General features: G+C 68.5%; 54 protein-coding genes and 1 tRNA gene (1 of these 55 cut by a window edge). 36 read left to right on the forward strand and 19 right to left on the reverse strand.

Annotated features, from left to right (window positions below; translation table 11 throughout):
• Positions 1–723, reverse strand: a 723-nt coding sequence (locus tag ABE454_RS12845; RefSeq protein ID WP_346532233.1) for an outer membrane protein, incomplete at its 3' end; no start/stop codon positions are given.
• A gap of 351 nt (positions 724–1,074) precedes the next feature.
• Here ABE454_RS12845 and ABE454_RS12850 point away from each other — a divergent pair.
• On the forward strand, positions 1,075–1,380 hold the full coding sequence (locus tag ABE454_RS12850) for a hypothetical protein (RefSeq protein WP_346532235.1): 306 nt from the start codon (positions 1,075–1,077) through the stop codon (positions 1,378–1,380).
• 50 nt (positions 1,381–1,430) lie between these two features.
• On the opposite strand, the gene ABE454_RS12855 is transcribed toward ABE454_RS12850, so the two are convergent.
• A complete protein-coding gene (locus ABE454_RS12855) occupies positions 1,431–2,057 on the reverse strand; it encodes a TlpA family protein disulfide reductase (RefSeq protein ID WP_346532236.1) in 627 nt (208 codons plus the stop codon).
• Here ABE454_RS12855 and argH point away from each other — a divergent pair.
• The 4 genes from argH to ABE454_RS12875 all read left to right on the forward strand — a co-directional run bounded on the left by argH (position 2,056) and on the right by ABE454_RS12875 (position 6,085).
• A complete protein-coding gene (gene argH, locus ABE454_RS12860) occupies positions 2,056–3,486 on the forward strand; it encodes an argininosuccinate lyase (protein ID WP_346532238.1) in 1,431 nt (476 codons plus the stop codon). The two genes, ABE454_RS12855 and argH, sit on opposite strands and share 2 nt — an antisense overlap.
• Positions 3,483–3,719 carry an LPS translocon maturation chaperone LptM gene (gene lptM / locus ABE454_RS12865; protein WP_346532240.1) on the forward strand — a complete coding sequence of 79 codons (237 nt, stop codon included), beginning with the start codon at positions 3,483–3,485 and terminating at the stop codon, positions 3,717–3,719. Before argH ends, lptM begins: the two co-directional genes overlap by 4 nt.
• A 38-nt stretch (positions 3,720–3,757) precedes the next feature.
• Positions 3,758–5,059, forward strand: coding sequence for a diaminopimelate decarboxylase (gene lysA, locus ABE454_RS12870; RefSeq protein WP_346532242.1), 1,302 nt, complete (start codon positions 3,758–3,760; stop codon positions 5,057–5,059).
• 120 nt (positions 5,060–5,179) lie between these two features.
• Positions 5,180–6,085 carry a bifunctional helix-turn-helix transcriptional regulator/GNAT family N-acetyltransferase gene (locus ABE454_RS12875; RefSeq protein ID WP_346532243.1) on the forward strand — a complete coding sequence of 302 codons (906 nt, stop codon included), beginning with the start codon at positions 5,180–5,182 and terminating at the stop codon, positions 6,083–6,085.
• 4 nt (positions 6,086–6,089) lie between these two features.
• Here the strand turns inward: ABE454_RS12875 and ABE454_RS12880 are convergent, their stop codons facing one another.
• A complete protein-coding gene (locus ABE454_RS12880) occupies positions 6,090–6,629 on the reverse strand; it encodes a phosphoribosyltransferase (protein WP_346532245.1) in 540 nt (179 codons plus the stop codon).
• Between the two features lie 79 nt (positions 6,630–6,708).
• Complete coding sequence (locus tag ABE454_RS12885) at positions 6,709–7,494, reverse strand: MJ0042-type zinc finger domain-containing protein (protein WP_346532247.1); 786 nt, start codon at positions 7,492–7,494, stop codon at positions 6,709–6,711.
• Positions 7,495–7,563: 69 nt separating this feature from the next.
• On the opposite strand from ABE454_RS12885, the gene ABE454_RS12890 reads away from it, so the two are divergent.
• From ABE454_RS12890 to ABE454_RS12910, 5 genes are read left to right on the forward strand one after another with little or no spacing between them, the layout of a single operon-like run.
• Positions 7,564–8,307, forward strand: coding sequence for a cell division ATP-binding protein FtsE (locus ABE454_RS12890; protein ID WP_346532249.1), 744 nt, complete (start codon positions 7,564–7,566; stop codon positions 8,305–8,307).
• Entirely contained in the window at positions 8,304–9,185 is an 882-nt protein-coding gene (locus tag ABE454_RS12895; protein WP_346532251.1) for a cell division protein FtsX, read from the forward strand. Before ABE454_RS12890 ends, ABE454_RS12895 begins: the two co-directional genes overlap by 4 nt.
• 9 nt (positions 9,186–9,194) lie before the next feature.
• The gene (locus ABE454_RS12900; RefSeq protein ID WP_346532253.1) at positions 9,195–9,860 is read left to right on the forward strand and encodes a YdcF family protein; all 666 of its coding nucleotides are present in this window, start codon (positions 9,195–9,197) and stop codon (positions 9,858–9,860) included.
• Positions 9,857–10,570: a lysophospholipid acyltransferase family protein gene (locus ABE454_RS12905; RefSeq protein ID WP_346532255.1), complete on the forward strand. Its 714-nt coding sequence runs from the start codon at positions 9,857–9,859 to the stop codon at positions 10,568–10,570. Before ABE454_RS12900 ends, ABE454_RS12905 begins: the two co-directional genes overlap by 4 nt.
• Positions 10,571–10,621: 51 nt before the next feature.
• Positions 10,622–11,413 (forward strand): MipA/OmpV family protein, encoded by a 792-nt coding sequence (locus tag ABE454_RS12910; RefSeq protein ID WP_346532256.1) that lies wholly within the window; start codon positions 10,622–10,624, stop codon positions 11,411–11,413.
• 28 nt (positions 11,414–11,441) lie between these two features.
• Here ABE454_RS12910 and hisC read toward each other — a convergent pair whose 3' ends face one another.
• From hisC to ABE454_RS12945, 7 genes are all read right to left on the reverse strand, one after another.
• Complete coding sequence (gene hisC, locus ABE454_RS12915) at positions 11,442–12,557, reverse strand: histidinol-phosphate transaminase (protein WP_346532258.1); 1,116 nt, start codon at positions 12,555–12,557, stop codon at positions 11,442–11,444.
• Positions 12,558–12,601: 44 nt separating this feature from the next.
• Positions 12,602–13,294: a hypothetical protein gene (locus ABE454_RS12920; RefSeq protein ID WP_346532260.1), complete on the reverse strand. Its 693-nt coding sequence runs from the start codon at positions 13,292–13,294 to the stop codon at positions 12,602–12,604.
• Positions 13,294–14,352, reverse strand: coding sequence for a DUF2125 domain-containing protein (locus ABE454_RS12925; protein WP_346532262.1), 1,059 nt, complete (start codon positions 14,350–14,352; stop codon positions 13,294–13,296). The genes ABE454_RS12920 and ABE454_RS12925 overlap by 1 nt, the downstream gene beginning before the upstream one ends.
• A 302-nt stretch (positions 14,353–14,654) precedes the next feature.
• Complete coding sequence (gene ybaK / locus ABE454_RS12930) at positions 14,655–15,128, reverse strand: Cys-tRNA(Pro) deacylase (RefSeq protein ID WP_346532264.1); 474 nt, start codon at positions 15,126–15,128, stop codon at positions 14,655–14,657.
• Positions 15,129–15,130: 2 nt separating this feature from the next.
• Positions 15,131–17,980: an ATP-dependent DNA helicase gene (locus tag ABE454_RS12935; protein ID WP_346532265.1), complete on the reverse strand. Its 2,850-nt coding sequence runs from the start codon at positions 17,978–17,980 to the stop codon at positions 15,131–15,133.
• A gap of 168 nt (positions 17,981–18,148) precedes the next feature.
• Positions 18,149–18,322, reverse strand: a complete 174-nt coding sequence (locus ABE454_RS12940) for a DUF1328 domain-containing protein (RefSeq protein ID WP_346532267.1) — start codon at positions 18,320–18,322, stop codon at positions 18,149–18,151.
• Between the two features lie 94 nt (positions 18,323–18,416).
• Positions 18,417–18,905, reverse strand: coding sequence for an Lrp/AsnC family transcriptional regulator (locus ABE454_RS12945; RefSeq protein WP_346532269.1), 489 nt, complete (start codon positions 18,903–18,905; stop codon positions 18,417–18,419).
• A gap of 148 nt (positions 18,906–19,053) precedes the next feature.
• Between ABE454_RS12945 and ABE454_RS12950 the strand changes: the two genes are divergently transcribed.
• The 5 genes from ABE454_RS12950 (at position 19,054) to ABE454_RS12970 (ending at position 25,866) form a co-directional block, all read left to right on the forward strand.
• Complete coding sequence (locus ABE454_RS12950) at positions 19,054–20,283, forward strand: 3-methyl-2-oxobutanoate dehydrogenase (2-methylpropanoyl-transferring) subunit alpha (RefSeq protein WP_346532270.1); 1,230 nt, start codon at positions 19,054–19,056, stop codon at positions 20,281–20,283.
• A 3-nt stretch (positions 20,284–20,286) separates the two neighbouring features.
• Complete coding sequence (locus ABE454_RS12955) at positions 20,287–21,390, forward strand: alpha-ketoacid dehydrogenase subunit beta (protein ID WP_430826325.1); 1,104 nt, start codon at positions 20,287–20,289, stop codon at positions 21,388–21,390.
• Between the two features lies 1 nt (position 21,391).
• Complete coding sequence (locus tag ABE454_RS12960; RefSeq protein ID WP_346532271.1) at positions 21,392–23,044, forward strand: 2-oxo acid dehydrogenase subunit E2; 1,653 nt, start codon at positions 21,392–21,394, stop codon at positions 23,042–23,044.
• Entirely contained in the window at positions 23,044–24,441 is a 1,398-nt protein-coding gene (gene lpdA / locus ABE454_RS12965; RefSeq protein WP_346532273.1) for a dihydrolipoyl dehydrogenase, read from the forward strand. The genes ABE454_RS12960 and lpdA overlap by 1 nt, the downstream gene beginning before the upstream one ends.
• Positions 24,442–25,509: 1,068 nt before the next feature.
• Entirely contained in the window at positions 25,510–25,866 is a 357-nt protein-coding gene (locus ABE454_RS12970) for a hypothetical protein (protein WP_346532274.1), read from the forward strand.
• Positions 25,867–25,869: 3 nt separating this feature from the next.
• On the opposite strand, the gene ABE454_RS12975 is transcribed toward ABE454_RS12970, so the two are convergent.
• Positions 25,870–26,205, reverse strand: coding sequence for a GIY-YIG nuclease family protein (locus ABE454_RS12975; protein WP_346532276.1), 336 nt, complete (start codon positions 26,203–26,205; stop codon positions 25,870–25,872).
• 325 nt (positions 26,206–26,530) lie between these two features.
• Here ABE454_RS12975 and ABE454_RS12980 point away from each other — a divergent pair, with 325 nt between their 5' ends.
• Positions 26,531–27,244: a hypothetical protein gene (locus ABE454_RS12980; RefSeq protein WP_346532277.1), complete on the forward strand. Its 714-nt coding sequence runs from the start codon at positions 26,531–26,533 to the stop codon at positions 27,242–27,244.
• Positions 27,245–27,249: 5 nt separating this feature from the next.
• Here ABE454_RS12980 and clpB read toward each other — a convergent pair whose 3' ends face one another.
• Positions 27,250–29,838, reverse strand: a complete 2,589-nt coding sequence (clpB, locus tag ABE454_RS12985; protein ID WP_346532278.1) for an ATP-dependent chaperone ClpB — start codon at positions 29,836–29,838, stop codon at positions 27,250–27,252.
• Positions 29,839–29,992: 154 nt separating this feature from the next.
• Between clpB and ABE454_RS12990 the strand changes: the two genes are divergently transcribed.
• Both ABE454_RS12990 and ABE454_RS12995 read left to right on the forward strand, forming a co-directional pair.
• Positions 29,993–31,903: a BCCT family transporter gene (locus ABE454_RS12990; protein ID WP_346532279.1), complete on the forward strand. Its 1,911-nt coding sequence runs from the start codon at positions 29,993–29,995 to the stop codon at positions 31,901–31,903.
• 205 nt (positions 31,904–32,108) lie between these two features.
• The gene (locus tag ABE454_RS12995) at positions 32,109–33,761 is read left to right on the forward strand and encodes a serine hydrolase (RefSeq protein WP_346532280.1); all 1,653 of its coding nucleotides are present in this window, start codon (positions 32,109–32,111) and stop codon (positions 33,759–33,761) included.
• A gap of 50 nt (positions 33,762–33,811) precedes the next feature.
• Here the strand turns inward: ABE454_RS12995 and ABE454_RS13000 are convergent.
• Positions 33,812–33,888: transfer RNA gene (locus tag ABE454_RS13000), tRNA-Arg, on the reverse strand.
• Positions 33,889–34,173: 285 nt separating this feature from the next.
• Between ABE454_RS13000 and ABE454_RS13005 the strand changes: the two genes are divergently transcribed.
• From ABE454_RS13005 to ABE454_RS13025, 5 genes are all read left to right on the forward strand, one after another.
• The gene (locus ABE454_RS13005) at positions 34,174–36,711 is read left to right on the forward strand and encodes a helicase-related protein (protein ID WP_346532282.1); all 2,538 of its coding nucleotides are present in this window, start codon (positions 34,174–34,176) and stop codon (positions 36,709–36,711) included.
• Positions 36,708–37,013 carry an RNA-binding S4 domain-containing protein gene (locus tag ABE454_RS13010; protein WP_346532284.1) on the forward strand — a complete coding sequence of 102 codons (306 nt, stop codon included), beginning with the start codon at positions 36,708–36,710 and terminating at the stop codon, positions 37,011–37,013. Before ABE454_RS13005 ends, ABE454_RS13010 begins: the two co-directional genes overlap by 4 nt.
• 127 nt (positions 37,014–37,140) lie before the next feature.
• Positions 37,141–37,482 carry a ferredoxin FdxA gene (gene fdxA / locus ABE454_RS13015; protein WP_003166185.1) on the forward strand — a complete coding sequence of 114 codons (342 nt, stop codon included), beginning with the start codon at positions 37,141–37,143 and terminating at the stop codon, positions 37,480–37,482.
• 306 nt (positions 37,483–37,788) lie between these two features.
• Positions 37,789–38,328, forward strand: coding sequence for a CarD family transcriptional regulator (locus ABE454_RS13020; protein ID WP_291778987.1), 540 nt, complete (start codon positions 37,789–37,791; stop codon positions 38,326–38,328).
• A 312-nt stretch (positions 38,329–38,640) separates the two neighbouring features.
• Complete coding sequence (locus tag ABE454_RS13025) at positions 38,641–39,882, forward strand: benzoate/H(+) symporter BenE family transporter (RefSeq protein ID WP_346532286.1); 1,242 nt, start codon at positions 38,641–38,643, stop codon at positions 39,880–39,882.
• Between the two features lie 53 nt (positions 39,883–39,935).
• Here the strand turns inward: ABE454_RS13025 and ABE454_RS13030 are convergent, their stop codons facing one another.
• Complete coding sequence (locus tag ABE454_RS13030; protein ID WP_346532287.1) at positions 39,936–40,421, reverse strand: DUF3617 domain-containing protein; 486 nt, start codon at positions 40,419–40,421, stop codon at positions 39,936–39,938.
• 248 nt (positions 40,422–40,669) lie between these two features.
• On the opposite strand from ABE454_RS13030, the gene rpmB reads away from it, so the two are divergent.
• Positions 40,670–40,966: a 50S ribosomal protein L28 gene (gene rpmB, locus ABE454_RS13035; protein WP_291778975.1), complete on the forward strand. Its 297-nt coding sequence runs from the start codon at positions 40,670–40,672 to the stop codon at positions 40,964–40,966.
• Positions 40,967–41,266: 300 nt separating this feature from the next.
• Positions 41,267–42,973, forward strand: a complete 1,707-nt coding sequence (locus ABE454_RS13040; RefSeq protein ID WP_346532289.1) for a M1 family metallopeptidase — start codon at positions 41,267–41,269, stop codon at positions 42,971–42,973.
• 3 nt (positions 42,974–42,976) lie between these two features.
• Here ABE454_RS13040 and hemA read toward each other — a convergent pair whose 3' ends face one another.
• Positions 42,977–44,224: a 5-aminolevulinate synthase gene (gene hemA, locus ABE454_RS13045; protein ID WP_346532291.1), complete on the reverse strand. Its 1,248-nt coding sequence runs from the start codon at positions 44,222–44,224 to the stop codon at positions 42,977–42,979.
• Between the two features lie 115 nt (positions 44,225–44,339).
• On the opposite strand from hemA, the gene ABE454_RS13050 reads away from it, so the two are divergent.
• From ABE454_RS13050 to ABE454_RS13065, 4 genes are all read left to right on the forward strand, one after another.
• Positions 44,340–45,830 (forward strand): PLP-dependent aminotransferase family protein, encoded by a 1,491-nt coding sequence (locus tag ABE454_RS13050; protein ID WP_346532293.1) that lies wholly within the window; start codon positions 44,340–44,342, stop codon positions 45,828–45,830.
• Between the two features lie 116 nt (positions 45,831–45,946).
• Entirely contained in the window at positions 45,947–47,083 is a 1,137-nt protein-coding gene (gene alr / locus ABE454_RS13055; RefSeq protein WP_346532295.1) for an alanine racemase, read from the forward strand.
• Complete coding sequence (locus ABE454_RS13060; RefSeq protein ID WP_346532297.1) at positions 47,080–47,841, forward strand: YggS family pyridoxal phosphate-dependent enzyme; 762 nt, start codon at positions 47,080–47,082, stop codon at positions 47,839–47,841. The genes alr and ABE454_RS13060 overlap by 4 nt, the downstream gene beginning before the upstream one ends.
• Before the next feature lie 44 nt (positions 47,842–47,885).
• The gene (locus ABE454_RS13065; protein WP_346532299.1) at positions 47,886–49,043 is read left to right on the forward strand and encodes a DegT/DnrJ/EryC1/StrS family aminotransferase; all 1,158 of its coding nucleotides are present in this window, start codon (positions 47,886–47,888) and stop codon (positions 49,041–49,043) included.
• A 6-nt stretch (positions 49,044–49,049) separates the two neighbouring features.
• On the opposite strand, the gene pdxY is transcribed toward ABE454_RS13065, so the two are convergent.
• The 3 genes from pdxY to ABE454_RS13080 all read right to left on the reverse strand — a co-directional run bounded on the left by pdxY (position 49,050) and on the right by ABE454_RS13080 (position 51,491).
• Positions 49,050–49,850 carry a pyridoxal kinase gene (gene pdxY / locus ABE454_RS13070; protein WP_346532301.1) on the reverse strand — a complete coding sequence of 267 codons (801 nt, stop codon included), beginning with the start codon at positions 49,848–49,850 and terminating at the stop codon, positions 49,050–49,052.
• Between the two features lie 17 nt (positions 49,851–49,867).
• Positions 49,868–51,136, reverse strand: coding sequence for a serine hydroxymethyltransferase (gene glyA, locus ABE454_RS13075; RefSeq protein WP_346532302.1), 1,269 nt, complete (start codon positions 51,134–51,136; stop codon positions 49,868–49,870).
• 118 nt (positions 51,137–51,254) lie between these two features.
• Positions 51,255–51,491, reverse strand: a complete 237-nt coding sequence (locus tag ABE454_RS13080) for a thioredoxin (RefSeq protein WP_346532304.1) — start codon at positions 51,489–51,491, stop codon at positions 51,255–51,257.
• Between the two features lie 117 nt (positions 51,492–51,608).
• Here ABE454_RS13080 and ABE454_RS13085 point away from each other — a divergent pair, with 117 nt between their 5' ends.
• The 7 genes from ABE454_RS13085 to truA form a co-directional block, all read left to right on the forward strand.
• The gene (locus tag ABE454_RS13085; protein WP_346532305.1) at positions 51,609–53,075 is read left to right on the forward strand and encodes a PLP-dependent aminotransferase family protein; all 1,467 of its coding nucleotides are present in this window, start codon (positions 51,609–51,611) and stop codon (positions 53,073–53,075) included.
• A gap of 97 nt (positions 53,076–53,172) precedes the next feature.
• Positions 53,173–53,352 (forward strand): hypothetical protein, encoded by a 180-nt coding sequence (locus ABE454_RS13090; RefSeq protein ID WP_346532307.1) that lies wholly within the window; start codon positions 53,173–53,175, stop codon positions 53,350–53,352.
• A 144-nt stretch (positions 53,353–53,496) separates the two neighbouring features.
• Complete coding sequence (locus ABE454_RS13095) at positions 53,497–53,838, forward strand: acyl-CoA thioesterase (RefSeq protein WP_346532545.1); 342 nt, start codon at positions 53,497–53,499, stop codon at positions 53,836–53,838.
• Positions 53,839–53,911: 73 nt separating this feature from the next.
• Entirely contained in the window at positions 53,912–54,484 is a 573-nt protein-coding gene (gene def / locus ABE454_RS13100; protein ID WP_346532309.1) for a peptide deformylase, read from the forward strand.
• Complete coding sequence (locus ABE454_RS13105) at positions 54,484–54,699, forward strand: hypothetical protein (RefSeq protein ID WP_024353805.1); 216 nt, start codon at positions 54,484–54,486, stop codon at positions 54,697–54,699. Before def ends, ABE454_RS13105 begins: the two co-directional genes overlap by 1 nt.
• Before the next feature lie 27 nt (positions 54,700–54,726).
• A complete protein-coding gene (fmt, locus tag ABE454_RS13110) occupies positions 54,727–55,701 on the forward strand; it encodes a methionyl-tRNA formyltransferase (RefSeq protein WP_346532310.1) in 975 nt (324 codons plus the stop codon).
• On the forward strand, positions 55,701–55,966 hold the start of the coding sequence (gene truA, locus ABE454_RS13115) for a tRNA pseudouridine(38-40) synthase TruA (protein WP_346532312.1). The gene runs 484 nt beyond the window's last position; the window shows 266 of its 750 coding nt (coding positions 1–266); the start codon lies at positions 55,701–55,703; its stop codon lies off the right edge, out of view. The genes fmt and truA overlap by 1 nt, the downstream gene beginning before the upstream one ends.

Here is a 55,966-nt window from a genome sequence, read left to right on the forward strand (position 1 = left end):
CACCGGCTCGGCGCCGAACGCATAGCGCAGGCCCAGCGTCACGGTGTGCGACTGGTCGTAGTCGCCCGACAGGTTGCCGAAGACCGGACCGGCCGACTGCGTCGTGTCGAACGCCATGTCGCCCGTCAGGTAACGGTAGGTCAGGTCGATGTTGGCGCGGTCGCCAACGGCCCAGGCCAGACCGGCGATCGCCTGAGCGGCGAACTTGGTCGAGGTGTCGTCAGCCGTGAAGGTGACGCCCGGGTTCTGACGCAGACGGCCCGTGGTGTCGGTCTTGACGCGGTTCACACCGACGCCCAGGCCCACGAACGGACGGATGGTCCATTCCGGCGAACCGAAGTCATAGATGACGTTGCCCATCAGGGTCGTCGCCGTGATGTCGCCTTCCGGCGAGTGGCACGGGCCGGTGGCCGGGGTCAGGTTGCACAGGCCGTTCGGACCCGAGACAGCGCGAACCTTGCCGATGTCGCCCGAGCGGTAACCGCCTTCGAGCTCAACACGCCAGTTCGGGTTGAAGCGATAGCCCAGGCGAGCAAAAGCCGCCCAGCCGTCGTTCACTTCCCAGTTCCAGTGGTGACCGGTCGCCGAAGCTTCCGTGTTGATGTCGTCGATCATGTGGTAGCCGGCGTCGATCGCGCCGTACCAGCCATCGGGCTCCGCCGAAGCAGCGCCGGCTGCGAACAGCCCCGCTGCGGCGACACTGGCCAGAAGTTTCAGCTTCATGGTGTCCTCACACTCTTAGTTGATCCGAAAGCCCATGCGATACCGCGAGGCGTTCGAAAACCGAACGGTATTGCATTGCAGCGGTTCCACATTTGGCTCTCGAATGTGTCCACTGTGGCGCCGTTTCAACACATATTCCGACTTTGCCTCTGAAACCAGAGGTCAGTCGCTGTTGCAGCTGCAAAAACCGGCCGCTGCAGCGCCAAAGAAAACAGGCCGGGATGCAAGACTCAACCCAAGATTGCTTACATATTGTAAACAACGTCTCTTTTGCAGTGCAGCGTCGACGCAACCGGCCAGCGTCAGATGTCGTTATAGTCGCGTCAAAACGACCTACAGGGGCTTTCACCCATGCGCATGCGTATACTGACCATCGCCGCCGCCTCGATTCTGGCGCTCGGCGCCGCCGCCTGCACCCAGGCTGAACAACAGAAGGCCGAAGCCAATGCACAGGCCGCCGGCGACAAGGCCGCAGACGTGGCCGCCCAGACGGGCGAAGTCGTCGAGTCCGGCGCCATGAAGGCGGCTCAGGCCGTCGAAGAAGGCGCGGGCAAGGTCGCCGGAAAACTGGAAGACAAACAGGCTCAGGCCGCCGCCGAGGGTCGCCCCGGCGCCGTCGATCCGGCGACCGATCAGCGCGTTCCGGCCAAGAACTGAGGCCTGCAGCGCCCTCCCTGACCGGCTCAGGAAAGGGAGGGCGTGACAGCTCAGGCTTCGGCCAGCAGGTGATCGACCAGGGCCTTGGCCTCGGCGCTGGCCCAGTCGGCCTCGCCGGTCAGGACCGCGCGGACGCGGCCCTTGCGATCCAGCAGGATGGTCTGGGGCATGGCGCCCTTGCCCGGAAACTCGAAGGCCAGCTGGAATTTCGGGTCGATGTAGAAGTCCAGCGGCGCGTTCTCGGCGATGAAGGCCCGGGCCTCATCCGCCGTCTTTTCGACGTCCATGCTGACAGTGACGACGGCGAAGTCGTCACGCTCTTTATAGTGGTCGGCCAGAGCCGCCAGCGTCGGCATCTCGATCTTGCAGGGCGCGCACCAGGTGGCCCACAGGTTCACCACCGTCACCTTGCCTGCGAAGTCGGCCAGGCGGACATCGCCCCCATCGGCGTTCTTGAACACATAGTCGGGCACGGCCTGCGACGCAGGCGTCTGCAGCGCCGACAGCGATCCCCTGGCGAAGGCCTCCATCTGAGGATCAAGCGCCTCGACGGTCGGCGGTGCGGACTCTTTGCCACCGCCCTTGTGATTGACGTATAGCAACGCCGCGCCCACGCCGATCACACCGATCACGGCGAACGTCGCCACGCCCGCCCAAGTCCGTCCAGAGCCGCTCATGTCTGATACGCCTTCCAAACCAAAGTCTGCCACGCCCTCTCAAGGAGGTTCCGAGGGGCAGTCTCTATGGGGTGGGCGCTTCAGCGCCAAGCCCGCCGACATCATGCAGGCGATCAACGTCTCCATCGGCGTCGACAAACGCCTGTGGGCGCAGGACCTGGCCGGATCGCGGGCCCATTGTCGCATGCTGGAGAAGCAGGGGATCATCGCCGCCGCCGACGCCGAGGCGATTCTGGGCGGGCTGGACGTGATCGAGGGCGAGATCCGGGACGGCTCCTTCCCCTTCCGCGACGCCTATGAAGACATTCACATGAACGTCGAGGCCCGCCTGTCGGAGCTGATCGGCGAGCCGTCAGGGCGTCTGCACACGGCGCGCAGCCGCAATGATCAGGTGGCGACGGACTTCCGCCTGTGGGTGCGCGACGCCTGCGACCGCACCGTGGCGCAGCTGAAGGATCTGCAGGCCGCCCTGCTGGACCGGGCGGAACAGCATGCGGGCGACCTGATGCCGGGCTTCACCCACCTGCAGACGGCCCAGCCGGTGACGTTCGGCCACCATCTGATGGCCTATGTCGAGATGTTCGGCCGCGACGCCGGGCGCTTCGTCGACGCCCGCGCCCGCATGAACGAGAACCCGCTGGGCGCCGCCGCGCTGGCCGGTTCGCCCTTCCCCATCGACCGCCATATGACGGCGCAGGCGCTGGGCTTCGACCGGCCGATGGCGAACAGCCTCGACGCCGTATCGGATCGCGACTTCGCGCTGGAAAGCCTGGCCGCCGCCTCGATCGCGGCGGGCCACCTGTCGCGACTGGCCGAAGAAATCGTGGTGTGGATGACGCCGATGTTCGGTTTCGCCACCCTGCCCGACGACCTGACCACCGGCTCGTCCATCATGCCGCAGAAGCGCAACCCGGACGCCGCCGAACTGGTGCGGGCCAAGACCGGCCGCATCAACGGCGCCCTGATCGCCCTGACCACGGTGATGAAGGGCCTGCCGCTGGCCTATTCCAAGGACATGCAGGAGGACAAGCCGCCGGTGTTCGAGGCTTTCGACGCGCTGGATCTGGCGCTGACGGCCATGACTGCAATGGTCGCCGTGATCCGCCCCAACACCGAGAAGATGGCCGCCGCCGCGGGCGCGGGCTTCTCGACCGCCACCGATCTGGCCGACTGGCTGGTGCGCGAACTGAACCTGCCCTTCCGTCAGGCGCACCACGTCACCGGCGCCGCCGTGAAGCGGGCCGAGGCGCTGGGTCTGGGACTGGGCGAACTGCCGCTGACGGAATTGCAGGCGCTGGATGGCCGGATCACCGAAGGGGTGTATGAAGTGCTGACGCCAGAAGCCTCCTGCGCCAGCCGCCAGAGCTTCGGCGGCACGGCGCCGGAACAGGTCCGCGCGCGCATCGCCGACTGGAGAAGCCGCCTGTGAAGAAGACCCTGATCCTGGCGGGCGCCGCCGCCCTGCTGCTGTCCGCCTGCGGCCGCATGGCCGACCTTGAGCCGCCGCAGGGCGCCACGCCGAAAAAGCAGACCGAGCGCGCCGTCCGCGACCGTTCGGCCGCGCACCTGCCCGAACCGGCGATGCAGAACCTGCCGCCGCGCCAGATGCCCATCGACAACGGCTCGTCCGACCCGTTCGGCAAGCCGCCGCCGATGCGTTGAGCCACGCCTCCCATACCTCCTGACTGGACTCCCCGCCGGTGCATTATTTCGATCTGAAGGATGGCGTTCTGCACGCCGAGGGCGTCTCGCTGGAGACCCTGGCGCAAGAAGCCGGCACGCCGACCTACGTCTATTCCGCCGCGACCCTGCGCCGCCACTACGGCCTGCTGCGCGAAGCGTGCGACGCCCATAAAGGCGCACTGGGCGACGCTCTGATCGCCTTCGCGGTCAAGGCCAACTCCAACCTGTCGGTGCTGGCGACGCTGGCAAAACTGGGCTGTGGCGCGGACACCGTGTCCGAAGGCGAAATCCGCCGCGCCCGGGCCGTCGGCATTCCGGGCGAACGCATCATCTTCTCGGGCGTGGGCAAGACCGACGCCGAACTGGCCTTCGCCATCGAACAGGGCGTGCGCCAGATCAACGTCGAATCCTCGGCCGAACTGGACCGGTTGATCGCCGTTTCATCGTCCCTCAAGCAGGGCGCGACCGCGTCGCGCCCGATAGGGACGCCAAATATAGCCATTCGCGTAAACCCAAAGATCGGCGCGGGCGGCCATGCCAAGATCACCACCGGCGGCGCGGGCGACAAGTTCGGCGTGCCGGTCGAGGAGGCGATGGCCCTCTACGCCCGCGCCTCCGCCTCGCCCCACGTCACCCCCGTGGGGCTGGCCTGCCACATCGGCAGCCAGATCACCGACCTGAGCCCGCTGGAGGCCGCCTTCCGCGTGCTGCGCCAGATGACGGAAGACCTGCGCGCCCAGGGGCACAGCGTCAACCGCCTCGACCTCGGCGGCGGACTGGGCGTGCCCTACTACGGCGAGGCGGCGACGCCGTCCCCGGCCGACTACGTGGCCATGGCCGCGCGGGTGCTGGATGGTCTGAACGTCGAGGCCGCCTTCGAGCCCGGCCGCCTGATGGCCGCCAATGCGGGCGTGCTGCTGAGCCGCGTCATTCAGGTCAATGAGCGGACGGACGGCCGCCGCTTCCTGGTACTGGACGCGGCGATGAACGACCTGATGCGCCCGGCCCTCTATGACGCCTTCCATGATCTGAAGCCGGTGCGTCCGGTGATGGGCGGCGCTCTGCCCCACGACGTGGTCGGCCCCGTCTGCGAAACCGGCGACACCTTCGCCCGCGACCGCGACCTGCCGCCGCTGAAGGCGGGCGATCTGGTCGTCTTCATGAGCGCCGGCGCCTATGGCGCGGTGATGAGCAGCGAATACAACACCCGCCCTCTGGCCGCCGAGGTGCTGGTCGACGGCGACCGCCACGCCGTCATCCGCCCGCGCCCGACCTATGACGAGATGTTCGCCCGCGAACCGGTGGCCGACTGGCTCTGAGGTCCTGACGTCACGCTTGGGCTCGGTGCTTGCCGCCGGTCCGCCGACGCCTTCCCAACATGAAGTCTTGCATGGCTCCCGAAATTGCCTGACTTAGGTCAGGCAATAATGGACCAGATGATGCCCGACTCCATCGCCCGTATCCGCCGTTTCCAGCGCGCCGTCACAACAGAGGTGGGCGCGCTGGATGAGTCCTTCCTCGGGCGAGGCCGCCCCATGGGCGTCGCGCGCGTGTTGAACGCGATCGGCGGCGGCAAGACGGAGGTCAGCGAGGTGCGCCGCTATCTCGGGCTGGATTCCGGGTTGATGAGCCGCCTGCTGCGCACGCTTGAGGCCGAACGTCTGATTGAGATCGACGCCGATGAAGCCGACAACCGGCGACGCCGGGTTCGGCTGACCGCAGAAGGCGCGCGGGAATACGCCGCCTATGAGGCGCTGGCCGACGCCCAGGCGCGGGCCATGCTGGACCGGCACGCCTCGCCCCGGCGTCTGTTGGAGGCGATGGATCTGATCGCCTCTACGCTGGGCAGGGACCGCATCACCCTGCATGAGGTTCCGCCGCAGGACGCCGATGCTCAGGCCTGTATGACAGCCTATTACGCCGAACTGTCCGAGCGGCTGGAGCGGGGCTTCGATGTCGCCCTGTCCAAGGATCCGGACGCCCGCGACATGATCCGGCCGCGCGGCGCCTTTGTGGTCGCCATGTCCGACGGGATGGCGGTCGGTTGCGCTGGCCTGAAGGGCACAGACCTCGGCTATGCGGAGATCAAGCGGCTGTGGGTTTCGCCCAGGGCGCGCGGACTGGGGCTGGCGCTGCGGCTGATGGACGAACTGGAGCGGATCGCGGTCGAACTGAATATCCGCCTGCTGCGGCTGGACACTAACAGCGCCTTGAAGGAGGCCGTCGCCCTGTACGCCAACACGGGCTGGCAGGAGATTGCGCGCTTCAACGACGACCCCTACCCGGACCGCTTTTTCGAAAAAGCGCTGGCCGCCGGGGCGGAACCGGCCTCGCGAACGGCCTGAAGCTTCAGTCCAGGGCGCAGATATCCGGCAGGCCGCGCATGCCCCCGGCATTGTCCAGACCATAGCCGACGAGGTAGCGGTCCGGAGCCTCCCAGCCGACGAAGTCAGGCTCGGGCGCGCGGGGCTTGGGCCACGGCTTGCGGGCGAAGACGCAGGTCAGCACCTCGGCGGCGCCCGCCTCTCGGGTGATGCGCACGGCTTCGGCCAGCGACAGGCCGGTGTCGAACACATCGTCCAGAATCAGCACCTTCCTGCCGGTCAGGGGGCGCTGATAGGGGGCGCGGACCTCGATCCTGCCGCGGCTGGTCTGGCCGTCGCCGTAGGAGGCCAGCCACAGGGCGTCGAAGCGGACGTTGCGCCCCTCGCGCGACAGGGCGCGGGTCAGGTCGGCGGCGAACCACAGCCCGCCGGTCAGCAGGACGGCGGCCACCGTCTCATCATCGACATGGGGGGCGATGCGGCGCGCCAGATCGGCGACGACGGCCTCGATCCCGGCCTGGGACAGGAGAACCGTAGGGGCGGGCGTCGGTCGGGTGTCAGCCATGCCCCGGCGATACCCCTTCAGCGGGGGCGGAGTCGAGAGGCGAAGCCGCCCGTCGAAGACGAAGCAAGGGCGAAAGGGCTCAGCGGCGCAGGCCGCCGTCTTCGCGCACGGCGCTGTCGGCCGGTTTGCCCGCGACCGGCGCTGCAGGCGCACGAACGGCGGGTTTGGACGCCGCCTCCAGCAGATAGTCCACGTCCAGCCCAGCCACGCGCCCCTGCGGATCGGGAATCACGACGGCGAAGCCCTGAACCTGTCCCGGCAGGATGGGCGGCCCTTCCAGACGCAGGATGCTGCGCGTCACCTCAGCCCCCCTGGCGTCCTTCAGGACGACGATCAGTGGCGGCGGGACGACTTCGATGTCGCGGATGTTGCGCAGCGCGCCCGACACCAGCGTGCGGCCCGGATCATACGGCGCCGTGCGTCCTCTCAAGGCCTCAACCTGCAGCCCGACCGTGTTCACCTTCAGCCCCAGCGCCTTATAGACGCCCGCCGTCGCAGGGACGGCGCGGGCGATCTCTTCGCGGAACAGGACGGCGCCCGTCAGCAGCCCCAGCACCACGGCCGCCGCCGCCGCCCATGCCGCCCCGGCGGCGGCGGCCTGACGCATGCGGCGCTGGCGCTCGGCCTTGGCGCGGAAGGCGCGGGGCAGTTCCGGCGCAGGCGTTTCGGCGAAGGTGTCATAGCGGGGTTCGGCCCCGGCGGCGTCCACCGGCGCGGCGTCAGGCTCAAGCTCCAGCGGCGTGTCTTCAAGGGTCGCGCGCCAGTCGTGGCCGCATGCCTTGCAGCGCACGCGACGGCCGTTCGGACCGATCGCTTCGTCGGGAACGAAATAGCTTGTGGCGCAGGCGGGACAGGTCAGTATCATGTCAGCTGACTGCGAGGCTTATCGCCCCCTCCTGTCGCGGCGCAACGCCCCGGTCCAATACGAAACCCTATGCCTGATCCGATCCGCCGCGCCGCCGACCCTGCTTCCGCGCCTGACGCCGTCCGCCTCAGGGGCGTGGGCTTCGGCTATGCGGGCAGGCCCGCCGTGCTGCGGGACGTTAACCTTACTCTGCCAAACGGCTCTTTCCACTTCCTTACCGGACCCTCGGGCGCGGGCAAGTCCTCGCTGTTGCGGCTGCTGACGCTGGCGGCGCGGCCGCAGGCGGGGCGAATCAGCCTGTTCGGCCAGGATGTGACCCGACTGCCCCGGCGCGAGGTTCCGGCCCTTCGCCGCCGCATGGGGGTGATCTTTCAGGATTTCCGCCTGCTGGACCATCTGTCGGCCTTCGACAATGCGGCCCTGCCGCTGAGGCTGGCGGGCGAGCGGCCAGGCGATTACGCCGCCGATGTGCAGGAGATGCTGCGCTGGGTCGGTCTGGGCGCGCGGCTGGACGCCCTGCCGCCCACCCTGTCCGGCGGCGAGAAACAACGGCTGGCCATCGCCCGCGCCGTGGTGGCCCGCCCGCGCCTGATTCTGGCGGATGAACCCACCGGCAGCGTCGACCGGCCGATGGGCGAGAAGCTGATGCGGCTGTTCCAGTCGCTGAACAAACTGGGCGCCACCGTGCTGATCGCCAGCCACGACGAGGCTCTGGCCGAGCGCAGCGGCGCCGCCATGCTGCGGCTGGAAGGCGGGCGGCTGGCGCAGGTCGCGCCCGGCCTCGCGCCCGTCGAGCCGGAGGATCAGGCATGATCGGCCGCTTCCGCAGCACCCAACCCGAGCTTCTGCCGCGTGAGGCGGGCGGCGAGCGCTGGCTGGTCGTGGTCATCGCCGTACTGTGCTTTCTGGCCTCGATCGCCGCCGTCGGCGCCCTGGCGGCTGACCGCGCCGCGCACGGCTGGGCGCGTCAACTGCGGGCCGAGGCGACCGTTCAGGTGCGGCCGCGCGTCGACGAAACCGGCCCCGCCGCCGCCGCCCGCGCGGCCGAGACCCTGGCCGGTGTCGACGGCGTGGCCGAGGCGCAGGCGATGGACCGCAAGGCGGCCGAGGCCCTGCTGCGCCCGTGGGTGGGCGAGGCGGCCCTGCCTGACCTGCCCCTGCCCTATCTGGTCATCGTCCATCTGGATCCGAAGACGCCCGCCAGCGCGCCCAGTCTCAGCCGCGCCCTGGCCGAGGCCGGGCTGGACGCCAGCGTCGACGACCACAGCCTGTGGCGCGGCGAGGTCGAGCGTTCGGCGGGCCTGATCACGGCGCTGGCCGGGGCGGCCTTCCTGCTGATCGCCGCAGCGACGGCGGCGGCCATCGCCTACGCCACCCGCGCGGGCATGGCGGCGCAGGCGGCGGTCATCGAGACGCTGAGCCTGAACGGCGCCTCGGACGGCGCCGTCGCCACCCTGTTCCAGCAACGCTTCGGCCTGCTGGCGGCGGGCGCAGGCGCGGCGGGCGCCGGTCTGGCGGCGCTGATGCTGGCCCTGCTGCGTCTGATCGGGGGCGAAGGCGGATTGAGCCCGGCCCTGCCGCTGGCCTGGGCCGACCTGCTGGCGCTGGCCGCCTGTCCGCTGCTGGCGGGGGCGGTCGCGGTGCTGGCCGCCCGCCTGACGGCGCTGGCGAAGCTGGGCGGGCGTCGCTAGTTATTAAGCATGAAGTTCCTGACGCTGATCGCCGTGGTGGCGCTGATGTGGCTGACAGGCCTGTTCGTCTTCGCCGAGCGGGTGCGAGGACTGACGCCTGCGCCTGATCCGGCGCGGGCCGACGCCATCGTCGCCCTGACCGGGCCGTCGGCCGAGCGCGTCAACGCCGCCGTGCGCCTGCTGGAACAGGGCAAGGGCGACCGGCTGCTGATCTCGGGCGTCAACCGCGAGGTGCGCCGTCAGGAGCTGCGCGCCCTGACGCCGGGCTCCAAGAAGCTGTTCAACTGTTGCGTCGATCTGGGTTTCGAGGCCGAGAACACCGTCGGCAACGCCCAGGAGATCGCCGCCTGGGCGCGCTCGCGCGGCTATGACGACCTGATCGTCGTCACCTCGGACTATCATATGCCGCGCAGCCTGCTGGAGCTTCGCGGCGCCGCGCCGGGCGTGGAGCTGACGCCCTACGCCGTCTCCACCCCGTCGCTGGATACGCCCAGCTGGTGGCGCGCGACCGAGACGGCGCGGCGCATGACGCTGGAATATATGAAATATCTGGCCGTGCTGGCCCGCGAGGGCATGCACCGCCTGACCGGCCGCCACCCCGAGCGTCCCGGCCCTGTCGCCCCTGACGCAAACGCAGACGCCGACGCCCCCGAACCCCACAAGGCCGCCGAATGACGACCGTCCGATCCCTGATCTTCACCCTGTGGCTGTATCTGTCGATGCCGCTGTTCGCCGTCGTCCTGTCGCCGGCGCTGCTGATGCCGCACGGGGCGGCGATGGGGGTCATCAAGCTGTGGTCGCGCTTCGTCCTGTTCGGCCTGCGCTGGATCGCCGGGGTCAAGGTCGAGGTGCGCGGACTGGAGCATCGCCCGACCGGCCCGGCCCTGATCGCCGCCAAACATCAGGGGATGCTGGACGTGGTGGCTCCTTTCGCCTTTCTGGACGATCCCTGCTTCGTCCTGAAAAAGGAGCTGATGCCCCTGCCCTTCTTCGGCTGGTTCGCCTGGAAGACGAAGATGATCGCCGTCGACCGCGCCGCCCACGCCAAGGCGCTGAAGGACATGGTGCGCCAGACCCGCGCCCGTCTGGCCGACGACCGCCAGATCCTGATCTTCCCCGAAGGCACACGCACGGCGCCCGGCGAACCCGCCGACTACAAGCCCGGCGTCGCCGCCATCTATCGCGACGTGGACGCCCCCTGCTGGCCGGTCGCCACCAACTCGGGCGTCCACTGGCCCGCGCACGGCTTCAAGCGTTATCCGGGTACGGTCGTTTTCGAATTCCTGCCGCCAATTCCGGCCGGATTGAAGCGGGCCGAGTTCATGAAGCAGCTGGAAAGCCGGATCGAAGGCGCCTCGACCGCCTTGTTGCCGCCCAAAACCTAGTCTTTTGAGAGCAGGCTCCTATATCATCAGCCGTTGACCTGGGACCCGCTCATGATTTCTTCCTCTGCCCTGCGCCTGGCGCTGCTGACCGTCGCCCTGACCGGAGCGCCCGCTGCGGCCCTGGCCCAGTCCCAGCCCTTCGTGCCGCTGGAAAAACCGCAGACGTGGAAGGTCGACATCGGCGGCGGCTTCGTGCGCGGTTTCAGCGTGTCCGGCGACAAGTCCGAGAACTTCAACTTCACCGCCTGGGGCTCGGCCTCCTATCGCGACATCGTCTACGCCAACGGTCTGGACGGACTGGGCTGGAACGCCGTCAAGCGCGATGACTTCCATGCCGGCGTGCAACTGCGGCCCCGCTTTGCGGCGGGGGACATCGACGGCATGGACCGGCCCGGCTACGGCGCGGATGCCGCCGTTTACGCCTTCAAGCGCCTGCCCGGAAACATCGTGGTCGGCGGCCGGTTCCAGCATGACGCCACCGGCGACGACGCCGGGTTCGAATACTATGGCTCGGTCAGCCACCAGCGCGTGACGCCCGTCGGCATGTTGCAGACCATGGCCTATCTGCGCGGCGGCAGCGACGACCGGGTCCAGCGCTATTACGGCGTCACCGCACAGGAAGCCGCCAACACCGACTACGCCGCCTTCACGCCGTCGGGCGGGCTGTCGGCGGCGGGGGCTGCGGCCCTGCTGGCCGTGCCGATCGGCGACCGCTTCGGCGTCGGCGCCTTCTTCAACTATGAACAGCGGCTGGGCGACATCAAGGACAGCCCCCTGATCAAGGACGACCATGTCTGGCGCGCAGGCGTCATCGGCGTCGTGCGCTTCAACAGCGGCGACTAGGCGGGACGGCGGCGGCGGGGCTGAAACCTCAGCTCGCCGCGAACTCGCTCAGGGCGTCGATGACGGCGCGGTTCTGATCCTCGGTCCCGACCGTCACTCGCAGGCAGTCCGGCAGGCCGTAGCTGGCCACGCCGCGGACGATGATCCCCTTTGCCTGCAGATAGTCCTGCGCCGCCGAAGCCCGACGTTTCTCATCCGGGAAGCGGATCAGGATGAAGTTGCCCGAGGCCGGAAACACCTCGAAGCCGAAGCCCTTGATGGCCTGGATCAGGCGCGGCCGCCACTCGGCCACCAGATCGCGCGAGGCCTTCTGGTGCGCCTCATCGCCCAGCGCCGCGATGGCCGCCTCAATCCCCGGCAGGGAGACGTTGAACGGCAGGCGGATGCGGTCGATGGCCTGTTCCACCGCCAGCGGCGCATAGCCGAAGCCGACCCGCAGACCGCCCAGACCGTGCAGCTTGGAGAAGGTGCGGGTGACGACGATGTTGGACGCCGTGCGCGCCAGATCGAAGGCGCTCCCCCAGTCCGGCTCGGTCACGAACTCGGCGTAGGCTTCGTCGATCACCAGAATGGCGTGGGCGGGCAGGCCCGCGTGCAGGCGACGGATCTCCTCGCCCGTGGCGAAGCTGCCCGTCGGATTGGCCGGGTTCGACAGATAGACCAGCTTGGTCCGCTCATCGACCAGGGCCAGCATGGCGTCGACGTCGGCACGATAATCCGGCTCGGCCGCCAGCCGGACCTGCGCCTGACAGGCGCGGGCGGAAATCTGATAGGCGACGAAGGCGTACTGGCTGGTGACCATATTGTCCCCGGCCTCCAGATAGGTCTGGTTCAGCAGGGCGAAGACCTCGTCCGAGCCGTTGCCGAAGATCAGCCGTTCCGGCTCCAGCCCATGCGTTTCGGCCACGGCGGCGCGCAGGCGGTCGGCCCGGCCGTCGGGATAGAGGTGGATCGAGGCGACGGCGGCGGCGAAGGCCTCGCGCGCCTTTTCGCCCGCGCCCAGCGCGTTTTCGTTGGAGGACAGCTTGATCGGCTTGGCGACGCCCGCGATGGCGCTCTTGCCGCCAACATAGGGGGCGATGTCCAGCACGCCGCGCTTGGGTTGAGGCGCGCCGTCGGACGGCGCCTGTTTCGCTTCGGTCATGCGCGCGTCATCCCCTGCCAGTCGCACTCTATAAGCCGCAATGTTCAGAAGACGGGAGCGGCGCCGATGACGCCGGTCAGGCCGCCGGGCGCGCCGTCCAGCCTGATGTCTTCCGCCTGCACATAGCCTGTCAGGACGAACAGCTTCAACCCGCCTCCGCCCGACAGAAACTCGGCCGCCAGACCGGCCTGCGACAGGGCCTCGACGATGCGGGCGTCCGGCCATGGGCTGTCCGTGACCCAGAAGGTGCGGTCGTCGCCCGTCGGCCCCGGCGCCTCGGTCGACACCATCAGGGCGCGCGGCGCAGCGGCGGCGTCATCCGGGAGGGCGGCGATCACCTTCAGCATGGGCAGGGCCAGCAGCCGCCCCCACCACGGCCGCGCCGACAGATCGATCAGGGCGCGCGTCTTCTGCGCCGCTCCGTCGCGCACGGCGATCAGGGCCTGATCCGCCTCGGCCATCGGCCGCGCCGCCAGACCCCAGCGGTCGGCCGCCAGCACCTGCGACAGCGCCCCGCAGGCGATCAGAGGGCGCCCGTCGGTCGCCTCCAGCCGCCCCAGAACCGCGCGCACCGCCGCCTTTTCCGACAGGCTCATCCCCGACAGAATGGCCCGCAGAGCGATGGCGTCGCCATCGACCGAGCCGCGCGGCCCCGCCGCCAGCCGGGCGCGCGCAGCCTCGGCCACGGCCCGCTCCAGCGACAGGCGCGCTTCGTCGGCGGGCGGCTCCGTGAGCATCAGAACAACTGCGGCGCGGGCGCCAGGGCGAACGGCCCCAGATAAGTGCGCCCGCCGCGGAACAGGATGGCCAGCTCCACGCCCTGCCCTTCGTCGCCGGTTCCGCCCTGCGGCGTGGCGGCGGCGGCCTTTGCGGCGGCGGCGCGATCCAGCGCCCCGCCCTGCTGGGCGCCCGCCAGACCGACGATGGCCGCCAGCGGCTTCTCGGCGCGCACGAAGACCTCGCCTTCCAACTGGCCCTTGCCATCCGCCGATAGGGCGTCGCTGGAGACGAAAGCCTTGCTCTCGCCCGCCTGCAGCTGGCCCTTCACGTCGATGAAGCGACCGCCCGCCGCCGTCCAGGCGGTCAACAGCCCCTTGGCGTCCGCCCCCTTGCGCAGGGCCGAAGCCTTTTCGATCACCGCCTCGATCTGGGCGTTCAGCATTCCCGACTGGGCGAAGCCCTCGACCGGGCCGTTCGCGCGACCTTCGCCGTCGACCAGACGGAACAGCACGTCCACATCATCGGTCGGCGTGTCCGAACCGACCAGATGCGGCCGCATGTAGAACTGCACCAGAGCCGCCTGTTTCAGCGGGAACGGCTCGGCGTCCGGCAGGGCGGTGAAGACCGGCTTCTCCAGCTCCAGCGCGACATTGGGCCAGCGCTGCGTCAGGCCGTGCAGGCTCATGCGGATGCCCTCGGCGCGGATGGCGGTCTTGCCTTTCTCGCCGCGCGTGACGGTCAGGCCGTCCGGCGCCGCCAGCACCCAGCGGGTCGGATTATAGGCGTTGGCCTGGGCCACCATCTCGGGCGCCTCGACGGCGTGACCGGACGGCGCGATCACATCCAGATGTTTGATCGTCACCCGTGCATGCATCGGCCAGCCGGTCGTCGAGACGCCGCCGTGCTTGATGGTCCAGCCGCTCTGTTGCAGCCCGGCGATCTTGCCTTCCAGCCGCTGCTCGATCTGCTGGGTCAGGACGAACCACCAGCCCGTCCACGCCGCCAGGGCGACGGCGACGATGGCGAAGGGGATGATCAGGCCCTTGCGGCTGTGATGTGGTGCGGCGTCGGTCATGAAAACTCCGGGTTCGCGCCCCTATAGCGCATGGACCGGGGGCGTCATAAGGGCAAAGGGCGCACGTCAACCCTCTCCGGGCGGAAGAGGGCTTGAGCGCACGAGAGCGTAGCGATCGTTCTGGCGCGACCCGAAGGGCGGCGCGTAGCAGCCAAAGGGTGAAGGGCTTGTCTTGTCAGTCGGCGTAAGCCGTGGCGTGACGGCCTTCGGCCGACTTCATCCGCGAACCCTCACCCTTTCGCCTTAGCCAATCGCCTTCGGCTCTTGGAGGCTCAAGCCCTCTCCCATCAGGAGAGGGAAAACTACGCCGTCAGGTCAGCCCACGTCGCCGTGCAGGCGCGGGCCGCTTCGTCCGGCGCCAGTTCCAGCAGCAGGCCGCGCTGGCCGCCGTTGATCAGCACGCGATCGAACAGGATCGCTGTCTCGTCGATGAAGGTCGGGACGGCCTTGCGCTGGCCGAAGGGGCTGACGCCGCCGACCTTGAAGCCGGTCAGGCGTTCGGCGTCGGCGGGCTTCATCATCTGGGCCGACTTGCCTCCGGCGGCGGCCGCCAGCTTCTTCATGCTGACCTCGCAGTCGGAGGGCAGGATAACGCACACCGGCTTGCCGTCCACCAACGTCATCAGCGTCTTGAACAGCTGTTCGGGCGCGACGCCCAGAGCCTCGGCCGCCTGAAGACCCACGCGCGCCGCGTCGGGGTCGTAGTCATAGGGGCGCAACTCAAAATCGACGCCGGCCTTGCTCAGGGCGACGGTGGCGGGGGTGGTTCTGGACATGGTCAGCCGGTCTGCTCCGACAGGAAGCCCTTGGTCAACTCCACCGTCTCAGCCAGCCCAAGTCGCAGCACCTCCGTCCCCGGCGGCAGGGCGGCGAACAGGCGGGTCGGACAGGCGGCGTCCAGCATGACGAAGACGCCCCGGTCGTCGGCGCGGCGGATCAGGCGGCCGAACGCCTGAGCGATCCGCCCGCGCGCCAAAGCATCATCCCACGAACGTCCGCCCGAACCCGTGCCGAACCGCTCGCGCCGCGCCTTGTGCAGCAGGTCCGGACGCGACCACGGCACCCGGTCAAAGGCCAGCACGCGCAAGGACCGCCCCGGCACGTCCACCCCGTCCCTGACCGCATCGGTGCCTAGCAGGCAGCTGTCGCGCTCGGCCCGGAAGACGTCGACCAGAGCCCCGACCTCCAGCGGATCGACGTGCTGGGCGTAGAGCGGCAGGCCCGCCCGGGCCAGCTCCGGCCCCAGCCGCTCATAGACCGCCTTCAGCCGCCGGATGGCCGTGAAAAGCCCCAGACCTCCGCCGCCCGCCGCCAGAAACAGTTCGCGCATGGCCGCCGCGATCTGGCGCGGGTCGTCCTTGACCAGATCATTGACGACGATGACCCGGCTGTTGGCGGCATAGTCGAAGGGGCTGTCCACCTTCAGCGTCCGCGCCGGTTCGATCAGGCGCGCGGCGCCGGTGCGCATCCGGGCCAGGTCGAAGGGGTCTTCCGCCGCCGGGTCGGTCAGGGTGGCCGATGTCACCAGCACCCCGTGCGACGGCATGACCACGGCGGCCTCCAGCGGCACGGTCGGATCGATCCAGTGACGGCGTAGGGCCACGTCGTGGATACGGCCGAAAGCCGCTTCCGCCGAAAGCCAGTCGACGAAGTCGGGATCGGGTTCGTCGCCCCCCTCCTCTAGCCCCGCCAGCATGGAGCGCCAGCCGGGCAGGGTCATGCGCGCGCGCCGGTCCAGCCCGCGCAGCGAGCCCTCGATGCGGGCGCGCGCGGCGCCGTCCAGTTCGGCCGCTTCCTCGTCGAGGATGTCTTCAAGATGGCGTGACAGGGCCAGCAAGGGCGCCTCGACGGCGGCGATGGCGCGGGCGGCCTCGCGCGCGGCTTCCAGCACCGGCTCGGCGACGGGATGCAGGGCGCATTCGAGACCGAACTCGGCGCCGCCGGTCTCGGCCGCGCGCGCGCGCAGCTGCTCCAGCGCCGCCACCAGAAACCGCTCGATCGGACCGATGGGGTTCACTTCGCCGGACGCCGGGGCGATGCGGCCTGACACCCCTTCGCCCGGCAGTTGGGCGGCGGCCTGAAGGGCGTCCTTCAAAGCCTTGGCGGCGGCTTCGTTGTCGGCGGTCAGGTCGCCCAGACGCTGCTCCAGCCCGCGCCCGCGACGGCCGCGCCCCTCCGGTCCGCGGATCCAGCGGCGCAACTCGGCCGCCTCCTGTCCCGACAGGCAGGCGGAGAAGGCGCTGTCGGCCGCGTCGAACAGGTGGTGGCCCTCGTCGAAGACGATGCGCTTCAGCGCCGCCGTCTCACCGTCCTGTTTCAGGCCGCGGGCGGTGCGGGCGCCGTCGAAGGCGGCCTGGGTCATCACCAGTGCATGATTGGCCACCACCAGATCGGCCCGGCGGCTGGCGCGGATGGTCTTTTCGACAAAGCACAGGCGATAGTGGGGGCAGGCGGCGTGGACGCACTCGCCGCGCCGGTCGACCAGATTGGCCGGGCCCGCCTGATGCATGGGCGCGGTCGCATAGAGGCCGGACAGCCAGCCCGGATAGTCGCCGCCGGTCATGTCGCCGTCGCGGGTATGGGCGGCCCAGCGCGCGGCCAGCGCCATGCCGATCAGGTCGCCGTTCCCCAGCTGCGCCGCCTGCACCATGTCCTGAAGATTGAGCAGGCACAGGTAGTTCTCGCGCCCCTTACGCACCACCGTCTTGCGGCGACGCTCGGCCTCATCGGGCCACAGGGCGCGGCTCTCGCGGTCGATCTGGCGTTGCAGGGCGCGGGTGTAAGTCGAGATCCATGCCGCCCCGGCGTTCCGCTCGGCCCACAGGCTGGCGGGCGCCAGATAGCCCAGGGTCTTGCCCGTGCCGGTCCCCGCCTCAGCCAGCAGGACGCGCGGGCGGCCTTCTTCATTGCGGGGCGAGAAGGCGTAGGCGGCTTCGGCGGCGTAGTCAGACTGGGCGGGCCGCGTCTCGTCCAGACCCGAGGCCTGAAGCAGCTTGTCCAGACGGATGCGGGCGCTCTCGGAATCGACGGGGGCGGACCCGGCCTCGCCGCGCGGCGCCTCGTCCTCCCACTCCTGCAGACGCGCCCAGACGTCGAGGCCTGAGCCGCGCTGCTGGCGCTCGCGCAACGGCCCTGCGCGCAGGGCCTGAAGCACCCGCGACGCCCAGCCCCAGCCCGCCCGTTCCAGCGTCAGGGCCAGCGTATAGGCCTCCTCCCGCCCCGGATAGGCGGACGCGGCCAGTTCGGCCAGCAGATCGGCGGCGGCGGCGCGCAAGGCGGCGGCCTGGGCCTCGGCCCCCCTCGGCTCCTCGCGCCCCAGCGCCAACGCCAGCCCCGTGGCCGACGGGGCGCAGAACCGCGCCGGGCGCACGAAGGCGAACAGCTCCAGCGCATCCAGCATCTCGGCCGAGCGCGGCGGCGGCGCCAGACCCAGCCGCCGCGCCGTCAGCCCGGCATGGGCGACGATGACGTCGCCGCCGGTGAACAGCCCTTCGGCGGCGCCGCGTCCGATCTTCCTTGCGCCCTGATCGTCGCACACGGCCCCCGCTCCCGGCGGCGTGGCCAGCGCGGGCGGCAGGTCAAACGTCAGGGACGACGCGGTCTGGATGTCGGCGGATTCGACGGTCACCCTCGCTCAATAGCGTTGAAGGCGACGAAACGGAACGGGAACATGGGCGCGACAAGCGTTACACCTGCGCCGGGCCGGTCCCGGACAAGACTTCGGCGGGACTGTTTCCAGCCCCGCCGCGATCCTCGCACAGGCGAGGCAGGCTTCAAGTCCCGGCGTTTGAGCGCCTCAGGTGACCTTCTTGGCCACGGTCACGCCCAGCACCAGGAAGATCACGAAGACGATCAGCGCCAGGATGGCCAGGAATTTGGCGATGCCCGCCGCTGCGCCCGCGATCCCGCCGAACCCCAGCAGACCGGCCACAATGGCGATGACGGCGAAAATGAGCGCCCACTTCAGCATATCGGAACCTCCACTTTATCGATGCAGGCCCAACGACCCGCGCGAAACAGTGGTTCCCCGATTTCCGCGACCGGCGCCCGTCTTCGCGACCGCCTCAGCCGACGTGGGGGGTGATGATGCCCAGCGGCAGGGTCGTCACATTCTTCACGCCGCGCGTAACAATATGGCTCTCGCAATTCGAGACGATGCCCAGCGTCAGCAGCTTGTCGCGCAGGAACTGGTCAAAGGCGTGCATGTCGGTGGTGATGATGCGCAGGACATAGTCTTCGCGGCCGGTTATGGTGGCGCACTGCACCACTTCGGGCCAGCCTTCGACGGCTTCTTCGAAGATCTGCAGGTTGTCGCGGGTCGGCAGGCTCAGCTTGACGATGGCGTAGACTTCAAAGTCCAGACCCAGAAGCGCGGCGTCCAGCAGGGTGACGCGCTTGCGTATCAGACCGCTATCCTCCAGTCTCTTGATCCGTCGCCAGCACGGCGAGGCTGAAAGTCCGACACGATCGGCGACCTCAGCGACGGACAGGCCCGCGTCCTGTTGCAGAATGTCGAGGATGCGCGCGTCGATGGGATCGAGGTCGTCGGCCAAAGGCTTTCTCCAAAATAGCTTTACGCGCAATAAAATACCCCAAAACAGCATTTGGCAAGGGTATTTTTAGGAGAGCCAACAATCATACGCCATGCTATGCCCTCATCCATAAGGAAACGCGGCCGGTTCAACCGGACGGGAGGCATTGATGAAGAATACCCCGACGCTGTCGCTGCGCGTGCCGGAACCTTCGGGTCGGCCGGGCGACACGCCTGATTTCAGCCATCTGAAACTGGACGCTCCCGGTGCGGTCGACCGCCCGGAAGTCAGTGCGGCGCCTGCCGAAATGCGCGATCACGCCTTCCGCCTGATCCGCGTGCTGGACGATGAAGGCCGGGCCGTCGGCCCGTGGGATCCCAAGCTGGACCCTGAGACCCTGCGTCGCGGCCTGAAGGCCATGATCCTGACGCGCGCCTTCGACGACCGGATGCACCGCGCCCACCGTCAGGGCAAGACCAGCTTCTATATGAAGTGCACCGGCGAAGAGGCCATCGCGGTCGCCCAGGGCATGATCCTGAGCCGCGAGGACATGGGCTTCCCCACCTATCGCCAGCAGGGCCTGCTGATCGCGCGCGACTATCCGCTCGCGACCATGATGAACCAGATCTATTCGAACGCCGAAGACCCCATCAAGGGCCGCCAGCTGCCGATCATGTATTCGGCCAAGGACTACGGATTCTTCACCATCTCGGGCAATCTGGGCACGCAGTATGTTCAGGCCGTGGGCTGGGGCATGGCCTCGGCCATCCGCGGCGACGACAAGATCGCCATCACCTGGATCGGCGACGGCTCGACGGCCGAAAGCGACTTCCACTCGGCCCTGACCTTCGCCGCCGTCTATCGCGCGCCGGTCATCCTGAACATCGTCAACAACCAGTGGGCCATCAGCTCCTTCCAGGGCATCGCCGGGGGACTGGACACCACCTTCGCGTCCAAGGGCATCGGCTACGGCCTGCCCGCCCTGCGCGTCGACGGCAACGACTTCCTGGCCGTCTGGGCCGCGACCCAGTGGGCCGAGGAACGCGCGCGCACCAATCAGGGCGCGACGATCATCGAACTGTTCACCTATCGCGGCGCCCCGCACTCTACCTCGGACGACCCCAGCCGCTATCGCCCCGGCGACGAGCATGAAAAGTGGCCGCTGGGCGATCCGATCGCCCGCCTGAAGCAGCACCTGATCGCTATCGGCGAATGGTCCGACGAACAGCAGGAAGAGGCCGAAAAGGAAGCGGTCGAAAAGGTCCGCGCCGCCGCCAAGGAATCCGAGGCCATCGGCACCCTGGGCCAGTCGCGCCCCAGCGTGAAGACCATGTTCGAGGAGGTCTATGCGACTGAGGACTGGCGTCTGGTCGAACAGCGCCGCGAAGTAGGAGTCTGAGTGATGGCCGAGATCAACGACAAGATTGAAGCCGACATGGTCGACCAGAAGGACGCCCCGGCGTCGGTCGCCCCGGACGGCCCCGCCGTCGCCGCGATGAACATGATCCAGGCCCTGAACTCGGCCCTGGACGTCAAGATGGCCGAAGACCCCACCGTCGTTTCCTACGGCGAGGACGCGGGCTATTTCGGCGGCGTCTTCCGCGTCACCGACCATCTGCAGAAGAAGCACGGCCTGAGCCGCAGCTTCGACGCCCCGATCTCGGAAACCGGCATCGTCGGCACCGCCATCGGCATGGCCGCCTATGGCCTGCGCCCGGTCGTCGAGATCCAGTTCGCCGATTACATCTATCCGGCCTACGACCAGATCGTCTCCGAAGCGGCCAAGATGCGCTATCGCTCGGGCGGCCAGTTCACCTCCTCGATGGTGATCCGCAGCCCCTACGGCGGCGGCATCTTCGGCGGCCAGACGCACAGCCAGTCGCCGGAAAGCCTGTTCACCCACATCGCCGGTCTGAAGGTGGTGATCCCGTCCAATCCCTATGACGCCAAGGGCCTGTTGCTGGCGGCGATCGAGGACGACGATCCGGTCATCTTCTTCGAGCCCAAGCGCCTGTACAACGGCCCCTTCGACGGCTGGCACGAAAAGCCGGTCAGCCCGTGGAAGGCGCAGGAACTGGCCCAGGTCCCGACCGGCAAATACGTCGAGCCGATCGGCAAGGCCCGCGTGATGAAGGAAGGTTCCGACGTCACCATCCTGGCCTATGGCACCATGGTCTGGGTCGCGCTGGCGGGCGCCGAACATGCGGGCGTGGACGCCGAGGTCATCGACCTGCGGACGCTCGTGCCGCTGGACATCGAGGCCATCGAGGCTTCGGTCAAGAAGACCGGCCGCTGCGTCATCGTGCACGAGGCGCCGAAAACCTCGGGCTTCGGCGGCGAACTGAGCGCTCTGGTTCAGGAGCGCTGCTTCTATCACCTGGAGGCGCCGGTGGCGCGCGTGACCGGCTGGGACACGCCCTATCCGCACGCCTTTGAATGGGAATATTTCCCCGGACCGCAGCGGGTCGCCGACGCGCTGAAAGCCGTCATGACGGGAGGTCGCTAAGATGGGTCGTTTTGTTTTCAAGCTTCCTGACGTCGGCGAAGGCACCGCCGAAGCCGAGCTCGTAGGCTGGCACGTCAAGGTCGGCGATACGGTCGCTGAGGATCAGATCGTCGCCGACGTCATGACCGACAAGGCCACGGTCGAACTGACCAGCCCGGTCGCGGGCGTCGTCACCGCCCTGCACGGCGAGCCCGGTCAGATGATGGCCGTGCGCGGCCCGCTGGCAGAGTTCGAGGTCGAGGGCGAAGGCAACGCCGCCGCCGATGAACCGGCCCCCGCGCCCGTCGCCGCGGCCCCTGAGCCCGCTCCGGTCGCCGTCGAAGCGCCGAAAGCTGAAACCGCTCCCGTTTCCCCTGCGCCGGGCGGCGCCGCGAACCACGTCTTCAAACTGCCCGACGTGGGCGAAGGCACGGCCGAGGCCGAACTGGTCGGCTGGCACGTCAAGGTCGGCGACGCGGTTCAGGAAGACCAGATCCTGGCCGAGGTCATGACCGACAAGGCGACGGTCGAACTGACCAGCCCGGTCTCAGGCGTCGTCGTCGCCCTGCACGGCGAAGCCGGTCAGCAGATCGCCGTCGGCGGCCCGCTGGTCAGCTTCAAGGTCGAGGGCAAGGGCAATGTCGCCGAAGCTCCGGCCGCTGCTCCGGCGCCCGCCGCCAAGGCCGAGAAGGCTGCGCCGGCGCCTGTCGCCGCACCGGCCGCCAAACCGGCGGCTGCGCCCAAGGCCGACGCCAAGCCCGTTCCGGCCCTGACCGGCCGCCAGCCGGGCGAGCGCCCCCTGGCTTCCCCCGCCGTGCGCAACCGCGCGCGCGATCTGGGCATCGATCTGGTCTTCGTGCCGGGCAGCGGCCCTGCCGGCCGCATCGAGCACGCCGATCTGGACGCCTTCGTCGCCCGCGGGGGCACGTTCGCCCCGGCTGCGGCCTCGGGCGGTTCGCTCTACGCCAAGGCCGAGGGAGCCAACGAAGTCCGCATCATCGGCCTGCGCCGCAAGATCGCGGAGAAGATGGCCGAAAGCGTGCGTCGCATCCCGCACATCACCTATGTCGAGGACATCGACATGACGGCGGTGGAAGAACTGCGCGCCCACCTGAACGCCCAGAACAAGGGCACCGGCCGCGCCAAGCTGAACGTCCTGCCCTTCATCGCCCGCGCCATCGTCGTGGCCCTGAAGGACCAGCCGAACATCAACGCCACCTACGACGACGAGGCGGGCGTGCTGACCCAGCACAACGCCGTCCATCTGGGCATCGCCGCCCAGACGCCGAACGGCCTGATGGTCCCGGTCGTCCGCCACGCCGAGGCGCGCGACGCCTATGATACGGCCGAAGAGATCGCCCGCGTCTCGGGCGCCGCCAAGGACGGCAGCGCCAAGCGCGAGGAGCTGTCCGGCTCGACCATCACCATCACCTCGCTGGGCACGCTCGGCGGCGTGGTGCACACGCCGATCATCAACCACCCCGAAGTCGCCATCGTCGGTCCGAACAAGATCGAAGAGCGCGTCGTGGTGCGGAACGGCCAGATGGTCGTGCGCAAGATGATGAACCTGTCCTCCAGCTTCGATCACCGCATCGTCGACGGCCACGATGCGGCGGTCTTCGTGCAGAAGATCAAAAACCTGCTGGAGAACCCGGCCACGCTCTGGATGAACTGATGACCCAGACCCTCAAGACCAAAGTCCTGATCATCGGCGCCGGGACCGGCGGCTATGTGGCGGGGATCCGTTGCGGCCAGCTGGGGCTGGAGACCGTGCTGGTGGACGCCTCGCCGGGCCTCGGCGGCACCTGCCTGAACGTCGGCTGTATCCCGTCCAAGGCCATCATCCACGCGGCGGGTAAGTTTGAGACGGTGGCCAAGGCCGCCGGCGACGGCACGCTGGGCATCACCGCCTCCACCCCGGCCATCGACCTGTCGAAGACGGTCGAGTGGAAGGACGGCGTGGTCAAGAAGCTGAACGCCGGCGTCGCCGCCCTGCTGAAGAAGGCCAAGGTCAAGGTCATCAAGGGCTGGGCCGAGTTCTCGGACGCCAAGACCTGCACGGTGAAAACCGACGACGGCGACATCCGCATCACCGCCGAACACGTCATCCTGGCCACAGGATCCGAACCGGTCGAACTGCCCTTCCTGCCCTTCGGCGGCGACGTGATCTCGTCCACCGAGGCCCTGAGCCTGCCGGAAGTGCCGAAGAAGCTGGTCGTCGTCGGCGGCGGCTACATCGGCCTGGAGCTGGGCATCGCCTTCCGCAAGCTGGGCGCCGAAGTCGCCATCGTCGAGATGGCCGAGCGCATCCTGCCGCTCTACGACAAGGCCCTGACCGACCCGGTCGCCAAATGGCTGGAGAAGCACGGCGTGCAGTTGCTGCTCGGCGCCCGCGCCGGCGGCTTCGGAGACGGCAAGCTGAACGTCACCGACAAGGACGGCAATCCGATGCAGCTGGACGCCGACAAGGTGCTGGTCACCGTCGGCCGCCGCGCACGGACCAAGGGCTGGGGCCTGGAGAACATGGGCGTGGCCATGAACGGACCGTTCGTGAAGATCGACGAGCGCTGCGCCACCAGCATGAAGAACGTCTGGGCCATCGGCGACCTGACCGGCGAACCCATGCTGGCGCACAAGGGCTCGGCCCAGGGCGAGGTCGTGGCCGAGATCATCGCCGGACATGATCGCGTCTTCGATCCGACCACCATCGCCGCCGTCTGCTTCACCGAGCCGGAGATCGTCTCGGCCGGTCTGGGCGTCGACGACGTCAAGGGCCGCGACGACGTGATCCAGGCGGTCTTCCCCTTCGCCGCCATCGGCCGCGCCCTGGCCATCGAAGCGGGCGAAGACGGCGGTTTCGTCCGCGTCATCGCCTCCAAGGCGGACCACCGCCTGCTGGGGATTCAGGCCGTCGGCCAGCATGTGTCGGAACTGTCCAACAGCTTCGCCCAGATGCTGGAGATGGGCGCTGTGCTGGAAGACGTGGCTGGAACCATCCACGTCCACCCGACGCTGGGCGAAGCCTTCCACGAGGCGTCCCTGCGCGCCCTGGGCCACGCCATTCATATCTAAGCGCGCTATGCTCGGGTCGCGGACCCTCGCGACTTGAGCGCAGTCGAGCAGGCCGCGATCGTCGGCCCTTCGGGGCCTCCCGACCCGACGCGGCCTGAGCATCCTTCTCCCCTTGTGGGAGAAGATGGCCCGTCAGGGCCGGATGAGGGGTCTCTCCGAAGCTGGATGAAGGCCGGGGATTTGAGGTCGCGAAACCCCTCATCCGACCTCGCTCCGCTCGCCCACCGTCTCCCACAAGGGGAGAAGGAACAGCTTTACCCGCCTCGGCGTGACCGGGCGGCGGAAGGGCTGGGCGGGGCGCCGGGGCTTCGCCCGGAGAAGATGTGATTTACCGTTTCGACGAAGGCCGACGCCCCGCGCGAAGAGTTGGACATGAGCTCGGGGCAGGCGCCGTTGTTCGCGGCTACCCCCGGCGCCCATGACGGGCAGGCCGCGCGACGACGCGGTCCTGGGACGGTCCGAGTAACCCCCTCGACCCTGGCCGGAACCTCTCTGGCGGACGGGTCGAACGCCCCGTCTCCAGGCCCCGTCGGCTCCGCGTCCTGATGTCTGCGGCCTGTCGCGCTTGCGCGCGGCGTGAGGCCGCGGAAGGACGTTGGAGGCGTTCGCCTCGTTCCGCCGCCCGCAGGACATCCTGAACCGCCCGCCCGAACCGTCGCCGCCTTCCGCTGGGGTTCCCCTTGCCCGGCGCGCGCGATGGGAGGCCGACGGTCCGACACGGACCCCGTTCTCTCCGCTCCCGCCGCCGCTTCGGTTCGCCGGCCGAGCGAGCCCTCCCCTGCGACGGGACGAGGGGCAGGATGCGGCAGGCGGGAGGTGGGACGAGGAGATGAGGACGAGCGGGGCGCGGAGGCGGGAAATCGCTGGAGTTGCGAGACCTTGATGTGAAGGCGCGCGCCTTTTTCTTCTCCCCTTGCGGAAGAAGGCAGCCGAGTGGAGCAGGTCGGATGAGGGGTGGCGGGACGTTCGAAGCGGGGCCTCTCGTCAGACGGCGGAGGGCCCCCTCATCCGAGCCCTTCGGGCCCACGGCCGACGAAAGACCGACCCTTGCGCAAACGGGAGGCTTCGATGAGCGCGCAGACCCACTACCTGGCCGTCTTCACCAGCGACAAGACCGGCCCCAGATCGCGGGCCCGGCGCGCCATGAGCGAGGCCGAGCAGGCCGAGACGGCCCGTCTCGGCGTCGCCGCCGTCGCCGAATGGGAAGAGGCGCACCGCGACTCCATCGTCTTTCAGGGCGGCCCGCTGGGCCCGACCAAACGCATCGACGACGACGGCGCCGTGACCGACGTGGTCAACCTGCTGACCGTCTTCATGGTCGTGCGCGCCGACAGCCACGAGGCGGCGGCCCGCCTGTTCGAGAACCACCCGCACATGAACCCCTTCCCCTGCGACGGGGTGGAGGTGATGCCGGTGCTGGGGTGAGGCTCAGTGGGCGCCCGGCGGCGGGGTCCAGTTCGGATCGGGAAACCAGTCGGCCGCGAGGTCGCGCCAGTCCGGGTTGTCCTTCTCGATAAGGGCCAGTTTCCAGTCGCGCAGCCATTTCTTGATCCGCCGCTCGCGCCGGATCGCATCAAGCATCAGGGCGTGTTGCTCGAACCAGACCAGACGGGTGCAGTCATAGGCGTCGGTGAAGCCGGGAAAGGCGCGCGTCCTGTGCTTCCACACGCGGCTTTCCAGATTGGAGGTCGAGCCGGCGTAGAGCGTCCCGTTGCGCCCGCTGGCCATGATGTAGGTCGCGATGAAGGTGCGATGGGTCGCCATCCGCACAAGCTATGCCGCTCCCCCTCTTTCGTCATCCTCCGGGCCGCGCGCAGCGCGGAACCGGGGGACCCAGCGGCGCCGAAGGCGATCTTAGCGCGGCCGCCGAGCGTGGCTCTTTCGCGCTCCCGCGCGCCGCTGGGTCCCCCGGTCTGCGCCGCTGACGCGGCTTGCCGGAGGATGACGGAAGATAAACAGTGGGAATCGCAAATTATCAAACGAGCCAATCCTGAAAATGAATCATCAAAATGATATCCGCTTGCTCGTCTTCGTAAGACCTTCCAAAAATCAACCGGCGTCAGCTCTCGGAAAGAGGATGCACGCCTTCTTGAAGACCGGAGAGGGAACTGAGAGCCTTGATGACAAAGCTTTCTCCACCCTCCACGGCACCGGACAAATTGCCGATTATTTGCTTTGGAACAGGCAGTTCATTGCGGAAATGAAATCGGTCAATGGCTATCCAGTGCAACGCATTGAACGTCTAATCGACGATGAAACGCGAAAAGAACCTCGAATGTTCGTTTTTGGTGAGGTCGCTATCCAAAAAATTTTATCGTCTAGAAGCAATGGGACCGAAATCAACAGAATGATGGTCAACATAGGGGGCCGGCCCATCAGAAAATTGCTCCAACAAGCTAACCCTCAGATCACTGACACCCGCACCAAACTGGCGCTGCCCGGAGCAGCTGGTCTCGCGATCATTATGATCGATAAACCCCAGAAAATTGAAGCTGGCGTGGCTGCCTATGCTGTTCGAGAAGCTTTAAGGGCAGCAAAACCCCGCCTCGATGAGATCGATTTCGTATGGGTTTCAATCGAGGCCCATACGGTGCGTTTACCAGATGGTCGCACGGGTTTTCCAGAACTAGGAATTTGGAGAGCAAACCGGCGACCAGATACTGACCGTGCCATGATAGGCCAAATGTTTGACGCTTGGGCTGCTTTCAACGGCACTGAAATGGAACACCTTGATCACACTTCGAGTTGGGACACGCTCACTCCCATCGGGGATGGGTGGCCGTTGAAGCTAGACCTACATTGATAAACTCAATGCACCCGCGCCTTCCCGATCTCCAGCCCGTCGGCGCCCGCTGACACCGCCACCACGGACCCATCCTCGATCTCGCCGGCCAGCAGTTTCCTGGCCATCGGGTCGACCAGCTCCTTCTGGATGACGCGTTTCAGCGGCCTTGCGCCGTACACCGGATCGTAGCCCTTGTCGGCGAGCCAGGTCAGGGCGCTGTCGTCCAGGGCCAGGGTCAGGCGGCGGTCGGCCATCAGCTTTTCCAGACGCGCCAGCTGGATGCGAACGATGCCGCCCATCTGTTCGCGGCCGAGGCGGTGGAACAGGATGATCTCGTCGATGCGGTTCAGGAACTCGGGCCGGAAGTGGGCGCGGACCTGCTCCATGACCAGGGGGCGAACGGCCTCGACGTCCTCGCCCTCGGGCTGGTCGGCCAGATACTGGCTGCCCAGGTTGGAGGTCATGATGATCAGGGTGTTCTTGAAGTCGATGGTGCGGCCCTGACCGTCGGTCAGGCGGCCGTCGTCCAGCACCTGAAGCAGGACGTTGAAGACATCAGGGTGGGCCTTCTCGACCTCGTCGAACAGCACGACCTGATAGGGGCGGCGACGCACCGCCTCGGTCAGGGCGCCGCCCTCGTCATAGCCGACATAGCCCGGAGGGGCGCCGATCAGGCGGCTGACCGAGTGCTTCTCCATGTATTCGCTCATGTCGATGCGGGTGATGGCGTTGTCGTCGTCGAACAGATAGCCGGCCAGCGCCTTGGTCAGCTCGGTCTTGCCCACGCCCGTCGGGCCCAAGAAGAGGAAGCTGCCCAGCGGCTTGTTGGGGTCGTTCAGGCCGGCGCGAGCGCGGCGGACAGCGTCGGAGACGGCGGCCAGGGCCTCGTCCTGACCGACCACGCGGCGGCCCAGTTCGTCCTCCATCTTGAGCAGCTTCTCGCGCTCGCCCTCCAGCATCTTGTCGACGGGCACGCCGGTCCAGCGGCTGACGACAGCGGCGATCTGTTCGGCGTCGACGACCTCGGGCGTCAGGGGGCCTTCCGCCGGTTTCTCGGCGGCTTCGGCCTCGGCCAGCTGGCGTTCCAGCTGCGGGATCTGGCCGTAGGCGATCTCGGACGCGCGGCCCAGATCACCGGCGCGCTGGGCGGCGGCCAGTTCGGCGCGCAGGCGGTCAAGGGTCTCGCGCAGTTGGGCGCCTTGACCGACCTTGTCCTTTTCCGACTTCCAGCGGGCGGTCATGTCGTCGGACTGGCCTTCGAGGTCGGCGATCTCGTCCTCCAGCTTTTCGAGACGTTGGCGCGAGGCGCTGTCGTCTTCCTTCTTCAGGGCCTCCCGCTCGATCTTGAGCTGGACCAGACGGCGATCGATCTCGTCCAGCGCCTCGGGTTTGGAGTCGACGGCCATGCGCACGCGCGACGCGGCCTCGTCGATCAGGTCGATGGCCTTGTCGGGCAGGAAGCGGTCGGTGATGTAGCGGTTCGACAGGGTGGCCGCCGCGACGATGGCGCTGTCGCTGATGCGCACCCCGTGGTGGACCTCGTACTTCTCCTTCAGGCCGCGCAGGATGGAGACGGTGTCCTCGACAGTCGGTTCGGAGACGAAGACCGGCTGGAAGCGACGTGCCAGGGCCGCGTCCTTCTCGACGTGCTTGCGGTATTCATCCAGCGTGGTGGCGCCGACGCAGTGCAACTCGCCGCGCGCCAGCGCAGGCTTCAGCAGGTTGGAGGCGTCCATCGCCCCGTCGCCCTTGCCCGCGCCGACCAGGGTGTGCATTTCGTCGATGAAGAGGACGATCTGGCCCTCGGCGGCGGCGACCTCGTTCAGCACGGCCTTGAGACGTTCCTCGAACTCGCCGCGGTATTTGGCGCCCGCGATCAAGGCGCCCATGTCCAGCGACAGGACCTTCTTGTCCTTCAGGCTTTCGGGCACGTCGCCGTTGACGATGCGCAGGGCCAGCCCCTCGACGATGGCGGTCTTGCCGACGCCGGGTTCGCCGATCAGGACGGGGTTGTTCTTGGTGCGACGGGCCAGCACCTGAATGGTGCGGCGGATCTCCTCGTCGCGGCCGATGACGGGGTCGACCTTGCCGTCGCGCGCGGCCTCGGTCAGGTCGCGGGCATAGCGTTTCAGGGCGTCGAAGCTGTCCTCGGCGCCTGCGCTGTCGGCGGTCTTGCCCTTGCGGATTTCAGCCACGGCGTCGTCCAGCTTTTTAGCCGTAACGCCGGCGGACTTCAGCGCCTCGGCGGCCGCGCCGCCTTCCCTGGCGATGGCCGCCAGCAGGCGTTCGGTGGTGACGAAGGCGTCGCCCGCCTTTTTCGCGGCCTCCTCGGCGGCGCTGAAGACGCGGGCCGTGTCGCCGTCCAGATAGAGCTGGCCCGAGCCGCCCTCGACCTGAGGCCGTTTCTTCAGCAGGCCCTCGGTCACAAGTTCGACGGCGGACGGATCGCCCCCCGCCTGATCGATCAGTTTGCGGGCCAGACCGTCGCGTTCCTCGAGCAATACCTTGAGCAGGTGTTCGGGCGCGAACTGCTGGTGGCGGCGGGCGAGCGCCAGCGACTGGGCGGACTGGACGGCCTGTTTGGCGCGGTCGGAATAGAGGTCGAGATTCATATCGTTCGTTTTCCCCTCGGGAGGCGGATTTGAACTCAATGCGCCCTTATAAAAAGCGACGCCTTGAGCTGTCGCAAAGGAGGTGGGTGTGGCCGTGACGACACGCAAGGGCTTTAGGCGGGAACCTTAAGCGTCGCCGTGCGGTTAGGACCCCATGCTGACCACCAAAATGAACCCCCGTGTCTTCTGGGGAGCAAGCGCCATCGCGGGCGGGCTGTTGCTGCTCGCCCTGTTGGCGCCCGCCACGTCCGGCCTGCTGTTCGGACGCGCTCAGGCCTGGGTGATCGACACCTTCGGCTGGTTCTATGTGGCGTCCGTGGCGGGGTTCCTGCTGTTCGTGGCCGTGCTGGCCATAGGGCCGACAGGGCGGTTGAAGCTGGGGCCAGATGAGGCGGAGCCGGACTTCCCCTATGTCTCATGGCTGGCGATGCTGTTCGCGGCGGGCATGGGCATCGGCCTGATGTATTTCGCCGTCGCCGAGCCGGTCCAGCACTACATCGCCCCGCCCGAGGCCCAGCCTGGCACCATCAAGGCCGCGCGCGAGGCCATGGTCATCACCTATACCCACTGGGGCGTCCACGCCTGGGCCATCTATGCCGTGGTGGGTCTCAGCCTGGCCTATTTCGCGCACAGGAAGGGCCTGCCCCTGACCATGCGGTCCAGCCTCTATCCCCTGCTGGGCAAGCGGGTGAACGGCTGGCTGGGCGACGCCGTCGACATCTTCGCCATCTGCGGCACCCTGTTCGGCATCGCCACCTCGCTGGGGCTGGGCGTGGCTCAGATGAACTCGGGGCTGAACTACGTCTTCGGCGTGCCCAGCAATGTCGTCATGCAGGTGGCTCTGATCGCCGTGGTCATGGGAGCGGCGACGATCTCGGTGCTGACAGGCGTGGACAAGGGCGTCAGGCGGCTGTCAGAGCTGAACCTGGTGCTGGCCGTCTGCCTAATGCTGTTCGTGCTGATCGCGGGGCCGACGCTGTTCCTGCTGCGGGCCTATGTGCAGAATTTCGGCCTCTATCTGGATCATTTCTTCGTCCGCACCTTCACCCTCTACGCCTATGAGCCGCGCGCGTGGATGGCGGACTGGACGCTGTTCTACTGGGCCTGGTGGATCGCATGGTCGCCGTTCGTCGGCATGTTCATCGCCCGCATCTCGCGCGGGCGCACCGTGCGTGAGTTCCTGATCGGCGTACTGCTGGTGCCGTCAGGTTTCACCTTCCTGTGGATGACCGTCTTCGGCAATACGGCCATGAGCTTCGACATGGCGCAGGCGGCGGGCGCCATCTCCGACGCCGTGCAGGCGGACCTGTCCACCGCCCTGTTCCGGTTCCTGGAGTATCTGCCGGGAACGGCCGTCACCTCGACCCTGGCCATCGCCCTGGTGGCCGTCTTCTTCGTGACCTCAGCGGATTCAGGTTCGCTGGTCATCGACACCCTGGCGTCCGGCGGGGCCGAGGACACGCCGCGCTGGCAGCGTATCTACTGGTGCGTGCTGCAGGGACTGGCGGCGGCCCTGCTGCTGCTGGCGGGGGGCCTCGGCGCCCTGCAGGCGGCGACGCTGGTGGCGGCCCTGCCGTTCGCCGTCATCATGATCCTGGCCTGTCTGGGTCTGGCCCGTCAGATGGGCGCCGACCTGAGAGGCGAGGCCGTCGAGACCGAGGCCGCCCCGCTGCGCGAACAGCTGAAGCGCATCCTGGCGCCAGCCAGCCGCCGCGACATCGACCGCCAGATCGCCCGCCACGGCGCCCCGGCGCTGGAAGAGGTGCGCGCCGCCGTCGCCGCCGAGGGGCTCGAAAACAGCGAGGTTCAGAGCGACGACAACGGCGTCTGGCTGCGGGTCGAACACGCCAATGGGCGGGACTTCCTGTATCGCCTCGGCGCCCGCTCACGCCCCCGTCCGGCCCTAACCGCGCTGGAGGCGCCCGAGAGCCGCCGCGCGCTGGAATGGCGTCTCAGCGCCGTCACCGGCGACGGCGCCCGCCCGCGCGATGTCACCGGCTTCACCCGCGCCCAGATCGTCGCCGACGTTCTGGAGCATCTGCAAAGGTGGCGGCTGGCGGCGTAGCGCCCCGCCACCCCGGCCGGAGCGCAGCGCAGAGCCGGGACCGCCCAGAGCTCGACCCTCGGCGTTTTCGTCGGTCCCCGATAGCGGCTGCGCCCCTTCCGGGATGACGGGAAGGGGTGACGCGCGTCATGCGTAAGGACATCGCCCCTTGGCCCGGCGGAGCGGCAGCGTTAGCGTCGCCGTTCAGTCTTCGGGAGCCTCGCCCATGTCCATCCGCCTGTCGCGCCGCGCGGCGCTGATCTCTTCCGCCGTCGCCGTTTCGGGCGCCGCCCTGCCCGGCCTGGCGCTGGCGCAGACCCGCCCGGACACCCGCACCGACGCCGAGATCGCCGTCGCCGCTGACGCTTGGGTGCAGCGCTGCATGGCCGCCTGGCCGGACCAGCCCGCCGTGTCCCTGGCGCTGGTGCGCGACGGCAAGACGGTGCTGGCCAAGGGTTATGGCGTATGCCGTCAGGGCAAAAATGAACCGGCCGACGAACACACCCTGTTCGCTATCGCGTCGAACTCCAAGAACGTCACCGCCGCCTGCCTGGCCATTCTGGTCGATGAGGGCAAGGTGAAGTGGGACGAGCCGATCCGCACCTATCTGCCCGGCTTCACCCTGTCGGACCCGATGGTGGGCGAGCGGATCACAGTGCGCGACACCCTGAGCCACCGCGCCGGTTTCGGCCTGGGCGCCGGCGACCTGCTGTTCTGGCCCAACAGCGACCGGACGCGGGCGCAGGTGCTGGCGCAGGCCGCCTTCGTGCCGATCGAGGGCGGCTTCCGCGAGGGCTACAACTACTGCAACCTGATGTTCGTGGTGGCGGGCGCCGTGATCGAAAAGGTCTCCGGCCTGTCGTGGGAGGACTTCGTCCAGACCCGCATCTTCGACCGCGTGGGCATGAGCGAGAGCGTGCCGCTGGCCCGTCTGGCCGATCCGGCCAAGTCCGCCCTGCCGCACGCCCGCGTCGGCCCTCCCCTGCGCCTTCAGGGCCCGATGACGCAGATCGCCGCCTCCATCGCCGAAGTCTGGAACTGGGATTCCGCAGCGGCGGCGGGCGGCATCTGCGCCAGCGCGACCGACTGGGCCAAATGGATCGCCGTGCGCCTGAACGACGGCAAGCTGGCCGACGGCTCGCGCCTGTTCTCCGAAGCCGCCGCGCGCGAGATGTTGAAGCCCAACATCATCGTGTCTTCGTCCAACGGACCGACGGCGCAACTGCCCAACCGGGCCGTGGCCTCGACCTACGCCATGGGACTGCAGGTGCAGGACTATCGCGGCGAGCGACTGGTGACGCACGGCGGCGGCTCGCCGGGCGGCATTTCCTCGACCGTCATGATCCCCGGACGCAAGATCGGCTTCTCGGTCTTCACCAACGCCGAAGAAAGCTTCCTGCTGCGCGCCCTGCGCTCGGGCCTGTCCGACATCGCCATGAACCAGGTCGACGTCGACTGGATCGCGGACTCACGCCGCATCGAGGCTGAAGGGACCGCCAAATCGCTGAAGGCCGCCGCTGAGATCGATGCGAAACAGGCGGCGGGCGCGGCGCCGTCCCTGCCGCTGGAAGCCTATGCCGGAACCTGGCGCGATCCGTGGTACGGCGACATCGTCATCGAGCCGAAGACCGAAGGCCGGGGCCGCAGCCGCAAAACCGGCCTGTGGCTGCGCTTCACCCACACCCCGGCGCTGCAGGGCTGGCTGGAGCCCTATGACGGCGAGACCTTCCGCACCCGCTTCCCCGACAAGCGCGAGGAAGACGCCTTCGTCACCTTCAACATCGCCACGGCCAAGCCCGCGACCGCCACGCTCAAGGGCGTCTCGCCGGATATCGACTTCAGCTACGACTATCAGGATCTGCGCCTGACGCGGGTGTGAGCCTTCACAACCGCCTGAAGCAGGCCTTCTCGGTTGATTTCAAAGGGTGATGGCGACCCCGCCAGGACTCCAACCTGGGACCTCGGCTTTAGGAAAGCCTTGCTCTATGCAGCTGAGCTACGGGGCCACGAGGGTCTGCCTAAAGGAGGTTTTCGCCGCAGGGAAGACCCCGGCGAAATTCTGCCGAAGGGGCGACACAAGGAAGCCTGCCGCCTTGTGGTTAACGGCCGTTAAGCTACTATAGCTGGTATGGAACAAAACCTGAATCGAGCGGTGTCGCTGATTCGGTCATGATTCGTTTCGCCCGTGTTCCAGAGGCAGGTAAGGTTCCGCTTACCCTTTCGCCTTCACCTGCATCCTGATCGGCGCGGCGCTTGTGAAAACGAGCGGGGTTCGCCACCTTGGACGGGTCATGAGCGACCGTTCCGCAGGCATGGCTCCTTCGCGCGTCACGGCGATCCTGGGGCCCACCAACACCGGCAAGACCCATCTGGCGGTCGAACGGATGCTGGGTCACGCCTCGGGCATGATCGGCCTGCCGCTGCGGCTGCTGGCGCGCGAGATCTATGAGCGGATCGTCAAGCGGCGCGGGGCGGCCTCAGTCGCCCTGATCACCGGCGAGGAAAAGATCGTCCCGCCGCGCCCGGCCTATTTCGTCTGCACGGTCGAGGCCATGCCGCTGGAGCGGTCGGTCGATTTTCTGGCCGTGGACGAGATCCAGCTGGTCGCCGATCCCGAGCGCGGCCACGTCTTCACCCAGAGGCTGCTGCACGCGCGCGGCCGGTTCGAGACCATGTTCCTGGGCGCCGGGACGATGGCGCCGCTGATGCGGGCGCTGGTTCCGGATGCGGAGATCGTCACCCGCGACCGGCTGTCGACGCTGAGCTACGCCGGATCGAAGAAGCTGACCCGCCTGCCCCGGCGCAGCGCCGTCGTCGCCTTCTCGACCGAGCAGGTCTACGCCATCGCCGAACTGCTGCGCCGTCAGAGGGGCGGGGCGGCGGTGGTCATGGGCTCGCTCAGCCCCCGCACCCGCAACGCCCAGGTCGAGCTGTTCCAGTCGGGCGAGGTGGATTTTCTGGTCGCGACCGACGCCATCGGCATGGGGCTGAACATGGACGTGGACCATGTGGCCTTCGCCGGTTTGAGGAAGTTCGACGGGCGGCGCACCCGCTGGCTGCACGCCGCGGAGATCGGCCAGATCGCCGGGCGGGCGGGACGGCACCTGCGCGACGGAACCTTCGGCGTCACCGGCGAGGCCGAGGAACTGGACGAGGATCTGGTCGAACAGGTGATCGAGCACCGCTTCGACCCGGTCGAGGCGGCCGAATGGCGCAGCGGGCGGCTGGATTTCGACACCCTGCCCGACCTGTTGCGGTCTCTGACGGTGACGCCGGATCGGCACGGGCTGCGGCTGACGGCGCAGGCGCTGGACGAGACCCTGCTGCGGCGCTTTGCGGTCGATGAGGATGTCAGGAAGATCGCCCGCTCGCGCGGCGCCCTGATGCGGCTGTGGGAGGCGTGCCAGCTGCCCGACTTCCAGAAGACGACGCTGGACGAACACGCCCGTCTGTCGAAGGAGATCTTCACCGCTCTAACCAGCCGTCGCGGGCGGTTGACCGAGGACTGGGTGGCGCCGCGCTTCAATGATCTGGATCGCGACGACGGGCAGATCGACCAGCTGTCGGCGCGGCTGTCGGGGGTGCGGACCCTCAGCTACATCGCCAACCGGCCGGACTGGATGGCGGGAGCGCAGGAGTGGCGCGACCGGACCAAGGCGCTGGAGGAACGGCTCAGCGACGTGCTGCACGAACGGCTGACGGCGCGCTTCGTCGACCGGCGCACGGCGGCGCTGATGCGGGCGCTGAACGTGCGGTCCGATGTGTTGGCGGGCGTGGCCGACGACGGCGAGGTCACGGTCGAGGGCGAGGTGGTCGGCCATCTGGACGGGGTGTGCTTCACCGTCGATGCGGGCGGATCGGCGCTGGCCGACCGGGCGCTGAGGCAGGCGGCGACGCGCGCCGTGGGGCCGGAGGTGGCGCGGCGGCTGGGGCGGTTGGCGGCGGATGAGGACGCGGCCTTTGCCGTCACGCCCGACGGCGGGGTGCTGTGGCATGGCGCCCTGACCGGGCGGATCGTCAATGAAGACCCCTTCTCGCCGCGCGTGCGGTTGCTGGGGGAACTGGGGCCGGTCCCGGCGCGCGAGCGGGCCGAGCGGCGCATGGAGGCGTGGCTGGCGGCCGAGGCCGGACGGGCGCTGAAACCGCTGAAACGACTGCGCCATGCGATCGAGAGCGGCGCCCTGACCGGCCTGCCGCGCGGGCTGGCCTTCCGCCTGGTCGAGGCGGGCGGCCTGATCCCCCGGCGCGAGGTCGAGCGCGATCTGGCGGCCCTGAGCCAGCATGAGCGGCGCACGCTGAAGACCTTCGCCATCCGGGTCGGCGCCCATTCGGTGTGGCTGCCCGGCGTGATGAAGCCGCGCGGCGCGGCCCTGTCGCAGGCCTTCCTGCCGCGCGAGATGACGAAGGGACTGGCGGGCGAGAGCCTGGCGCCCCTGCCGGAACCGCCGCCGTCGGCGCGGGTGCTGGCGGCGTTCGGGCGGCGGGCGGTCGGGCGCTGGACCGCGCCGGTCGAGGCGCTGGAGACCTTCGCCGAGGCCCAGCGCGCGGCGGGCAAGGCGCCCTTGCCGGATGAAGCGCTGAACGCTCTGGGCTGGACGGCGGATCAGGCCAAGGCGATCCACGCCGCTCTGCGCACCCCGCGCGCCGAGCAGGCGCCACGCGGGGGCAGACCGACGCCGCCGCCGAAGGACTCGCCCTTCGCCGCCCTGGCGCAGTTGACCCAGCCGCCGCGCCCCGCGCCCTCCGACAACGCCAAGACCGCGCGCAGACCGCGGCGTCGGCCGCGCAGAGCAGCCGCCCGTTCGACCGCCTCCAAGCCCGCCGAATGAGCGTCGAGAGCTGCCGGATCGATGTCTGGCTGTGGCGGGCGCGCTTTGCAAAGACGCGCAGTCTGGCGGCCCTCATGGTCGAGAAGGGCGCCGTGCGCCTGACGCACAACGGCGCCCAGACGCGTCTCGACAAGCCCAGCCGCAGCGTCCACCCGGGCGATGAAATCCTGTTCGTCCAGAACGGCCGCGTGACCGCCGTGCGCGTGCTGGGTCTGGGCGAGCGGCGCGGCGCGGCGCAGCAGGCGCGCCTGCTCTATGAAGCCTCGCCCCCGCCCGCGCAGGATGACGGGCCCACGCCCTAGCCGCTGAAAATCCGTGCGGAAACGCCACAGGGCGATCACGCCTTGTCCGCGTCGGTTGACAGTCAGGCCCGGCGGGGCCATTTGCCCGCCCTCGACTTCCTTGCTGCCACAGGCCCGCCCGAACGCCATGACCTACATCGTCACCGACGCCTGCGTGAAATGTAAGTTCATGGACTGTGTCGAGGTGTGTCCGGTCGACTGCTTCTATGAGGGCGAGAACTTCCTGGTCATCGCGCCCGACGAATGCATCGACTGCGGCGTGTGCGAGCCGGAATGCCCCGTCGACGCCATCGTCCCCGACACCGAGGACGAGCCGGACGGCAAGTGGCTGCAGGTCAACGCCGAATACGCCAAGGTCTGGCCGAACATCACGGTCAAGGGCGTGCCCCCGGCGGATCGCGAACAGTATGAGCGCGAAACCGGCAAGTTCGAGAAGTATTTCAGCCCGAAGCCGGGCAAAGGCTCCTAAGAAACCGCCACATTGCAGTCACAATGTGCCAGTCGTCGCCGACGGCCCTGTGGATGTTTTGAGATTTCCTAATTTTATGATAGGTTCCTCCCTATTCGAGACGGGCGGTTCCGCAGTTATGCGCGCCGCCCGCATTTGCGACAGAACCCCGCCGCAAGACGGGGTCGGCCAGAGGTTCGGTGATCCGTTTTCGCGTCTGACAGTGCGATCTTCCGCTCAACCGACGGGCCAATGGCTCGGCGGCGGGGCGGTTTTCACTGTTTGCGCGGCGGCGAAGCCCCTCTTCTGGTCCGGGAAAGGAACGACATGACGAGCAAGACCGGTCTGGAATTCAAGGTTGGCGATGCGGTGGTCTATCCCGCCCACGGCGTCGGCAAGGTCGCCGCGATCGAGACTCAGGAAGTCGCCGGCATGGCGCTTGAGGTCTACGTCGTGACCTTCGAGCACGAAAAAATGACCCTGCGCGTCCCGACCAAAAAGGCCAAGACCGCCGGTCTGCGCACCCTGGCCGCCGACGACACCGTGTCCAAGGCCCTGACGACCCTGAAGGGCCGCGCCCGCGTCAAGCGCACCATGTGGTCGCGCCGCGCCCAGGAGTATGAAGCCAAGATCAACTCGGGCGACCTGATCTCCATCGCCGAAGTGGTCCGCGACCTGCACCGCGCCGAGACCCAGCCGGAACAGTCCTATTCCGAGCGCCAGCTCTATGAATCGGCTCTGGACCGCATGGCCCGCGAAGTCGCCGCCGCCAACAAGATCGACAAGGACGCCGCCATGGCCCTGCTGGGCAAGTCGCTCAGCGCCAAGAAGCCCGTCCCCTCGGCCGCCGAGGCCGAAGCCGCCTGATTTCAGGCGCGATGGCGAACCGATAAAAGGCCCGGCGGCGACGCCGGGCCTTTTTCATGGGTTGGTGTCCGTTGGGTGTGACGGGCGTATGAGCCAACAGCAGCGTCAAGCACACGCTTGAACGTCAGGGCGCACAGTCTGAAGCCAAAGCACTGGGTCCCGGCGTCCGCCGGGATGAGCGGGGATTTAACGGACGCGCATAAACGGCTGGCGAAACGGAATGGTCTGCTCAAATACGTCTGAATGGACAGGCTGAACCGGCCATTGATCCTCTAGGAGCGCGCGCATCGTCGTTCGCAGAGGCTCGGCCCCATGTCCATACCCGCCCCCTCTCCATCCCTGCGGTGGAGCGATCTGCTGCATCCGGTCGTGGCCGGTCTGATCTCGGTCATCGTCAACTATGGCGGGACCTTCATTCTGGTGTTTCAGGCGGCCAGGGTCGCGGGGCTCAGCCCCGAGCTGACCGCATCCTGGGTCTGGTCGATCTCCATTGGCGTGGGGACGACGGGGCTGTGGCTGAGCTGGCGGTACAAGGCGCCGATCATCACTGCATGGTCGACGCCCGCGGCGGCCTTTCTGGTCACGGCGCTGGCCGCCACGTCCTATGCCGAGGCGATCGGCGCCTATCTGATTTCGGCGGCGGCCTTCGTGGTTCTGGGCCTGTCGGGCGGGTTCGACAGGGTGATCCGCCTGATCCCGCCCGCCATCGCCGCCGCCCTGCTGGCGGGGATACTGCTGCCGTTCGGGGTTCAGGCCTTCGGCGGCGTGGGCGTCGATCCCCTGCTGGCGGGTCTGCTGATCGGGACCTACGTCGTGCTGAAGCGGTTCACGGCGCGCTATGCCGTGGTGGGCATACTGGTGCTGGGGCTGGGCTTTCTGCTGATGCAGGGGCGGGTCGAGCTGACGGGGCTGGAGCTGAAGCTGGCCGCGCCCGTCTTCACCATGCCCGCCTTCTCGTTCAAGGCGCTGCTGAGTCTGGCCATCCCGATGTTCCTGATCACCCTGACAGGCCAGTACATGCCGGGGATGCTGGTGCTGAGGAACGACGGCTATCAGGTCAGCGCCAGTCCACTGGTGACGGCGACGGGGCTGGGGTCGCTGCTGATGGCGCCCTTCGGCTCGCACGCCTTCAACGTGGCCGCCATCACCGCCGCCATCTGCACCGGCAAGGAGGCGCATGAAGACCCGTCCAGGCGCTGGATCGCGGGCGTGGCGGCGGGGGTGTTCTATATTCTGGTCGGGGTGTTCGGAGTGACGCTGGCGGCGGTCTTCATGGCCCTGCCCGCCGTCTTCATCACCACCCTGGCGGGACTGGCGCTGCTGGGCGCCATCGGCGGCAGTCTGGCGGGCGCCCTGAGCGAGCCTTCATCGCGTGAAGCCGCCCTGATCACCTTTCTGGCGGCGGCGGCCAACATCCAGCTGTTCGGAATCGGCGGGGCCTTCTGGGGGCTGGTGATCGGCCTGATCGCCTATGCGGCGCTGAACGGCGGCCTCGTCACATGGGCCAGAAGTCTGTTGTCCGGTCGGTTCACGCCGCAACGCCCGGCTGGCTGAGACAAAAAAGAGGCCGGGACGTCCATCCCGGCCTCTGCGCCTTTTCACGCGGATCAGAAATATTCCGCCCCGGCCGGGCACTGGGCGGCCAGACGGCGCGCCGTGATGCTGGCCGGAATATAGGGCGTGCCGCGCGCCAGCTGGGCGCCGCCGTTGAAGCGGAAGGCCTGCTCCTCATAGGTGCCGTTCAGGCGCACATTGATGCGGCGGCCCTTATGGTCCTGACAGCTGCCTTCAAAGCGGGCCTTGCCGTCGCCGACCTGACGGGTCGGATAGGTGCATTGCCATTTGCGCGTCGACAGGCCGCCGAAGAAGCGGTTGATCTCGCTGGGGCGCACGCATTTCTGCTCGGTGTCGCGCGAGCCCATGACGCTGGTGGTGTATTCCCAATAGCCGGGCAGGACTTCCGAGCGGGCGGCCGACTGGGCCTGCGGCGCCGAGGCGGGCGCGGCCAGCAGGGCGGCCCCGGCGACCACCGGGGCGGCGACCGCCATCAGGCGGGCGAAGGGGATCAAGGTCTTCATGGATTTGCCGTTCATGGGACTCATCATGGGTCTGCCTTATATAGTCATGGCTTGAACGACTGCTGAACGAAGGCGATCCCCTGCCTTCATAATGATTCCTAGCCTTCACAATGACTCTGTCGCCGGGGATGACGACTCCAGTCTTGACGCCCGGCGAGTCCTTCCTCTATACGGCCCCCTCTCGCACGGGCCCTTATCGTTCGCTGCGTCCCTGTTTCATGCGTCCGCACCGGTATGGCGGATGTGACCTTGAGGATCTTAAGATGTCGCGTCGCTGCGAACTCACCGGTATCGGCCCCATGGTCGGCAATCACGTGAGCCACTCCAACATCAAGACCAAGCGCCGCTTCCTGCCGTCGCTGAAGACGGTCAAGGTGCAATCGGATGCTCTGGGCCAAACCTTCTCGCTGCGTATCTCGAACGCTGCGCTGCGCACCCTCGACTTCAAGGGCGGCCTGGACGCCTTCATCGTCAAGGCCCGCGACGAGCAGCTGTCGACCGCCGCCCTGCGCATCAAGCGTCAGGTCCGCGCCAAGCTGGCCGAGCAAGCCGCCGCCTGATCGGCGTCGACTGACGGATTTTGAAGAGGCCGGTGGAAACACCGGCCTTTTTCTTTTTGGCTGAAGTAATGTTGAGCGTGGCCCCCTCCCGCTCATCCCGGCGGACGCCGGGATCCAGTGCTTTGGCTTCAAAGCGCCCAGCTCAAAGGTCATGTCGCTGGTTTGGCTCACTGACTGGGTCCCGGCGTCCGCCGGGATGAACAGGAATGAAGGGCGTGATCAACACCCAAGGTGAACTTCGCTTTTTCTTTTGAGCGCGCCCCCGCTACCCTCGCGGCCTGTGTTGCCGGAGTTCCTGTCTTGCGTCTTGTCGCCGCCCTTTGCCTGACCACGGCGCTGCTGTCGTCGCCCATTCTGACATCAAGGGCTTTGGCGCAGGAGACGCCACGCGAAACCTCCGCCTTCACCCTGTCCAGCGGCACGCCGCGTACGGCGGAGCAGTTGGCGCTGCGCTTCGACAAGGCGGGCCTGTCGTTCAGGCTGCTGCCTGAAACGCAATCGCTGGAAGGCGTCGCCGTCCTCGACTTCACCGCCACGGCGCCGACGACGGCGGTCGTGGTCGAGCTGGATGCAGTCTTCGCCATCGCCGCCATCACCGTGGACGGACGGGCGATCTCTGACTGGTCCAATCCCGAGGGGCGGTTGACCATCCCCCTGCCCCGTCCTCTGACGGCGGGCGAAGGCGTTTCCGTCCGCATCGCCTATTCCGGCCGCCCGCATCAGGCCAAGCGCGCGCCCTGGGACGGCGGCTTCGTCTGGACCACGACGCCCGACGGTCAGCCGTGGATCGCCAGCGCCGTTCAGGGGGAGGGCTGCGACCTGTTCTGGCCCTGCATCGACCACCCGCAGGGCGAGCCGGAGCGCGTCGATCTGCATATCACCATCCCCTCAAGCCTCAGCGCCCCCGCCAACGGCCGCTTTGTGGGCAAGGCTGACAACGGCGACGGCACGACCACCTGGAACTGGACCGCGCGCCAGCCCGACACCTACGCCATCAGCCTGAACGTCGGCCCCTATGTCGAGATGGCCGCCGATTATCAGAGCCGGTTCGGAAACGTGATTCCGTTGCGCTTCTGGCGGCTGGCCTCGGCCGATCCGACCAAGGCGCAGGCGCTGTTCGACGAGTTCCCGCAGATGCTCGACTTCTACGAAGCCAGCATCGGCCCCTTCCCCTTCGGCGACGAGAAGATGGGCGTGGTCGAGACCCCGCATCTGGGCATGGAGCACCAGACCATCAACGCCTACGGCAACGGCTACCGGCTGGACGGCAAGGGCTATGACTGGCTGCTGCACCACGAACTGGCGCACGAATGGTTCGGCAACCAGATGACCAACGCCGACTGGGACGACATGTGGCTGCACGAGGGATTCGGCACATACATGCAGCCGCTCTACGCCCGCTGGCTGAACGGCGAGCGGGCCATGCAGGCCGAACTGCACACCATGCGCCAGACGCTGGCCAACCGCTTTCCGGTCGTGTCGGGCCAGTCGCAGGACGCGGCGACGGTCTATGACGACAAGACCGGCCCGGCGCTGGATCTCTATTACAAGGGGGCGCTGATCGCCCACACCCTGCGCCTGCACATCGGCGACGACGCCTTCTATGAGAGCCTGCGCCGACTGGTCTATGGCCGCCCCGACCCGCAGCCGGGGAACTTCCGGCCGCGCTACGCCACGACGCCGGAGTATGTGGCCATCGTCAATGAGGTGACGGGCCGCGACATGGGCTGGTTCTTCGACGCCTACCTCTATCAGGCGGCCCTGCCCGATCTGGTCATGACGCAGCAGGGCGAGCAGGTGACGCTGGAGTGGAAGACCGGCGACGGCCGCCCCTTCCCCCTGCCGGTCGAGGTCGAGGTGGACGGCGTCCTGCGCGCTCTGCCCATGACCGACGGCCGCGCGACGTTTGAGGCGCCGCAGGATGCGCACATCCTGCTGGACCCCGGCTCAAAGGTCTTGAGACGGCTGGAGTATCTGGAGCGGTGGAAGGCCTCGAGCACCGACTGAGGCTCAGGCCGGTTCCAGCGTCCGCAGGGCCGCAGCCGAGAACCGGCGCCAGTCGGCGTTGTCGGCCCAGACGGCGGCCAGCGCCTCCAGCAGGTGATCCTCGTCGTCGTCGCTGTGCAGCGGCGTCGGCGTCACGCGTAACCGCTCGGTCCCGCGCGGCACGGTGGGGAAGTTGACCGGCTGGATATAGACGCCGTGCTCTTCCATCAGGGCGTCCGTCACCGCCCGCGCCGTGGCCGCGTCGCCGATCATCACCGGCAGGATATGGCTGGGGCTGGGCAGGACCGGCAGCCCCAGTCGCTGCATCCCCGCCTTGATCGAGGCGGCGCGCGCGGCCAGCGCCCTGCGCGGCGCGCCGTCGGCCTTCAGATGCCGCAAAGCCGCCCGCACCCCGGCCACCACCGAAGGCGGCAGGGCTGTGCTGAAGATGAAGCCCGGCGCGTGGCTGCGCACGAAATCGACCGCCGCCGCATCGCCCGCTACATAGCCGCCCATGGCGCCGAACCCCTTGCTGAGGGTGCCCTGGAACATGCTGATGCGATGCGACTGGCCGTCGCGTTCGGCCACGCCCGCGCCGCGCGCGCCGTACAGGCCCACGGCGTGCACCTCGTCCAGATAGGTGAAAGCCCCGTGCTTCTCCGCCACGTCGCAGAGGGCGGCGATGGGAGCGAAGTCGCCGTCCATTGAATAGCAGCTCTCGAAACAGACCAGCTTGGGCCGGTAGCGGCAGACCCCGCTCATCAGCCGGTCCAGATCGCGCCAGTCGTTGTGGGCGAAGATGTGCTTCTCCACGCCCGAGCGGCGCATCCCCTCGATCATCGAGGCGTGGTTCAGGGCGTCTGAAAAGATCACGGCGCCGGGCAGGCGCGACGCCAGCGTCGACAGGGCCGCATCATTGGCCGCATAGCCCGAGGTGAACAGCAGCGCCGCCTCCTTGCCGTGCAGATCGGCCAGATCGCGCTCCAGCAGGACATGTTCATGGCTGGTGCCCGAGATGTTGCGCGTCCCGCCCGCGCCCGCGCCATAGGTGTGGATCGCCCCTTGCGCCGCCTCGACCACCTCGGGGTGGACGCCCATCGACAGGTAGTCGTTCGAGCACCAGATGGTGATGGTCCGCCCGCGTCGGTGATCGCGCGCATAGGGGGTGTCGGGGGCCAGCCGCTCCAGATCGGCGAAGACGCGATAGCGGCCCTCCTGCTTCAGATCGTCCAGATCGCGGCTGAAGAAGTCGGCGAAATCGAAAGCGCCCATGACATCACATCCCATCACAGGACGGGCGGCGACATTGCCATCCCGCCGGGGGCGTGACACCTAACGCTGCATTGGCCGGATCATTCCCGCCACTTTGGAAAGAAGCCGCAGACCATTGCTGAAGCGCGCCCAGCTGGAATCCGTTCAGGCCTTCATGGACCACCCGGCCCAGTCCGGCCTGCCCCTGCACGCCCGCATCCAGCGCGCCGTGCGCCAGTTGATCGTCGAGCGGTCGCTGACGGCGGGGCGGCCCCTGCCCTCCTCGCGGACGCTGGCCCGATCGCTGGGCGTGTCGCGCGATACGGTCGAAACGGCCTATGCCCAGCTTCACGCCGAGGGCTTCATCGAGCGCCGCGTCGGCAGCGGCAGCTTCGTCTGCGAGCTGACCGAACTGGGCCTGAAGCGCGGCGTGCTGCGTCCGGCGGGCCGCCGCCCCGCCCTGCAACCGGCGACGGCGCCGACGCTGAGCAAACGCGGACAGGCGATGGCCGACAGCGGGGGTCTGCGCGACCCTTACGCCCCGCTGGCCTTTTCGCCCGGCGTGCCGGAGACGCGGCTGTTTCCCTGCGCACAATGGGACCGGCTGCACCGCCAGACCCTGCGCGAGGAAGGCGCCGCCGCCCTGCACCACGGCGACCCGCAGGGCCATCCGCGCCTGCGCCGCGCCATCGCCGGCTATGTGAACCTTGAGCGCGGGGCGCGGGCCGATCCTGACCAGATCCTGATCCTGACCAGTTCGCAGCAGGCCCTGTCCCTGTGCGCGCGGGTGCTGGCCGATCCCGGCGACGGCGTCTTCATCGAAGACCCGGCCTATCAGGGCGCCGCCAAGGCGCTGGATGCGGCGGGGCTGAAACGGTTGCCCGTGGCGGTCGACGCACAGGGGCTGCGGACCGACGACCTGCTGGCCCGGCGTGAGGACGGACGGGCGGTCTTCGTCACCCCCTCGCACCAGTTTCCGACCGGACGCACCCTGTCGTTGGACCGGCGACTGGCCCTGATCCAGTGGGCGACCGAGCATGACGCCTGGATTCTGGAAGACGATTACGACAGCGAGTTCCACTACGCCGGGCGGCCCACGGCCTGCGTTCAGGGTTTGGATCCGCATGACCGGACCCTCTATCTGGGCACCTTCACCAAGTCGCTGTTTCCGGGGCTGAGGCTGGCCTATCTGATCCTGCCGCGCCCGCTGGTCGAGCCGATGGTCGCGGCGCGCAGCCTGATGGACGGCTTCACCGCCTCAGTGGCCCAACTGACGCTGGCCCGCTTCATCGAGGACGGCCGGTTCGGCGCCTATGTCCGCACCATGCGCGGCGTCTATGCGGAACGGCTGGATGCGCTGGAGGCGGCGGTGACGGCGCGCCTGCCCCACGTCGTCACGCCCGACCGGCCCGCCGGAGGGCTGCAGATGCCCTGCTTCCTGAAGGACGGCTTTGACGAGGCCGAGACGGTGCGCGCGGCCCGGCGCGTCGGCGTCCACCTGACCGGCCTGACGCCCCTGCACGACGCGGGCGCGGGCCGTCCCGGCTGGCTGATGGGCTTCGCCGCCTCGACCCCGACCGAGATCGACGCCGCCGTCGACCGGCTGGCGAAGCTGTTCCCCGCGTGATCGACGCTTACAAAGCGGTCTGACGATCTGCGCCGACGTGGCGGGGAATGGCCGGTACAGCGCCGTCTAGGGTGCGGAGGTCGGCGGTCAGCCGACGCCGTGAAAGCTACCGTCCCTTGCCTGCCCTCGCCCTGTTCCCGACCGACCAGCCGGGCCGCCGATCCGACCACGGCGGCGGCCGGATTCGCGTGTCCCTCGGCGCCGTCGCCGCCAACTATCGCGCCATGTGCGATCAGGTCACGCCCGCCGCCTGCGCCGCCGTGGTCAAGGCCGACGCCTATGGTCTGGGCGCCGCCCGCATCGCGCCCGCCCTGTATGACGCCGGATGCCGCGCCTTCTTCGTCGCCCATCTGTTCGAGGCGGTGGACCTGCGCCGCGTCCTGCCCGCCGACGCCGAGCTGTTCGTGCTGAACGGTCTGGCGCCGGGCGCCGAATACGCCGCCCTCGCCGCCGGGGCCATCCCGGTGCTGAACAGCCGCGAGCAGATGCAGGGCTGGGCGCGTCTGGGCCGGGCCGTCGGGCGGCCGCTGGCGGGGGCGATCCAGTTCGACACCGGCATGTCGCGGCTGGGCCTGCCGCTAGAGGACGCCGCATGGACCTTCGACCCGGAAGGCCCCATCCGCTGGATCGAACCGCGCCTGATCCTCAGCCATCTGGCCGTCGCCGACACCCCCGGCCACGCGGGCAATGCGCGTCAGCGTCAGGCCTTCGAGCGCATTCTAGCCCACGCGCCGCAGGGCGTTGCGCGCTCGCTGGCCAATTCGGCCGGGTGCTGTCTGGGGCCTGACTATCACTATGACCTATGCCGGGTCGGGGCGGCCCTGTTCGGACTGGACGCCTCGCCTTCGGCCAATGCCATGCAGCCGGTGGTCGAGGTGACGGGCCGCGTCATCCAGACCCGCGCCGTGCCTGCAGGCGCGGGCGTCGGCTACGGCTGGGCCGTCACGGCGACCAAGGGAATGCGTCTGGCCACCATCGGCGTGGGCTATGCCGACGGCTGGCCGCGCCAGTTATCGGCCACCGGCGCCGCCGCATTCGAGGGGCGGTTGCTGCCCTTCGTCGGGCGCATCTCAATGGACAGTCTGGTCGTGGACGTCAGCGCCCTGCCGCCCGACGCGCTGAAGGCGGGCGATCAGGTCGAGTTGCTCGGTCCGAACCGCACGCCGGAACAACTGGCGCTGGACGGCGCGACCATCGACTATGAAGTCATCGCGCGGCTGGGCCGCCGTCTGTGTCGGGAGTATGTTTCGTGACCCTTTCGCCTGAAAACCTCGAACGCTTCGGGCCTGACCCGCGCGAGCGGTTCGCCGCCAATCTGGCGCTGGTTCATCGCCGCATCGCCGCCGCCTGCGAACAGGTGGGGCGGCCGATCGACAGCGTGCGCCTGTTGCCGATCACCAAGACGGTGCCGGCCGAGATTCTGCGCCTGGCCTGGGCGGCGGGCGTCACCGACTTCGGCGAGAACAAGCTGCAGGAGGCCCGCGACAAGGCCGAGGCCATGGCCGACCTGTCGATGCGCTGGCACGTCGTCGGCCACCTGCAATCGAACAAGGTCAAATACCTGACCCGTCTGGCGGACGAGTTCCATGCGCTGGACAGCCTCAAGCTGGCCGAGGTGCTGAACAAGCGGCTGGAGACCGACGGCCGCGACATGAAGGTCTATGTTCAGGTGAACACCTCGAGCGAGGAGAGCAAGTTCGGCCTGCACCCCGACGACGCGCTGGACTTCATCGCGCGGCTGGAGGCCTTCCCCCGGCTGAAGCCGCAGGGGCTGATGACGCTGGCCGTGTTCAGCGACGATCCCGACCGGGTGCGGCCCTGCTTCACCCTGCTGCGGTCCCTGCGCGACAGGGCCGAGCGCATCGATGCGCGCATCACCGGCCTTTCGATGGGCATGACCGGCGACTACGAGCTGGCCGTGCGCGAAGGCGCGACCGTGGTGCGGGTCGGACAGGCCATCTTCGGCCCGCGCCCGACGCCGAACGCCCACTACTGGCCCGGTCTGGCCTGAGCCAGTTGGCCTGATTTTCCTCCCCTCCCCGGAGCAACCGACGCGTGACCATTCCCTTCATCGATCTTCTCAGCCAGCGCCGCCGCATCGGCGCGAACATCGACGCCGCCCTGATGGAGGTCGCGGCCAGCGGCCAGTACATCATGGGCCCGGCGGTCGGCGCCTTTGAACAGGCCCTGTGCGACTTCGGTCAGGCGCCCCACGCCCTGTCCTGCTCAAACGGGACGGATGCGCTGGTGCTGTTGATGATGGCGTGGGGCGTGGGGCCGGGCGACGCCGTCTTCTGCCCCGCCTTCACCTTCGCCGCCACGGCCGAGGTGGTCGCGCTGGCGGGCGCCACGCCGGTCTTCGTCGACATCCGTCCCGACACCTGGACAATCGACCCCGACCACCTGCGCGCCGCCGTCGAGGCGGTCCAGCGCGAGGGCGTGCTGAAACCCCGCGCCGTCATCGCCGTGGACCTGTTCGGCCAGCCCGCCGACTATCCCGCCCTGTCGGACATCACCCAGAAGCACGGGCTGAAGCTGATCGCGGATTCGGCGCAAGGGTTCGGCTGCACCCTGAACGGCCGACACCCGATCCACTGGGCCGACGCGACGACGCTGAGCTTTTTCCCGGCCAAGCCTCTGGGCGCCTATGGCGACGGCGGGGCGGTGCTGATGAAGGATGAGGCGCTGATGGATCACCTCGTGTCCCTGCGCGTCCACGGACAGGCGACGGCGGCGGATGCAGCGGCGCAGGGCTTTGCTCACGACCCCAAATATCTGAACCCGCGCCTGGGCATGAACGGGCGGCTGGACACGCTGCAGGCCGCCGTCCTGCTGGAGAAGCTGAAGATCTTCCCGGACGAGATCGACCGTCGCAACCGCATCGCCGACCGCTATGTGCAGGGGCTGGCTGGTCATGTGGCGGCGACGCCGGTGGTCATTCCCGGCGGCCGCTCGGTCTGGGCCCAGTTCACCGTCGAGCATGACGACCGCGACGCCCTGGCCGCCCATCTGAAGACTGAGGGCGTGCCGACCGCCGTCTATTATCCGATCCCCCTGCACCGCCAGCCCGCCTATCGCCAGCATCCGGTCGACCCCGGCGGTCTGGCTGTGACCGAGGTCAGGGCGGAACGGGTCATCAGCCTGCCGATGAGCGCCTATCTGGACGAGGCCGTGCAGGACCGGGTGATCGCCGCCGTCGCCAGCTTCGGCTGAGGGCTTTCAGCCCTCGGTCAGGCGCATCTCGAAGGCGCCCGCCGCCTGGGTCCGCAGCAGAACGGTCTGGACCCCGGCGGTGGCGCGGGCGGCGGCCTCGGCCAGTCCCTCGCCGCGCATCAGCCAGCCGGTCAGATAGGCGGTGAACAGGTCGCCGGTGCCGCTGGGACGGATCGGAATGCGGGGGATGGAGGTGCGATGGGCCACGCCGCCCTCGACCGCCACCGTCTCGACCTCGCCGGGCGTCGTGTCGGTCAGGACGCAGCCTGTCACCACCGTCCGCCCCGTGCCGCGCGTGCTCAGGATGCGCGCCGCCTCGATCACCCCCTCGACCGTATCGGGCCGTTCGCCGACCAGTCGGCCCAGTTCGAACTGGTTGGGAGTGATGATGTCGGCCATCGGCGTCAGTTCATCACGGAACTGTTCGATCAGACCCTCAGCGACGAAGACGCCCAGATCATCGTCGCCGATCACCGGGTCGCAGATGTGCAGCAGCGCCGGGTTCTTCGCCTTCCAGCGCCGCAGGAAACCCGCCGTCGCCGCCGCATTGGCGGCCGAGCCCATATAGCCCGTGACCACCGCCCCGGATGTCATCGGCAGGTCGCGCTCCTCGACCCCCAGCAACAGGTCGGCGACCAGTTCCGTCTCCAGAATCCGGCCGCGCATGGTGGGATAATGCGGGTGATTGGACAGCAAGGCGGTCGGCACCGCCGCCACTTCCAGCCCCATGGCCTGCATCGGTTGGACCGCCGCGCTGTTGCCGACGTGGCCGTAGACGACCTGACTTTGTATCGAGATGACCCGCACGCGCGTTCGGAACCTCCTTAAGCGGGCGTCAGCGCCGGTCCGGCGATCGGATAGGCCCGCGTCAGTTCTCTTCCCTGCGCCTTCACCGCCGCGCTGTCGAGATCGCCGTCGCGCAGACCCTTGAGGATGGTCAGGATCATGCCGCCGACCGTGCGGAACGCCTCGGCGTCGAACCCGCGCGAGGTCGAGGACGGCGAGCCCAGCCGCAGCCCCGACGTCACCATGGGCGGGGCCGTATCATAGGGGACGGCGTTCTTGTTGGCGATCAGGCCGTGATCCTCCAGCGCCTCGACCGCCGCCTTGCCGGTCAGGCCGAAGGGGCGCAGGTCGACCAGCACCAGATGGCAGTCGGTCCCGCCCGACACGAGGCGCAGGCCCCCGTCCGCCAGCGTCTGGCCCAGCACGCGGGCGTTCTCGATCACCGCCTTGGAGTATTCGACAAAGTCCGGTTGCAGCGCCTCGTGGAAGGCCGCCGCCTTGCCGGCGATGACGTGCATCAGCGGCCCGCCTTGCGTGCCGGGGAAGACCGCCTTGTCGATGCGCCGCGCCAGTTCCGGGTCGTTGCACAGGATCAGGCCGCCGCGCGGACCGCGCAGGGTCTTGTGCGTGGTCGAGGTGGTGACATGGGCGTGCGGCGTCGGATTGGGATAGAGGCCCGCCGCGATCAGCCCGGCGTAGTGGGCCACATCGGCCACAAGGTATGCGCCGACCTTGTCCGCGATCTGGCGCATCCGAGCGAAGTCGATACGGCGCGGATAGGCCGAGCCGCCCGCATAGATCAGACGCGGCCGGTCCTGAAGGACGCGCTGCTCCATGTCGTCATAGTCGATCAGGTCGTCCTCCTCGCGCACCCGATAGGCGCTGACCTCGAACCACTGGCCCGACAGGCTGACGGGCGAGCCGTGCGTCAGGTGGCCGCCGCAGGCCAGGTCCAGCCCCATGATGCGGTCGCCCGGCTTGATCAGGGCGAACAGCACGGCCAGGTTGGCGTTGACGCCCGAGTGCGGCTGGACGTTGGCGTAGGCCGTATCGAACAGGGTGCAGGCGCGCTCGATGGCCAGCTTCTCGGCGATGTCGACCGCCTCGCACCCGCCATAGTAACGGCGCCCCGGATAACCCTCGGCGTATTTATTGGTCAGGACGGAGCCCTGCGCCTGACGCACGGCGGCGCTGACGATGTTCTCGGACGCAATCAGCTCGATGCTGTCCTGCTGGCGCTGGCGCTCCAGCATCAGGGCTTGGGCCAGTTGCGGGTCCAGAGCCCGCGTCGCCAGGTCGGAAGTCATACTGTCTCCGTCAGATAAAAAAGCGGCGGGCCGGCCGGTGAGGTGGAGGGTCGCCGACCCGCCGAGCGGCCGGGATTCGGGGGACTGAAAACCCGGCCGGATCGCGTTGGCGTCGACCTCAGCGCAGGGCTGACAGGTCCGCGCCGTGGTTGATGTGATAGACGGCGCCGTCGATGACGAAGGCCGGCACGGACTTCACGCCCGCCGCCTCTGCCTCGGACAGGCGCTGCGGCGCCTCGCCCAGATGCACGACCTCGACCTGATAGGCCGCCGGGTCCAGAGCGCCTGCGAACCGCTGCTCGGCGTCGACGCAGACGGTACAGCCTGCATGATAGAAAACCGCTTTTCCGGCCATGATCCTGTCCCTTGGCTGAACAGACCAGCACAGTTGCTGTCTGGATGGGCGCGTGAGATACCCGCCGATACGGCCTATCGATAAGAGCCGCTTTCACGAAATCTGACAGGCCGGATCATGGGGCGCAGCGCCATCGTCATTGAACTGATCGAAGATCCGGCGCGGCCGCTGTTCATCAATCTGGCCTCATCGGTGATCCGCGAGATCGAGCGCGGGCGGCTGAAGCCCGGCGACCGCCTGCCCGGCACCCGCGCCCTGGCCCGCACGCTGGGCGTCCACCGCAACACCGTCGACGCCGCCTATCAGGAACTGGTGCTGCAGGGCTGGCTGACGGCCGAGGCGTCGCGCGGCACCTTCGTCGCCCGCGACCTGCCTGATCCGGCCACGCAGAACTGGGGCGTGAGGAAGGCTGCGCCGCCCGCCGCCTCGGCCCTGCCCCTGACCCGGCCTGCGCCGCCGCCGATGCAGTTCACGGACGGTTCGCCCGATGCGCGCCTGATGCCGGGGCTGGAGCTGGCGCGGGCCTTCCGGCGCTCCATGACCGGGGCGGAGCTTCGGCTGCTGCCCGGATACGGCGATCCGCGCGGGGCGCCGTCGTTGCGGACGGCGCTGGCCCGCTATCTGTCGGCCGAGCGCGGGCTGACGGTCGGGGCCGACGACATACTGGTGACGCGCGGCAGCCAGATGGCCCTGTTTCTGGCCGCCGCCGTGCTGAATCCCGGCGACGCCATCGCCGTCGAGGATCCCGGCTATCCGCTGGCGTGGAAGGCGTTTCGGGCCGCGGGCGCCCGCGTGGTCGGCGCCCCGGTCGATGCGCAGGGGCTGGATGTCGAACGGCTGGACGCTCTGCTGGCGCGCGACCCGACCATCCGCGCCGTCTATGTCACGCCCCACCATCAGTTCCCGACCACGGTGACGCTGGGCGCCGGACGGCGTCTGCGTCTGCTGGAGCTGGCGCGTCGGCATGGCCTGATCCTGATCGAGGATGACTACGACCACGAATACCGTTTCGAGGGGCGGCCGGTCCTGCCGCTGGCCGCCCGCGCTCTGAGCCAGGGCCGCGATCAGGACCGCATCATCCATATCGGGTCGGTATCCAAACTGCTCTCGCCGGTGGTCCGCATCGGCTATGCGACGGGCGCGCCGGACCTGATCCAGACCATGACCGCCCGGCGCGAGGCCATCGACCGTCAGGGCGACCTGCCGCTGGAGCGGGCGCTGGCCCGGCTGATCGACGACGGCGACCTGGGCCGCCACGCCCGCAAGGCGCGCAGGATCTATGAGCAACGCCGCGACCTGCTGTGCGCCGAGATCACGACCCGGCTGGGCGAGGCTGTGGCCTTCGACAGACCAGCGGGCGGACTGGCGCTGTGGCTGCGTGTGAACCCCGGCATCGACGCCGCCGCCTGGGCCGCCGAGGCAGGACGGCAGGGGCTGATCCTGACCCACGGCGGCCAGCTTCAGCTTGAGCCGGACGCTAAGGGGAGCCTAGCCGCCAACGCCTTCCGCATCGGCTTCGCCAGTCTGGACGAGACGGAACTGGTCCGCGCTGTCGGCCGGTTGAAGGCGTCGCAACCGGCCTGATCAATCAAGCTGAACCGGTCCTTTTGAACCAGCCGGATGATCGCCACCCTTGGGGCCTGATCGCGGCGCTCGCCGCACGGGTCTGAAAGGGTTCATCATGATGCAGGACGCCGGCCGCAAGACCGCGCCTTCCCGGTCGCACCGTCTCTTCGAGGGCGAGGACACGCCCGAGGGCGGCGCCTCACGGCGCACCGCCCTGATCCAGATCTTCGTCCTGCCGCTGTCGGTCATGGTCGCGGCCGCCGTCATCGCCATTGTCGCCGTCTGCTCAGGCTGAAGCGTGGGTCGGCGGCTTGCGTCATCCCGGGCCAGGGCGCATGAACCGGCCCTGACAAAGCCGTTCGAGAGGTCATCCGTGTCCGAAGCCGACAAAGCCGCTGCCCTGCTGCCCGAAGGCCAGCCTGTCGGCCGCGTCATCGCCATGCCCGCCGACACCAACCCCGAAGGCGACATCTTCGGCGGCTGGCTGCTGGCGCAGATGGACCTGGCCGGGGCGACCCCGGCGTTCGAGCGCGCGGGCGGCCGCTGCGCCACCGTGGCCCTGGACGGCATGGTGTTCCACCAGCCGGTGTCGGTCGGCGACGAGGTGTCCATCTACGCCCGCATCATCAAGACCGGCCGCACCTCTCTGCGGGTTCATGTCGAGGCGTGGAAACGCGCGCGCGGCCAGGCCGAGGCCCTGTCGGTCCGCGTGACCGAGGGCGTCTTCACCTATGTCGCCATCGACGAAAACCGTAAGCCGCGCGAAGTGCCGCCCGCCTGACGGCATTTGAGAAGTCCGAGCGCCGAAGTCGGTAATTCTTGACCTTCGGGGGCGGCGGCCCTACCTCCCACCCATGGCTATCCGTCGCATCCTGACCATCGATAACGCCGCCGATCTGGCGATCCTGAAGACCGTCGCCTCGCCCGTCGAGGGCGGCGTCACCGACGCCGTGCGCGCCCTGATGGATGACATGCTGGAGACGATGTACGACGCGCCGGGCATCGGTCTGGCCGCGCCGCAGATCGGCGAACTGACCCGCGTGGTCGTCATGGACCTGGGCGACAAGCCGGTCGAGGGCAAGGCGGACGAGCCGGAAACCGAGGAAGAGGCGCTGGAGCGCCGCAATCCGCGCTTCTTCGTCAACCCCGAGATTCTGTGGTCGTCCGAGGAGATGTTCTCCTACGAAGAGGGCTGCCTGTCGGTGCCGAGCTATTACGACGCCGTCGAGCGTCCGGCCCGCGTCCGCGTCCGCTACATGAACTATCAGGGCGAGACGATCGAGGAAGAGATCGAGGGCCTCTACGCCGTCTGCTTCCAGCACGAGCTGGACCATCTGAACGGCGTCCTGTTCATCGACCACCTGTCGCGCCTGCGTCGCGACCGCGCGGTCGCCAAGGTCAAGAAACACGCGAGGATGGCCGCCTGATGTCGCGCAAGACCCGCATTATCGACCAACGCGGCCGTCGCCGCCTGACCCGCAACGAGAAGGTCGGCGTCGCCAGCGTCGCGACCCTGCTGGCCGTCGCCGCCGTCGGCGTGGTGGCGGGCCTGATCGTCGACCGCCTGCTCGATTTCGACGACGCCCTGGACGCGGGCGGCGAGTGGGACGAGGGCGGCGGCGTCTATACCCGCTGGATGTAATCGGCCTCACGGTCTAAAGGCCTGCCCATGCGCCTAGCCTTCATGGGAACCCCCGACTTCGCCGTGCCGTCGCTGGCCGAGCTGATCGCCTCGGGGCACGAGATCGTCGCCGTCTATTCGCAGCCGCCGCGCCCCAAGGGCCGGGGCCAGAAGCTGACGCCGTCGCCTGTCCACGCCTTCGCCGAGGCCATGGGCCTGCCCGTCTTCACGCCCGACAGCATGAAGGCCGCCGAGGCCATCGACATCTTCCAGAGCCTTGACCTCGACGCCGCCTGCGTCGTCGCCTACGGCCAGATCCTGAAGCCCGAGGTGCTGGATGCGCCGCGCCTGGGCTGCTTCAACCTGCACGGGTCGCTGCTGCCGCGCTGGCGCGGGGCCGCCCCGATCCAGCGCGCCATCATGGCCGGGGATCGCCAGACCGGCGTCCAGATCATGCGGATGAGCGAAGGGCTGGACGAAGGCGCCATCATCCTGTCGGAACTGATGGACATCCACGCCGACGATACGGCGGCCTCTCTGGGCGACCGCATGGCCCATGTCGGCGCCGCCCTGTGGCCCCGCGCCCTGGCCGCCATCGAGCGCGGCGGCTTCACCGAGACGCAGCAGGCGGGCGAGCCGACCTATGCGAAGAAGATCACTTCGACCGAAGCCCGCATCGACTGGACCCGCCCAGCCGCCGAGGTGGACGCCCACATCCGCGGCCTGTCGCCCTTCCCCGGCGCCTGGTTCGAGGTCGAGGCCGACGGCGAGCCGGTGCGCATCAAGGCGCTGATGTCGGTGCTGGCTGACGAGCAAGGCGCGCCCGGTCAGGTGCTGGACGACGCCCTGACCATCGCCTGCGGAACCGGCGCGGTGCGCCTGACCCGCGTGCAGCGCCCCGGCAAGGCCGCGCAGGCCGCCGACGAAATGCTACGAGGCTACCCCATCCCCGCCGGAACCGTTCTGGACGGGCCGCGTCGGGTCGAGAAGGCGGAGCCTTCTGATCGCGGCCCCCAAGGGTAATGCCCCGGTATCGCTTCACCGTTGAATACGACGGCTCGGCCTACAACGGCTTTCAGGCCCAGACCGACCAGCCGACCGTGCAGGGCGCCATCGAGACGGCCATCACCGCCTTCAGCGGCCAGAGGGTGCGCATCGCCGCCGCCGGTCGCACCGACACCGGCGTCCACGCCACGGGCCAGACCTGCCATGTCGATCTGGAGCGCGACTGGCCCGCGCAGACGGTGATGAACGCCCTGAACGCCCATCTGGTGAAGGAGGCGGTGGC

This window comes from Brevundimonas diminuta, from assembly GCF_039673845.1.
In the GTDB taxonomy this organism is placed as follows: domain Bacteria; phylum Pseudomonadota; class Alphaproteobacteria; order Caulobacterales; family Caulobacteraceae; genus Brevundimonas; species Brevundimonas diminuta_E.

Bases quoted from the DNA above. Each gene is read 5' to 3' on its own strand.
- ABE454_RS12850 (WP_346532235.1), top strand. From the start codon at position 1,075: ATGCGCATGCGTATACTGACCATCGCCGCCGCCTCGATTCTGGCGCTC.
- argH (WP_346532238.1), top strand. From the start codon at position 2,056: ATGTCTGATACGCCTTCCAAACCAAAGTCTGCCACGCCCTCTCAAGGA.
- ABE454_RS12855 (WP_346532236.1), bottom strand. From the start codon at position 2,057: ATGAGCGGCTCTGGACGGACTTGGGCGGGCGTGGCGACGTTCGCCGTG.
- ABE454_RS12875 (WP_346532243.1), top strand. From the start codon at position 5,180: ATGCCCGACTCCATCGCCCGTATCCGCCGTTTCCAGCGCGCCGTCACA.
- ABE454_RS12880 (WP_346532245.1), bottom strand. From the start codon at position 6,629: ATGGCTGACACCCGACCGACGCCCGCCCCTACGGTTCTCCTGTCCCAG.
- ABE454_RS12885 (WP_346532247.1), bottom strand. From the start codon at position 7,494: ATGATACTGACCTGTCCCGCCTGCGCCACAAGCTATTTCGTTCCCGAC.
- ABE454_RS12890 (WP_346532249.1), top strand. From the start codon at position 7,564: ATGCCTGATCCGATCCGCCGCGCCGCCGACCCTGCTTCCGCGCCTGAC.
- ABE454_RS12895 (WP_346532251.1), top strand. From the start codon at position 8,304: ATGATCGGCCGCTTCCGCAGCACCCAACCCGAGCTTCTGCCGCGTGAG.
- ABE454_RS12900 (WP_346532253.1), top strand. From the start codon at position 9,195: ATGAAGTTCCTGACGCTGATCGCCGTGGTGGCGCTGATGTGGCTGACA.
- ABE454_RS12905 (WP_346532255.1), top strand. From the start codon at position 9,857: ATGACGACCGTCCGATCCCTGATCTTCACCCTGTGGCTGTATCTGTCG.
- ABE454_RS12910 (WP_346532256.1), top strand. From the start codon at position 10,622: ATGATTTCTTCCTCTGCCCTGCGCCTGGCGCTGCTGACCGTCGCCCTG.
- hisC (WP_346532258.1), bottom strand. From the start codon at position 12,557: ATGACCGAAGCGAAACAGGCGCCGTCCGACGGCGCGCCTCAACCCAAG.
- ABE454_RS12920 (WP_346532260.1), bottom strand. From the start codon at position 13,294: ATGCTCACGGAGCCGCCCGCCGACGAAGCGCGCCTGTCGCTGGAGCGG.
- ABE454_RS12925 (WP_346532262.1), bottom strand. From the start codon at position 14,352: ATGACCGACGCCGCACCACATCACAGCCGCAAGGGCCTGATCATCCCC.
- ybaK (WP_346532264.1), bottom strand. From the start codon at position 15,128: ATGTCCAGAACCACCCCCGCCACCGTCGCCCTGAGCAAGGCCGGCGTC.
- ABE454_RS12940 (WP_346532267.1), bottom strand. From the start codon at position 18,322: ATGCTGAAGTGGGCGCTCATTTTCGCCGTCATCGCCATTGTGGCCGGT.
- ABE454_RS12950 (WP_346532270.1), top strand. From the start codon at position 19,054: ATGAAGAATACCCCGACGCTGTCGCTGCGCGTGCCGGAACCTTCGGGT.
- ABE454_RS12955 (WP_430826325.1), top strand. From the start codon at position 20,287: ATGGCCGAGATCAACGACAAGATTGAAGCCGACATGGTCGACCAGAAG.
- ABE454_RS12960 (WP_346532271.1), top strand. From the start codon at position 21,392: ATGGGTCGTTTTGTTTTCAAGCTTCCTGACGTCGGCGAAGGCACCGCC.
- lpdA (WP_346532273.1), top strand. From the start codon at position 23,044: ATGACCCAGACCCTCAAGACCAAAGTCCTGATCATCGGCGCCGGGACC.
- ABE454_RS12970 (WP_346532274.1), top strand. From the start codon at position 25,510: ATGAGCGCGCAGACCCACTACCTGGCCGTCTTCACCAGCGACAAGACC.
- ABE454_RS12975 (WP_346532276.1), bottom strand. From the start codon at position 26,205: ATGGCGACCCATCGCACCTTCATCGCGACCTACATCATGGCCAGCGGG.
- clpB (WP_346532278.1), bottom strand. From the start codon at position 29,838: ATGAATCTCGACCTCTATTCCGACCGCGCCAAACAGGCCGTCCAGTCC.
- ABE454_RS12990 (WP_346532279.1), top strand. From the start codon at position 29,993: ATGCTGACCACCAAAATGAACCCCCGTGTCTTCTGGGGAGCAAGCGCC.
- ABE454_RS12995 (WP_346532280.1), top strand. From the start codon at position 32,109: ATGTCCATCCGCCTGTCGCGCCGCGCGGCGCTGATCTCTTCCGCCGTC.
- ABE454_RS13005 (WP_346532282.1), top strand. From the start codon at position 34,174: ATGAGCGACCGTTCCGCAGGCATGGCTCCTTCGCGCGTCACGGCGATC.
- ABE454_RS13010 (WP_346532284.1), top strand. From the start codon at position 36,708: ATGAGCGTCGAGAGCTGCCGGATCGATGTCTGGCTGTGGCGGGCGCGC.
- fdxA (WP_003166185.1), top strand. From the start codon at position 37,141: ATGACCTACATCGTCACCGACGCCTGCGTGAAATGTAAGTTCATGGAC.
- ABE454_RS13020 (WP_291778987.1), top strand. From the start codon at position 37,789: ATGACGAGCAAGACCGGTCTGGAATTCAAGGTTGGCGATGCGGTGGTC.
- ABE454_RS13025 (WP_346532286.1), top strand. From the start codon at position 38,641: ATGTCCATACCCGCCCCCTCTCCATCCCTGCGGTGGAGCGATCTGCTG.
- ABE454_RS13030 (WP_346532287.1), bottom strand. From the start codon at position 40,421: ATGAACGGCAAATCCATGAAGACCTTGATCCCCTTCGCCCGCCTGATG.
- rpmB (WP_291778975.1), top strand. From the start codon at position 40,670: ATGTCGCGTCGCTGCGAACTCACCGGTATCGGCCCCATGGTCGGCAAT.
- hemA (WP_346532291.1), bottom strand. From the start codon at position 44,224: ATGGGCGCTTTCGATTTCGCCGACTTCTTCAGCCGCGATCTGGACGAT.
- glyA (WP_346532302.1), bottom strand. From the start codon at position 51,136: ATGACTTCCGACCTGGCGACGCGGGCTCTGGACCCGCAACTGGCCCAA.
- ABE454_RS13080 (WP_346532304.1), bottom strand. From the start codon at position 51,491: ATGGCCGGAAAAGCGGTTTTCTATCATGCAGGCTGTACCGTCTGCGTC.
- ABE454_RS13085 (WP_346532305.1), top strand. From the start codon at position 51,609: ATGGGGCGCAGCGCCATCGTCATTGAACTGATCGAAGATCCGGCGCGG.
- ABE454_RS13090 (WP_346532307.1), top strand. From the start codon at position 53,173: ATGATGCAGGACGCCGGCCGCAAGACCGCGCCTTCCCGGTCGCACCGT.
- ABE454_RS13095 (WP_346532545.1), top strand. From the start codon at position 53,497: ATGCCCGCCGACACCAACCCCGAAGGCGACATCTTCGGCGGCTGGCTG.
- def (WP_346532309.1), top strand. From the start codon at position 53,912: ATGGCTATCCGTCGCATCCTGACCATCGATAACGCCGCCGATCTGGCG.
- ABE454_RS13105 (WP_024353805.1), top strand. From the start codon at position 54,484: ATGTCGCGCAAGACCCGCATTATCGACCAACGCGGCCGTCGCCGCCTG.
- fmt (WP_346532310.1), top strand. From the start codon at position 54,727: ATGCGCCTAGCCTTCATGGGAACCCCCGACTTCGCCGTGCCGTCGCTG.